The sequence below is a fragment of the Bradyrhizobium sp. CFUWI genome, from assembly GCF_056429085.1.
In genome coordinates this window covers 56,074-112,062 of the sequence record NZ_JBWJZE010000016.1, presented here as the reverse complement: position 1 = coordinate 112,062, position 55,989 = coordinate 56,074, and the positions used below count along the sequence as shown (strand labels likewise).

Annotated in this window: 54 protein-coding genes, 2 tRNA genes and 1 riboswitch (2 of these 57 cut by a window edge); of the genes, 27 read left to right on the top strand and 29 right to left on the bottom strand. The window is 63.4% G+C overall.

Annotation, left to right across the window (positions count from 1 at the left end; translation table 11 throughout):
- Nucleotides 1-60, bottom strand: a tRNA-Thr gene (locus AC066S_RS29050) (it extends 16 nt beyond the left edge of the window).
- Nucleotides 61-438: 378 nt separating this feature from the next.
- On the opposite strand from AC066S_RS29050, the gene AC066S_RS29045 reads away from it, so the two are divergent.
- The 6 genes from AC066S_RS29045 (at nt 439) to AC066S_RS29020 (ending at nt 6,105) form a co-directional block, all read left to right on the top strand.
- Nucleotides 439-948, top strand: a complete 510-nt coding sequence (locus AC066S_RS29045; protein WP_478271240.1) for a Panacea domain-containing protein — start codon at nt 439-441, stop codon at nt 946-948.
- Nucleotides 935-1,696 carry a hypothetical protein gene (locus tag AC066S_RS29040; RefSeq protein ID WP_478271239.1) on the top strand — a complete coding sequence of 254 codons (762 nt, stop codon included), beginning with the start codon at nt 935-937 and terminating at the stop codon, nt 1,694-1,696. The genes AC066S_RS29045 and AC066S_RS29040 overlap by 14 nt, the downstream gene beginning before the upstream one ends.
- Before the next feature lie 109 nt (nt 1,697-1,805).
- Nucleotides 1,806-2,378 (top strand): hypothetical protein, encoded by a 573-nt coding sequence (locus AC066S_RS29035; RefSeq protein ID WP_478271238.1) that lies wholly within the window; start codon nt 1,806-1,808, stop codon nt 2,376-2,378.
- A gap of 1 nt (nt 2,379) precedes the next feature.
- Nucleotides 2,380-3,078 carry a hypothetical protein gene (locus AC066S_RS29030; protein WP_478271237.1) on the top strand — a complete coding sequence of 233 codons (699 nt, stop codon included), beginning with the start codon at nt 2,380-2,382 and terminating at the stop codon, nt 3,076-3,078.
- A gap of 9 nt (nt 3,079-3,087) precedes the next feature.
- A complete protein-coding gene (locus tag AC066S_RS29025) occupies nt 3,088-4,065 on the top strand; it encodes a hypothetical protein (protein ID WP_478271236.1) in 978 nt (325 codons plus the stop codon).
- 63 nt (nt 4,066-4,128) lie between these two features.
- On the top strand, nt 4,129-6,105 hold the full coding sequence (locus AC066S_RS29020; protein ID WP_478271235.1) for a hypothetical protein: 1,977 nt from the start codon (nt 4,129-4,131) through the stop codon (nt 6,103-6,105).
- Nucleotides 6,106-6,720: 615 nt separating this feature from the next.
- On the opposite strand, the gene AC066S_RS29015 is transcribed toward AC066S_RS29020, so the two are convergent.
- From AC066S_RS29015 to AC066S_RS28960, 12 genes are all read right to left on the bottom strand, one after another.
- On the bottom strand, nt 6,721-7,050 hold the full coding sequence (locus tag AC066S_RS29015) for a hypothetical protein (RefSeq protein WP_478271234.1): 330 nt from the start codon (nt 7,048-7,050) through the stop codon (nt 6,721-6,723).
- 121 nt (nt 7,051-7,171) lie between these two features.
- Nucleotides 7,172-9,343 carry an AAA family ATPase gene (locus tag AC066S_RS29010; RefSeq protein ID WP_478271233.1) on the bottom strand — a complete coding sequence of 724 codons (2,172 nt, stop codon included), beginning with the start codon at nt 9,341-9,343 and terminating at the stop codon, nt 7,172-7,174.
- 25 nt (nt 9,344-9,368) lie between these two features.
- Nucleotides 9,369-9,584 (bottom strand): hypothetical protein, encoded by a 216-nt coding sequence (locus AC066S_RS29005; RefSeq protein ID WP_478271232.1) that lies wholly within the window; start codon nt 9,582-9,584, stop codon nt 9,369-9,371.
- Nucleotides 9,581-10,447 (bottom strand): hypothetical protein, encoded by an 867-nt coding sequence (locus AC066S_RS29000; protein ID WP_478271231.1) that lies wholly within the window; start codon nt 10,445-10,447, stop codon nt 9,581-9,583. The genes AC066S_RS29005 and AC066S_RS29000 overlap by 4 nt, the downstream gene beginning before the upstream one ends.
- Before the next feature lie 43 nt (nt 10,448-10,490).
- Nucleotides 10,491-10,838 (bottom strand): hypothetical protein, encoded by a 348-nt coding sequence (locus AC066S_RS28995; RefSeq protein ID WP_478271230.1) that lies wholly within the window; start codon nt 10,836-10,838, stop codon nt 10,491-10,493.
- A gap of 184 nt (nt 10,839-11,022) precedes the next feature.
- On the bottom strand, nt 11,023-11,970 hold the full coding sequence (locus tag AC066S_RS28990; RefSeq protein ID WP_478271229.1) for a hypothetical protein: 948 nt from the start codon (nt 11,968-11,970) through the stop codon (nt 11,023-11,025).
- An 83-nt stretch (nt 11,971-12,053) separates the two neighbouring features.
- The gene (locus tag AC066S_RS28985; protein WP_478271228.1) at nt 12,054-12,455 is read right to left on the bottom strand and encodes a hypothetical protein; all 402 of its coding nucleotides are present in this window, start codon (nt 12,453-12,455) and stop codon (nt 12,054-12,056) included.
- Nucleotides 12,452-12,682 (bottom strand): helix-turn-helix transcriptional regulator, encoded by a 231-nt coding sequence (locus tag AC066S_RS28980; protein ID WP_478271227.1) that lies wholly within the window; start codon nt 12,680-12,682, stop codon nt 12,452-12,454. The genes AC066S_RS28985 and AC066S_RS28980 overlap by 4 nt, the downstream gene beginning before the upstream one ends.
- 192 nt (nt 12,683-12,874) lie before the next feature.
- Nucleotides 12,875-14,098 carry a tyrosine-type recombinase/integrase gene (locus AC066S_RS28975; protein ID WP_478271226.1) on the bottom strand — a complete coding sequence of 408 codons (1,224 nt, stop codon included), beginning with the start codon at nt 14,096-14,098 and terminating at the stop codon, nt 12,875-12,877.
- Between the two features lie 313 nt (nt 14,099-14,411).
- Complete coding sequence (locus AC066S_RS28970; protein WP_478271225.1) at nt 14,412-16,184, bottom strand: heme biosynthesis HemY N-terminal domain-containing protein; 1,773 nt, start codon at nt 16,182-16,184, stop codon at nt 14,412-14,414.
- A gap of 36 nt (nt 16,185-16,220) precedes the next feature.
- Complete coding sequence (locus AC066S_RS28965; protein ID WP_478271224.1) at nt 16,221-17,429, bottom strand: COG4223 family protein; 1,209 nt, start codon at nt 17,427-17,429, stop codon at nt 16,221-16,223.
- 64 nt (nt 17,430-17,493) lie between these two features.
- Complete coding sequence (locus tag AC066S_RS28960) at nt 17,494-18,240, bottom strand: uroporphyrinogen-III synthase (RefSeq protein ID WP_478271223.1); 747 nt, start codon at nt 18,238-18,240, stop codon at nt 17,494-17,496.
- 158 nt (nt 18,241-18,398) lie between these two features.
- Here AC066S_RS28960 and tsaD point away from each other — a divergent pair, with 158 nt between their 5' ends.
- The 3 genes from tsaD to AC066S_RS28945 all read left to right on the top strand — a co-directional run bounded on the left by tsaD (nt 18,399) and on the right by AC066S_RS28945 (nt 21,045).
- A complete protein-coding gene (gene tsaD, locus AC066S_RS28955; protein ID WP_478271269.1) occupies nt 18,399-19,466 on the top strand; it encodes a tRNA (adenosine(37)-N6)-threonylcarbamoyltransferase complex transferase subunit TsaD in 1,068 nt (355 codons plus the stop codon).
- Between the two features lie 182 nt (nt 19,467-19,648).
- Nucleotides 19,649-20,629, top strand: coding sequence for an NAD(P)H-dependent glycerol-3-phosphate dehydrogenase (locus AC066S_RS28950; RefSeq protein WP_478271222.1), 981 nt, complete (start codon nt 19,649-19,651; stop codon nt 20,627-20,629).
- A gap of 2 nt (nt 20,630-20,631) precedes the next feature.
- Complete coding sequence (locus AC066S_RS28945; protein ID WP_478271221.1) at nt 20,632-21,045, top strand: EVE domain-containing protein; 414 nt, start codon at nt 20,632-20,634, stop codon at nt 21,043-21,045.
- Between the two features lie 4 nt (nt 21,046-21,049).
- On the opposite strand, the gene AC066S_RS28940 is transcribed toward AC066S_RS28945, so the two are convergent.
- Nucleotides 21,050-22,129, bottom strand: a complete 1,080-nt coding sequence (locus AC066S_RS28940) for an adenylate/guanylate cyclase domain-containing protein (protein ID WP_478271220.1) — start codon at nt 22,127-22,129, stop codon at nt 21,050-21,052.
- Nucleotides 22,130-22,230: 101 nt separating this feature from the next.
- Between AC066S_RS28940 and AC066S_RS28935 the strand changes: the two genes are divergently transcribed.
- Nucleotides 22,231-22,686 carry an SRPBCC family protein gene (locus AC066S_RS28935; protein ID WP_478271219.1) on the top strand — a complete coding sequence of 152 codons (456 nt, stop codon included), beginning with the start codon at nt 22,231-22,233 and terminating at the stop codon, nt 22,684-22,686.
- A gap of 131 nt (nt 22,687-22,817) precedes the next feature.
- On the opposite strand, the gene AC066S_RS28930 is transcribed toward AC066S_RS28935, so the two are convergent.
- Nucleotides 22,818-23,984 carry a DNA topoisomerase IB gene (locus AC066S_RS28930; RefSeq protein ID WP_478271218.1) on the bottom strand — a complete coding sequence of 389 codons (1,167 nt, stop codon included), beginning with the start codon at nt 23,982-23,984 and terminating at the stop codon, nt 22,818-22,820.
- 403 nt (nt 23,985-24,387) lie between these two features.
- Between AC066S_RS28930 and acs the strand changes: the two genes are divergently transcribed.
- A complete protein-coding gene (acs, locus tag AC066S_RS28925; protein WP_478271217.1) occupies nt 24,388-26,334 on the top strand; it encodes an acetate--CoA ligase in 1,947 nt (648 codons plus the stop codon).
- A gap of 434 nt (nt 26,335-26,768) precedes the next feature.
- Nucleotides 26,769-27,284 (top strand): L,D-transpeptidase, encoded by a 516-nt coding sequence (locus tag AC066S_RS28920; RefSeq protein WP_126256828.1) that lies wholly within the window; start codon nt 26,769-26,771, stop codon nt 27,282-27,284.
- Between the two features lie 51 nt (nt 27,285-27,335).
- Here the strand turns inward: AC066S_RS28920 and AC066S_RS28915 are convergent, their stop codons facing one another.
- Nucleotides 27,336-27,926 (bottom strand): thermonuclease family protein, encoded by a 591-nt coding sequence (locus AC066S_RS28915; protein WP_478271216.1) that lies wholly within the window; start codon nt 27,924-27,926, stop codon nt 27,336-27,338.
- A gap of 68 nt (nt 27,927-27,994) precedes the next feature.
- On the bottom strand, nt 27,995-28,195 hold the full coding sequence (locus tag AC066S_RS28910) for a DUF1674 domain-containing protein (RefSeq protein ID WP_478271215.1): 201 nt from the start codon (nt 28,193-28,195) through the stop codon (nt 27,995-27,997).
- A gap of 188 nt (nt 28,196-28,383) precedes the next feature.
- On the opposite strand from AC066S_RS28910, the gene AC066S_RS28905 reads away from it, so the two are divergent.
- The 3 genes from AC066S_RS28905 (at nt 28,384) to purH (ending at nt 33,362) form a co-directional block, all read left to right on the top strand.
- Nucleotides 28,384-29,730: an RsmB/NOP family class I SAM-dependent RNA methyltransferase gene (locus tag AC066S_RS28905; RefSeq protein WP_478271214.1), complete on the top strand. Its 1,347-nt coding sequence runs from the start codon at nt 28,384-28,386 to the stop codon at nt 29,728-29,730.
- Nucleotides 29,731-29,886: 156 nt separating this feature from the next.
- Complete coding sequence (locus AC066S_RS28900; RefSeq protein ID WP_164718500.1) at nt 29,887-31,605, top strand: heparinase II/III family protein; 1,719 nt, start codon at nt 29,887-29,889, stop codon at nt 31,603-31,605.
- Nucleotides 31,606-31,662: 57 nt separating this feature from the next.
- Nucleotides 31,663-31,744: riboswitch (ZMP/ZTP riboswitch) on the top strand.
- A gap of 25 nt (nt 31,745-31,769) precedes the next feature.
- Nucleotides 31,770-33,362, top strand: coding sequence for a bifunctional phosphoribosylaminoimidazolecarboxamide formyltransferase/IMP cyclohydrolase (gene purH, locus AC066S_RS28895; protein ID WP_478271213.1), 1,593 nt, complete (start codon nt 31,770-31,772; stop codon nt 33,360-33,362).
- 141 nt (nt 33,363-33,503) lie between these two features.
- On the opposite strand, the gene AC066S_RS28890 is transcribed toward purH, so the two are convergent.
- The gene (locus AC066S_RS28890) at nt 33,504-34,889 is read right to left on the bottom strand and encodes an MFS transporter (RefSeq protein ID WP_478271212.1); all 1,386 of its coding nucleotides are present in this window, start codon (nt 34,887-34,889) and stop codon (nt 33,504-33,506) included.
- Nucleotides 34,890-34,992: 103 nt separating this feature from the next.
- Here AC066S_RS28890 and ggt point away from each other — a divergent pair, with 103 nt between their 5' ends.
- On the top strand, nt 34,993-36,741 hold the full coding sequence (gene ggt / locus AC066S_RS28885) for a gamma-glutamyltransferase (protein WP_478271211.1): 1,749 nt from the start codon (nt 34,993-34,995) through the stop codon (nt 36,739-36,741).
- Nucleotides 36,742-36,920: 179 nt separating this feature from the next.
- On the opposite strand, the gene AC066S_RS28880 is transcribed toward ggt, so the two are convergent.
- Nucleotides 36,921-37,586 carry a glutathione S-transferase family protein gene (locus AC066S_RS28880; RefSeq protein WP_126256835.1) on the bottom strand — a complete coding sequence of 222 codons (666 nt, stop codon included), beginning with the start codon at nt 37,584-37,586 and terminating at the stop codon, nt 36,921-36,923.
- Between the two features lie 165 nt (nt 37,587-37,751).
- Between AC066S_RS28880 and AC066S_RS28875 the strand changes: the two genes are divergently transcribed.
- The 4 genes from AC066S_RS28875 to panE all read left to right on the top strand — a co-directional run bounded on the left by AC066S_RS28875 (nt 37,752) and on the right by panE (nt 41,520).
- A complete protein-coding gene (locus AC066S_RS28875; protein ID WP_478271210.1) occupies nt 37,752-38,348 on the top strand; it encodes a DUF2239 family protein in 597 nt (198 codons plus the stop codon).
- Between the two features lie 88 nt (nt 38,349-38,436).
- Nucleotides 38,437-39,786, top strand: coding sequence for an MATE family efflux transporter (locus tag AC066S_RS28870; RefSeq protein ID WP_478271209.1), 1,350 nt, complete (start codon nt 38,437-38,439; stop codon nt 39,784-39,786).
- Between the two features lie 103 nt (nt 39,787-39,889).
- Nucleotides 39,890-40,498 carry a 2-hydroxychromene-2-carboxylate isomerase gene (locus tag AC066S_RS28865; RefSeq protein WP_478271208.1) on the top strand — a complete coding sequence of 203 codons (609 nt, stop codon included), beginning with the start codon at nt 39,890-39,892 and terminating at the stop codon, nt 40,496-40,498.
- 98 nt (nt 40,499-40,596) lie between these two features.
- The gene (gene panE, locus AC066S_RS28860) at nt 40,597-41,520 is read left to right on the top strand and encodes a 2-dehydropantoate 2-reductase (RefSeq protein WP_478271207.1); all 924 of its coding nucleotides are present in this window, start codon (nt 40,597-40,599) and stop codon (nt 41,518-41,520) included.
- A gap of 187 nt (nt 41,521-41,707) precedes the next feature.
- Here the strand turns inward: panE and AC066S_RS28855 are convergent, their stop codons facing one another.
- The 4 genes from AC066S_RS28855 to AC066S_RS28840 all read right to left on the bottom strand — a co-directional run bounded on the left by AC066S_RS28855 (nt 41,708) and on the right by AC066S_RS28840 (nt 45,289).
- Nucleotides 41,708-42,301: a c-type cytochrome gene (locus AC066S_RS28855; protein ID WP_478271206.1), complete on the bottom strand. Its 594-nt coding sequence runs from the start codon at nt 42,299-42,301 to the stop codon at nt 41,708-41,710.
- Nucleotides 42,302-42,490: 189 nt separating this feature from the next.
- The gene (locus AC066S_RS28850; RefSeq protein ID WP_126257269.1) at nt 42,491-43,771 is read right to left on the bottom strand and encodes a PQQ-dependent sugar dehydrogenase; all 1,281 of its coding nucleotides are present in this window, start codon (nt 43,769-43,771) and stop codon (nt 42,491-42,493) included.
- A gap of 380 nt (nt 43,772-44,151) precedes the next feature.
- On the bottom strand, nt 44,152-45,138 hold the full coding sequence (locus AC066S_RS28845) for an NAD-dependent epimerase/dehydratase family protein (RefSeq protein ID WP_478271205.1): 987 nt from the start codon (nt 45,136-45,138) through the stop codon (nt 44,152-44,154).
- Between the two features lie 76 nt (nt 45,139-45,214).
- Nucleotides 45,215-45,289, bottom strand: a tRNA-Gly gene (locus AC066S_RS28840).
- Nucleotides 45,290-45,564: 275 nt separating this feature from the next.
- Here AC066S_RS28840 and trxA point away from each other — a divergent pair.
- Together trxA and AC066S_RS28830 are read left to right on the top strand one after the other, a co-directional pair.
- On the top strand, nt 45,565-46,488 hold the full coding sequence (gene trxA, locus AC066S_RS28835) for a thioredoxin (protein WP_167767596.1): 924 nt from the start codon (nt 45,565-45,567) through the stop codon (nt 46,486-46,488).
- Nucleotides 46,489-46,573: 85 nt separating this feature from the next.
- The gene (locus tag AC066S_RS28830; protein WP_126256843.1) at nt 46,574-47,251 is read left to right on the top strand and encodes an LON peptidase substrate-binding domain-containing protein; all 678 of its coding nucleotides are present in this window, start codon (nt 46,574-46,576) and stop codon (nt 47,249-47,251) included.
- 31 nt (nt 47,252-47,282) lie between these two features.
- On the opposite strand, the gene AC066S_RS28825 is transcribed toward AC066S_RS28830, so the two are convergent.
- Nucleotides 47,283-49,700 carry an EAL domain-containing protein gene (locus AC066S_RS28825; protein ID WP_478271268.1) on the bottom strand — a complete coding sequence of 806 codons (2,418 nt, stop codon included), beginning with the start codon at nt 49,698-49,700 and terminating at the stop codon, nt 47,283-47,285.
- On the opposite strand from AC066S_RS28825, the gene AC066S_RS28820 reads away from it, so the two are divergent.
- Nucleotides 49,590-49,838 (top strand): hypothetical protein, encoded by a 249-nt coding sequence (locus AC066S_RS28820; RefSeq protein WP_478271270.1) that lies wholly within the window; start codon nt 49,590-49,592, stop codon nt 49,836-49,838. The genes AC066S_RS28825 and AC066S_RS28820 overlap by 111 nt on opposite strands.
- A 131-nt stretch (nt 49,839-49,969) precedes the next feature.
- Here AC066S_RS28820 and AC066S_RS28815 read toward each other — a convergent pair whose 3' ends face one another.
- The 3 genes from AC066S_RS28815 to AC066S_RS28805 all read right to left on the bottom strand — a co-directional run bounded on the left by AC066S_RS28815 (nt 49,970) and on the right by AC066S_RS28805 (nt 51,530).
- Nucleotides 49,970-50,563, bottom strand: a complete 594-nt coding sequence (locus AC066S_RS28815) for a cytochrome b/b6 domain-containing protein (RefSeq protein WP_167767595.1) — start codon at nt 50,561-50,563, stop codon at nt 49,970-49,972.
- A gap of 110 nt (nt 50,564-50,673) precedes the next feature.
- Entirely contained in the window at nt 50,674-50,952 is a 279-nt protein-coding gene (locus AC066S_RS28810) for a PepSY domain-containing protein (protein ID WP_164718504.1), read from the bottom strand.
- A 227-nt stretch (nt 50,953-51,179) separates the two neighbouring features.
- Nucleotides 51,180-51,530, bottom strand: coding sequence for a hypothetical protein (locus AC066S_RS28805; protein WP_126256846.1), 351 nt, complete (start codon nt 51,528-51,530; stop codon nt 51,180-51,182).
- Nucleotides 51,531-51,622: 92 nt separating this feature from the next.
- On the opposite strand from AC066S_RS28805, the gene AC066S_RS28800 reads away from it, so the two are divergent.
- Together AC066S_RS28800 and AC066S_RS28795 are read left to right on the top strand one after the other, a co-directional pair.
- Nucleotides 51,623-52,153, top strand: coding sequence for a TetR/AcrR family transcriptional regulator (locus AC066S_RS28800; RefSeq protein ID WP_478271204.1), 531 nt, complete (start codon nt 51,623-51,625; stop codon nt 52,151-52,153).
- Between the two features lie 59 nt (nt 52,154-52,212).
- Entirely contained in the window at nt 52,213-52,410 is a 198-nt protein-coding gene (locus AC066S_RS28795) for a Trm112 family protein (RefSeq protein WP_126256848.1), read from the top strand.
- Between the two features lie 68 nt (nt 52,411-52,478).
- On the opposite strand, the gene AC066S_RS28790 is transcribed toward AC066S_RS28795, so the two are convergent.
- Nucleotides 52,479-53,699 (bottom strand): ubiquinone biosynthesis hydroxylase, encoded by a 1,221-nt coding sequence (locus AC066S_RS28790; RefSeq protein WP_478271203.1) that lies wholly within the window; start codon nt 53,697-53,699, stop codon nt 52,479-52,481.
- Between the two features lie 154 nt (nt 53,700-53,853).
- On the opposite strand from AC066S_RS28790, the gene tesB reads away from it, so the two are divergent.
- The gene (tesB, locus tag AC066S_RS28785; RefSeq protein WP_126256850.1) at nt 53,854-54,717 is read left to right on the top strand and encodes an acyl-CoA thioesterase II; all 864 of its coding nucleotides are present in this window, start codon (nt 53,854-53,856) and stop codon (nt 54,715-54,717) included.
- A gap of 44 nt (nt 54,718-54,761) precedes the next feature.
- Here tesB and AC066S_RS28780 read toward each other — a convergent pair whose 3' ends face one another.
- A complete protein-coding gene (locus AC066S_RS28780) occupies nt 54,762-55,652 on the bottom strand; it encodes a DUF4339 domain-containing protein (protein ID WP_478271202.1) in 891 nt (296 codons plus the stop codon).
- Between the two features lie 236 nt (nt 55,653-55,888).
- Here AC066S_RS28780 and AC066S_RS28775 point away from each other — a divergent pair, with 236 nt between their 5' ends.
- Nucleotides 55,889-55,989, top strand: partial view of a P-II family nitrogen regulator gene (locus tag AC066S_RS28775; RefSeq protein ID WP_027535359.1) — the beginning only. 238 nt of this gene lie beyond the right edge of the window; only the first 101 of its 339 coding nucleotides appear in the window; the start codon lies at nt 55,889-55,891; its stop codon lies beyond the right edge, outside the window.

The window sequence follows — 55,989 nt, the reverse complement described above, 5'->3', positions numbered from 1 at the left end:
ATTCGAACCCCCGACCCCGTCATTACGAATGACGTGCTCTACCGACTGAGCTATTGCGGCAAACCCTTGATACGCCTTATCAATTCGCCGCTTCCTATCTTTCGATTTTCGGCCGGGGTAACATATGGGTAACGGCGGGCCGTGGAAGCGTCGAATTTCGGCCTCGGTATAGCGGCGGGCGTGGCGGAAGTCGATAGGGCCGCCGAGCCATTGTAAGCGTCTCTAGGAGAGTTCACCGCTGGGCCCCTCGCCCACAACAGGCACTCGCCACGCTGAGCTGGAAACAAACTAGACGCTATGTTCCACCGGCGAATCAGATGCGGGGCAAGGATGGGTAAAATCTACGGAACGTCTTGACAAAACACGACTTTAGAGTCCGTGACCAGCGACTCGACTTATGATATATGTCTCTTTCAGTCACGCGTAGCCCCTCAACCGATGCCCAAGCAAAAGCCCACACAAGCACCAGCCAACGTTCAGGACGTTTGCGATTACATCATCGTGAAGTTGAACGAGGCTGACGCGCACCTGAACGTACTGAAGCTTCATAAGCTTTTGTACTACGTGCAGGCGTGGCATCTGGCGTTCGGTCGCGGCCGCTTGTTCAACAATAACTTTCAAGCGTGGGTTCACGGTCCGGTCTGCCGCATAATCTATGACCGCTTCAAAGACTCCAAGTCGATGTATTCAACCGTTCGACTGCGTGACGTTAGGGACTCTTTCGATCCTGACAACATTCCTCGTGCCGCGAAACGACATATCGATTCGATTCTCGAAGCATATGCGGACTTCACCGACGACCAGCTTGAAGAAATGACTCATCGCGAGCGGCCGTGGATCGAAGCGCGTGACGGCATCGACCCGAAGGAACGGGCTGAGACCCCAATCTCTGATGACGTGATGCGCGATTTCTATTCGAGGCGGCTCAAACGCCATGGGGCGAGATAAGAAGAAGTCAGCCTTAAAGCCCCTTGTTGGGCTAGTACCTGCGGCAGGTAAGAAGGTTTCCACTGGTGCGGTCCCGGCGGCTCGAAAATGGACCTTCTCGTTTAAGTTTTTCCGGCAGATCGATCTCTTCGGTACCGGGGCGCAAGATGCCGCTTGGTTCGTTTCCGTCATGGAGAAACTCGCGGACCTGAGTTCCAAGAACGTTTCCGATGTACTTAATTCTCCTGCTGAGAAACTGCGCTGGCGTTTGCACGAGATCAATTGGGAGCAGAAAGGGATTCCCATTCAGCGATCTGACCTCAATTGGCTTGACCGACGATATCTGGACAACGCGGCCGAATACCCCCTTTGGCAGTTTTCAGTGTCTAGGGCTCTCGGACGGATCGTGGGTTTTTGGGATGAGGACGGCATCTTCAATCTGGTACTCTTCGATCCCGCGCATAATCTTCAACCGTCTAAATACTCGGATTACAAAACACGCGAAGCTCCCATCGCACCGGGCGAGTTCGAAATTGCGATAACGCAAATTGAGAGTCGCATTGGCGCGTGTGGCGACGCCTGCCACTGCCGCAATTTGTATGGTGACATACAAAGTTTGCTGACTGGTCGCTTGCAGTTTTCAACGATGCTAGTTTCGATGCCCGACCATTTGTTCGAACAAGTTACTGCGCTTATCCGGTCCGGCTTGGCGAGTTGCGTCAGCGATCTACTCGAATACGCAGCGAAAGAACTGAGCGAACCGCACTAAACCAAACTAAGACTGCGGCTAAAGTCCACCGTCAGCAGCGGATAATTTTCTTTTCATTGCAATCGGCGCCCAATACAGTCTAGGCGGGAAACGGTCAAGGGGCTGTCCGTTGAAAGTTTTGCGAGACGACAAGGCCTTCAGCGATTTTTATGGAAGGCTTGATGACGCTGCGCGCGCGCGCTTACGGTATTGCTTTCAGGTGGGATCAACCTTCATCCACGTTAGCAGGATGGAAGATTCAATCATCGGCGCCATGGCGATGTGCGACCGAATAAAGATTGCGAAGGTACTAGGTCCTGATGCGAAACGTTGGGAAGATTTCATGTCAAAGTGGGCGACCCTGCGTGGCTCAACGCTCGGCAGCTTGATCACGATCCTGTCGCGCCACTCGATCGAGCCCGACGACCTTAGGTATCTCCGCTGGTTGAAAGAGAAGCGCGATTTCTTCATTCATCGGTTCTTCCATCAAGGCGATTGGCCCGGAGAACTTGATCAAGCCGGCTGCGACTTCATGGTGCGACGCTTGCTCTATCTAGAAATCATCTTCAGTCGCGCGACGCGCCGAATCTGGCAAATCCTTGCGCGAGCAGGACTGATGCTGATTGAGGACTTAGGCGCAGATGGATTATTGATGATGAATCCTGACATATTCGAAAACGAAGGCAGTGAGGGGCCGCGATGACATGGGGCGGGCTATTCCACTAAAGAACAACGGGCTGGTGATGCCGGACGACTTTCCGACGTCACTTTACAACCATGTCCACGAGCACACTTTATCAAAGCTAAGCCACGCGCCAGTGGCTAGCGAGCAATTCGCCGGGGCATGGAATGCAGTCGCTTACCGGTATATGGCGATGGCGGATGACGAAGAACTAATTGCCACTCTTATCGCTATGAGAGCTCCACAGGCTACTGCCCGTTACGCGCAGGAGCGCGCCCTTTTCGGTTTCTTCAGCAACGGATTCTCCGTTTTTGAATCATTGTTTTATGCGCTCTTTGCGTTGGGCGCCTGCCTATCGTCGGAACACTTCCCCATCGCAACGGCGAAGGACCAGCAAAAAATCTCCCCGCATGCCACCAATACCGCTCTGGCAAAGGCATTTCCCGATGACCCGCTTAAGGCGGTAGTCTCTAGGTTGTTATCGAACGAACAATTTGTTGACTGGCGCGAGATCCGAAACATTCTCACTCACCGCACGGCCCCCGGGCGAACAGTCTTTCTGAGTTTCAGCGACTCGTCGGACGAACCATTGCCCGATCGTTGGAAGATCAAAGACATCACTCTCGACACCAGGATGGCAGCCGAGCGCCGGACTCAGCTATCTCGACAACTGCATGAATCGATCACGGGCATTTGCGACTTCACCCAGCGGCATTTTTGAAGGGCCTCTATGCCGAAGAATTTTCGTCTCATTCCACCCGAAATTCTAACGAGGCTACGTACGTTCGCCCTCGATGACGTGATTGCTGCCTGTGCGAAGCGAATTCGGCCGGAGGATGTGGAAAAGTACTCACGCCTGGGTCTTCGGATCATTGAAGGCGAACTCGTTGCTCCACCACCCTCGATTCCAAACCCTCAGGCAGGCAAGTACTCCACGTACAATGTCGAAGGCAAAGATGTCGTAAGAAAGGACCTTCCTCAAATCTCGAAGACCTTCTCGTTCTACGCCCCGAATTGGGGCGACAGCTCCAACGGGACTCATTTAGTGAGCCACGTTCGGAAAGTATATCAGCGGGATTTCATCCCTCCGAAGGGGGTTGAGCTGTCAATCACTGTGCTGGAAAAGCAGGGCAGTGCCTGGATCGTTAAATTCGCAGTGGATCAGGTCCTCAATCGCGCCGCCCCCGACTTCGAAAACGAGCTATTATACAACTTAAATATCCTTCAAGAGAACGTAGCCTCTGCTGATGTCTTTGAGAGCGCTGCATCGCTCGCAGACTATGCTGCCACGATCCGGGTCGAATGGGAGTTGCTCCCGGCGGGCCAAATTGGCCCAAGAGAATTAGCGGATCAAATAGTGGCGCGGGCTAGGGCGAGCACTGATCAACAGAAGGCTGCGATCTGTTCCCGACTGCAAATATTCCAGAACATGAAACCGACTCACTTCATTTCAGGAACAAGCGGATTCACCCGATATTTTGGCGCTAAGTATGCCGATGACTTTATCGTCTTCGAAAATCTCCAGTACGGCAATGCCATGTATGTCATGTTTGAAGGATGGCAGACGCTGAGCCAGAAGAGCCGAGTCGATTTGCTCAAAGGAAACAGAGAAGGGTTTGAGCGGATTGAGCATCGCGAAGGTTGGGAGGACAAGCTAAAAGCGATGCTTGAACACTACCGAAAGGAACAGAGGCGCCGACGACGCTAACTCAGTATCCCTGTTCACCGTTCAAGGCACTGGCGCGGGTATAAAACCAACATCGAGAGAAATATGTCGTTTACTGCCAATGTGATCCGCGTGCTAATCGCGTCACCTGCTGATCTCACTGAAGAACGAAAGATCGCAATCAACGCGGTCTACGAATGGAACGCGCAGCACGCTGAAGCAGAATCGGTTGTCTTGCTGCCGGTCGCATGGGAGACGCACGCGACGCCACGAGCGAATGTCAGACCTCAGGAGGCGATCAACGAGCAACTGGTCGACAGCTCAGATGTGCTAGTGGGGATGTTTTGGACGAAGCTTGGTACATCCACCGGCGTCGCAGATTCTGGAACCGTTGAAGAGATCGAAAGATTCCTAGCGGATGATAAACCCGTGATGCTGTATTTCTCGAACCGGCCTATTGATCCTAACGCCATCAATTCGAGACAGCAGCGACGCCTTAAAGCATTTAAAGAATCGACGTATCAGACCGCGTTACACGCCTCATTCGATACACTAGAGTCACTGAGGCAACTCATTTCGAGGCACCTTCTGTCTGAAATTCGGTCCCTAAAACGCAGGGGCACTCGATCGACGGGGGTGTCCGCTGCCGTCGATGTTAGTGCAGTTGTTGAGGAAAAAGAGTCAAGAGACACCAAGGTGCCCGACGAGAGCTGGGACCAAAACAGGTATGATATCGCTGCATGGATCGCAATTCATCAGAAGGATGACGAGCAGTTAAAGATCATCGACGAAGCCTATAAGAAAACAAGCTACTATCGCGACGGCGCCGCATTGTGGGAGGCAAGCCTTGAATGGACCCGCATTATTGCAGGCAAGGGCGGAAAGTTAAAGGCGCTACAAAAGCTTGCCGACGCAAATTCTGGAAATGCGCAGATTCTCTTTTACCTTGGAAGCGCTCACTCTCAGTATGGACAATATCAGCTGGCAGGCGGTGCGTTTATGTCAGCCACTCGCGTGTCTGAAAATGCTCAGAAGCGTGCGCGGAATGCATCCAATGCCGCACACGCATTTCACAAAGCAAAAGACAAGCAAGGATTGTTAGTGGCATTGCGCGAACTGCGGTTGGCAGTTCAGAATGATCCCGCTCTAGAATCGGTCTTAGTCGAGACCGCGCAAAGAATTGCGCAAGACGAAAAGCGGGATGCGTTCAGCATCGCCCTCTCGGAGCGATATATTGAACTCAATCCAGATGATCACTCTGCGCGCTTTGATTTGGCCTACAGGCAGGGCAATGCAGGAAATCCATCCATTGCGCTTCACCACTACTATAAAATTCCCAAGGGCGATCGCCCCTCGACAGCCTGGAACAACATTGGTGTCATCGCGGACCAGCTTGGACTGCCTGCGAAATCAGTGAAAGCCTATCAACGCGCAGCTGAGATGGGCGAGACACTGTCGATGAGCAACCTGGGAAATAAGCTTATGCAGGGGGGCTTTATAGATCTCGCCCGGGAGCAATGCAAAAAGGCTCTCGAAAATTCGAATCCGCACGCCAATGTCGGCCATCTCGTCAGCTCTCTCGCCACAGTTGAAGAGACTGAGCGGACCAAAGAAAATGAGATCCTCGAAGGTATTGAGGAGCGGCTAATCCACTTCCGCGAGCTAGGTAGAGCCGCAAGCTTGGAGACTCCTGCGGAGATCGCGGAAGATTGGCAGGGGGCAGAATGCGTGCTCAAGCTCACCCGACACGAAGACAGAATAGTCCTCAAAGGGGATTACGAAGTTGAGGTTGGCGGCTTGGCTTCTTTGTTCTCCAGCTCACCTGGAGGTCTTGGTGGCGCTGTCCTCGCTCCTAAAAGCAAGCACACGATCACGTATTCCGGGCAGATCAGCGGGCTAGGCGTGATCGGTGAAGTTAAGCGGGAGCGGGAAGGTGCCTCGATCCTGGAATCAGCAAGTGAACAGAAGATCTTTATGATCCTGAGTACAGACGGTAGCGAGATCACCATTTTCGAACGGCCGGAGTCAGCTGCTCCATCGATTCATGTTTTAAAACGCCTCAAATTTCTGCCTGCTCGCTAACGCCGCGACTCTGCCAAGCTTATCTATTTCGCAAGGAATTATTTTTGTCTACGCGCCCGCTGGCTTCTCGCGCTCCGGAACTGCCCCCATACTGAATTCTATGCCGGCGAAGGGAGCCGCGGAAAATCTAAGGTGCGCACGGAAGGATTTCTCTTCTTCATCGCACGAGATGTTCTCATCGATTGATATGCGCACTAGCCCTGCCGCGGCGTTGTTGAGCAATACAGCCCAACGCTCTCAGCGGGCAAGTCGAAGCCGCCGTTTTTTTGTTCATGTGATTGATAGGAGAAACAAAAGACGGAAATGGCCGCGGGCCACCATCGCCATTTCCTATATACACGGTGACGTTTGGTCAGCATGTATCAAGTAGCTGATATTTAACAGTAATAGTGCTGACCATTCTTTGGTCAGCATGGGGAGCTTGGTCAGCATGGGAGATGGTCAGCATGCTACATGCTGACCAAGGCTTGGTCAGCACTTCCACCCCTTGTTTTATAGGGTTTCATCCATGCTGACCAAAACTCCCCGTGTATATAGGTCTGCTAAAGGCGGGAGCGGACGTTCGAAGCCACGCTCGGTTCTTCCGCTAAGGGCCATAACCGGACAGCAAATGCGCTATCCATCTTTGTGTTGATCGTGAACGATCTGCATCAAGCAGACAGTTACGCGGGCACCTTCCGCGTAGCTGATGGTCGGGTCGATTGTTTGGGCGATAAGCCGGACCTCATCGACCATCGCCCGCGCGCGCTCCTCCTCTCCACACCCCATAACTTCCTGAAATCTCTGCATGAGGTGGCGATCCAATGATATTTGACGTGCCACGGGATCAAGTTCCTCCCCCGAGCGCATCGGCACTCGTGTAATCGGCGGGGGCTCACGCGCCGATTTCGGTTCGCCAAGTGAATTGATCTTGAGAACTCCCCTTTGGGGTTTATCATCTGTCATAGCCGCAGGGTCCAAGCCGGATCGAAGGTTTGTGAGACGACCTTAGCACAAGAGTGTTGATGACCGCTTGGGATCAAAAGCCGCCACGCGCCGCGGTGCCGCGAATGTCTGCTCTGAGGGTCTATCCGAAGTCGATATCAGGCCCCGGAAGGGACCATACGTAAGCCGAACCCTTACCGAACCCGCTGCGCTCGCTCCGAATGCCAATGCCTTCGAAGGCGGCGCGGCGGACGGTGCGCCAACTATGGCCGCGTTCCTTCGCCCGGTCCTTCAATCCGTCAGCCGGCTTGGGGCCGCCGGCTAATTCGTCCTCTAGGAACGTGATCGCCGCTTCGAGGGCTGAACCCTTCTCTTGTTCGCCGCCGTTGTCCATCTGCCTGAAGACCTGCCCGGCGGACATCTCCGTTTCGCCGGTCCATTTGATACGCGGCACCTTGAGCACAAGCCCGGCGGCGGTCGCGACGGTCGTCTCTTCAATCTCATAGGTAAGTCCGGGCACCGGGGCACCGATGTTGCTCTTACCCTTGACGAAGAACTTGCGAGCAGTTTCCTTCCTGTCCTGCATTTCCGGCGCGACGAACCATCCGCAGCGAGCAATCGCGGTGAATGCCTGAGAGTCGAGCATGCGTGCGAGCGGGGCGCTGCCGCCGCTATTTTTCGTCAAGTGGGACAAGAACAGCACCGCCACGTCATGGCGTTCGGCGAGGTTGCCGAGCGGACTCAGCACCGAGCGGACTTCGGATGTCTTCCATGTGTCGGTTCCGTTGCGCCCGCCGGCGCCCATGTAACTGTTGATGGGGTCGATCACGATCAATGCCACGTCGTTGCAGGTGCGGATGATCTCGGCGAGTCCTGCCAGATCGTCGGCAATATTGAACATGCGTTCCGGTCGCCCTTTCACGGGTTTGACCATCATCTGCACAATCATGACCTTCGAGACGTCGGCGCCAGCGGCCTTCAGGCGTGGAACGGTCGTGTCCCCCGCGTCGTCCTCCGCGGCTAAAACAATAACGGAGCCCGGAGTCGCCTTTCCACTCCCGTCAGGCCATGCGGCACCTGTTGTAACGCGGGCGATCATATCAATGGTAATCTGCGACTTGCCCTGATCAGGAGGCCCGGCGAGGAAATTCAGCTTTCCGCGCGCGATCCGGTTCGGCCATAGCCAGTTGATGGGCTCTGGTTCGACCTCGCTCGCAAGCTGATACTGGACTCCGCTATCGGTCTGATAGACTCTTGCGTTCTTTGGGCGGACTTCGTTCGATTCAAAATCCCATTTCAGCGCGGGATCATCGTCGAAGTCCTCATCAGGCGTTCCACGACCGAAGATGACCTTGAGGTTCTCGGCACTGATTCCGTTGTCTAATAGTCGCCGCCGCAGCGTGCCGGCGCCACGGCCGCCGCGCTTGTCGGCGGTGAACGAGTCCCATCTGAATTCGTTCGTGTCGCGGTGTTCCTGGTCCGCGTAGTTCGGGTCTTCCTGACACCAATCTAGAAAGAACTCCTTGACGTCGGGGTCATTGTTGCTGAGCGTGTGAAACGCCATCGCGACTTCTTCCCATTCGGCATTGCCGGGGACGACCTGCGCGGGGTCTGCATCCTTGAGCATCAATTCGACGTCATCAAGCCCGATGGTGTCGAATCCTTCGGGTGGCTCATCGCTCGGCGCCGACTCGTTTCGGGGCAGCCGCGGCAATGCCTTGTCAAAGGCGGCAAGCGTATGTGGCGGTTCGAACTGCCGCGACTCGACAATCCGGCTGACAAATGGCTTGCCCTTTTGGTGCTTGAAACCCGGCATACGCAGCACCCGCGGCACATCACAAACGCTCGGGTCTCCGCCGTACGCCTTTGCAAGGCGTTGCGCCATGCGCTTCGTTGCGGTGAAGTCGCCAGTAGGTTCAATAGCGAAAATGCATTGGTGCTTGCCGGGCGAGGTTTCAATGATCACGTGAGGCTCTAGCCCGCCGCGCCACCTTTTGGGCAATGGCGCATTGTCAAGATCGAGCGGCAGTGCCACGACCTTCCTGAAGTTCGCGCGTTTGGTACCTTTGCCATCCGACAGATTTAGCGCGTAATAAATAGCGAAACCCCTATCATTGAGGCGCTTCAGCTTGTCTGACAGGTCCGGCAGCGTGCCGCGGTGACGCAAGCGGATAGGGCTGTTGGCGAGCGTCTTCTTCGCGGCGTCTGTTTCGGGGATCGCTCGGAAGTCCATGATGGCGCCGGCGTCGCCGCGAAGAGTATCGATTAGCTCCAATCCCGCCGTGAGTAATCCGGCCCTGTCACTCTTACGCACAGCTTCACTCCACCCGTTTCGACCGTCAAATCTCGTCGTTCACAAGCGCGCGAACGAACCGCTCAGCCAAGGCTTGTCGCTCATCCTCACGGACCTCAAAGGGCCACGTTGCAGTCTGCTCGATCAGATACGTCGCAGCCAGTTGCGGTGACGCTCGCCACACTTTGTGCTCAGTCTCCGAACCGTCGTCGTAGGCCGCGCTCATGCGGCGAAGCATCGCAGATACGAATACGGGTGTCATGACGTTGCCCTTTGCTCATCCAAGATGTCTTGCAAAATGTCCTGTGCCGCTTCCTCGATCTGGCGCTCGATTCCTTCAATGATCTGTTCGGCCTTTCGCTCCGCTGCATCTTCCGCTTCGCGCTCCATCTGCTCTTCGGCGTCGATGACATAGAGCTCGTATTCGAACCGACAGAGCATTTCCTGTCGCGCGGTCCAGCGGCGCCAATAGCACGCAGCGGCCGCGTGGTTAGACTTCGGGATGTCTGCGGGCCTACCGGTCTTGCTACCGTAGTGCCGGCAGATGTCTTCAAGCGCTTGGTCATACCAGGCTTCCTGATATGCGAATTGCTCAGAGTACCACGGCCGCCAATCATCCGGCACGGTCTCGGCGCGAGAGTCGGGCGACCAGGCACGATAGGCAATGTACTTCAGCCGGCCTTTGGGAATCCGCGCGACCATGCTTGTAACCGGCGACTCAGTCGGTGAGCCTTCGTCGCAGTAGTCATCCATCCAAGTCCAATTGCGGTGTTTTTCATTGTCGTCGCCAAACGGGAGACAAAACTTGTATGCGTTGCCGCTGTGCAAGAGCGCCGGCCGCTTTAGGGCTTCGCGATGCCACGCTTCCAGCTCCGCGACGCTCTGATGCGCCTGTTCCTGAGCCGCCTCGACGTCTGCCCGTGTCGTGCAGAAGCGCAAGGCATCCTGGGTGCAGAGCTTAGAGAACGCCGACTCCAGCTTGATGCGCGCATGATAACGGCGGCGGGCGAAGGGATCCGGGATCGATTCAGGCCGGCCATCATAACTCCCGAATTGCCGGGCCAAATAGGCCTTACGGTGTCTTCCAGGCGCTCGCGCCCAATTGCTTTGCTCTGCGGTCGTCATGACTGCACCTTTTGAAATGAGTGGGGAGCGCTGCGCTTTCCGGTTATTTGGTGCGATCGACGGGCGCCGGATTGTTCCAACGCTCGAAGATTGCGACGGGATCAAGCTCGCGCGCCCGCTTCGGCCGTTCGCCGCGGCCATAGGCGGTACTGGCCATCCGTTGAAGGCGCGACTCAGTCTTGGCCTGCCCGTCGTCGCCCTTGAACTTCAGTTGCTCAAGGTCCGCGATCGCCTTCGCAACGTCGGCCTCTTTCACCTTGCGCCACGCATGAGGGCCGCGGGCACCGTTTGTGTATTTCTGAATTGCTTTGTCGGCCGGTTCGCGGCCGCGTGCGGTAAGCGCCGCAAGATACGCTCGCTTCAGCGGCGCCAGTTCAATGTTGTCGGTCATAGTCTCCGTTCCTTTCACCAGTTGAGTCATTATTTGGAAGCATCGAGTCCGCCGCCGCTGCATTCACACCGATCTTTGACGACCGGCGGACTCTCAGCCGTTCGCTGCGGGACAAGGACCGCAGCCACCCCAACACTCCGCGCCGCAACAAAAGGATTTCAACCACAGCACGGAGCGTCAGGAATCACGCCAACTCGATATCCAAGATTGCGAGTGGACTCGCCGCCAAGCGCGGGCCGGTGTTGATGCCGCGAGCCCGGCCGGTTCGATAGATGAACTCTGCCTTCCGCTCGATTTCCAAAATCTCAGCTTCGATCTTCTTCAGCATGGCGGGCCGATCGGCGATGGGGATGGCGTTTTCAGCGTCGTGGCCGGCAAGAGCCATCGCCTTCAGCCGCTCGCGAATCTCAGTGCCGAAGACCGCAAAGAGCAATGCAGCGGTGTCGTTCAGGCGAGAGAGACTGCCAGCGCCGTTCGGAATCGTCAGCATCGGCAATTCGAGTGACGGCGCGGAGAAGCGGCCTGAAGAAATTTGGTTGGGAGTCCGAAGCCTGCGCAGGGCGTGCTGGACGCTATTCGATGCTTCCGAATAGGTACGATCGATTGCGGACTCGATGACGGCGGCGGGTACGTGTGCACGTTTGACGGCTTCCGCTTCTTCGCGCTTGCCGGCGAGAGCGGCCCGACAGGACTCGTGCTCTGCGAACAGATCGTCGCCAAGCTCGCATTTGAAGTTGTACGACTTCAGCGGCCTAAGGGCATTTGCATTCGCGAACTCTTGCACCACTTGCCAAAATCCGCCGGGCAGAAGTTGCTTTTCGTCGTCATAGAGTTTATCGAGCGCAGCAAGCTCGGCTTCTCCCTCAGCGATACGCCGATCGCAATCCTTGGCAACCTCTTCCGAAGGCGTCTGCTCCCGCTCGTTCTGAAGAGCCTCCAACCGGGCGTCGGCGATGCCGCGGCGAATCTCCGCCGCCCGATTCTGCTTCGCTTCGTATCGAGCGTACGCCTGTTCGCTAAGAGCTTCCTCGTGTTTGTAGAGTTTTCGCGCAAGAATAGGCAAGTTCTCATACGGCGTTCGCGGCCTTGCGCCGGGTGTGCTTGGGAAGTGAGTGACCGTTTCGGTAGGCATCGAACTGACTCCAATTTATGAATTCCGTGTGAGCCAAGACCTACACGCCCGATTACCGCGTTGTCTGGTCCGACTTCTCGGACTCAAGGTTCGACTTTTCGGACTAGAAACGGTTCGATAGCGGCCTGAAGTTCTTGTAAGTGAGCGACGTGTTCAGTTGGCCGTTGTCGTATCCAGTTTTGAATGCGCGCCGACTCGGCACTTGACGCGGCAGACATGCCCGAACTCTTCGCGGCTTTTTGTGCAGCGCTGAACTTGACGTCATATCGGCCGAAATGAAGCTCGGTGACGCAGAACAGAATTGCGTCTTCATCGGTGACTCCGAGATCATCGCGCAGGAAGCGTGCCGTTGCATTACCTTGGCCTATTCTGCGATCGCGCGATTGCTCTGGCCGCAACATGTCGGGTGGCAGGCCGTGCTCAGCAGCCCACTCGTCGGCATCGCCAAAAGCGATCAGTCTTCGGATTACAGAATTGTGGGTCATGGCCGCAGCCCCTTTCGCGGCGCGGCCTGCGCAATCTGTTGCGCATCCCATGCATCTAATTCGGCTTCAAGCCAGAAGCGGTCGCGACCGCCGAACGTCACCGGCTGCGGGAACGCGCGGTCGCGCATCGCGCGACGAATCCATTCGTCGGAACAGTCATAACGTTCGCGCAAGCGCGCGATGCGGAGATATTTTTTGGGATTAGTAGTGGAAAGCGAGCCGGACACGGGAAGACTCCGACGCGGACTTGCCGCGTTTGGAATCTAGCCCCGCTCGCTAGTCTCGGCGTGTCCCCACGAGCAAAACGCTCGTGACATTCTAGAGAGGCCGTTTGCGGTTAACGGCGGTCTCGGACACGCTATGGCACAAACGCCATTGCACTCACATACGCCCATGTTAGGGGGCGTTCAAGCGCTGTCCTACACTTCGGTTAACTTTGCGGCTTCTTCGTTCGTTAGCGACGGGGCCGCGACGAACGGAACCGCAACGATGCGCGCGACTTCGGCCGCAAGCGCCTCGAATGCTTCTCCGCGTTCCTTGAAATAAGCATAGCGTTGATATCGTTTCTTCAACCCCTGCGGCAGGTGGTTTTGGCACGCGTCGATAACTTCGGACGGGACCTTTAGTCGCTGCATCATCGTTGAACCTGTGCGGCGAAGGTCGTGCAGGGTCCACGGCTTCACGCTGTTGCCTAGGACGGTATCCAGCTTCGACTTTAAATCGGAGAAGCCCGCAATCGGCTTGCCATAGTGGCGACCTTCGAAGACGAATTTCGAGTCGCTGCGCTCCAGTAGGGGATTCAGAACCTCGTCTAGTTGCGCGGTGCGCTGAATGTCAAAAACCCGCTTATTCTTCGTGCGGCTTCCGTCGATGGTCCAAAGCTTGTCCGACAGTTCGTCACGCGGCATCTGCGCAACTTCGTTCCGGCGAGCCATCGTCAGAATCAAAGCGCGCACCATCGAGCCGAACGTGCCAACTTGATCGCAGGCAAGCCACACAGCGCGCAGTTCGTCGTCAGTCAACGCGCGCTCGCGCTCTACGGCTTTGTGCCCGGTCTTGATTCCAGCCACCGGAGAAGCGCCGATGTGTTCGCATTCGACAAGCCATCCGAAAAAGTGATGCAATCGGGACTTCGCCTTTATCGCTTTGGCCGGTTCCCGGCTCATACCGTTCAGCAGCGCCTTCACGTCGCCGCGGCGAATAGTCCCGGCCTCGCGCTTGCCCCACACGGGCAGCACGTCGTTTTTGAACAGATATTGGGCGGCCTCGGCGGTCGAATCGCGGACTGTCGTTAGGTGCGTGTCGCGGTACTCTTCCCACCGGACTTCAATCGTGTTCGCCGCCGCCTTGTCCCGCTTGGCGATCTTGTCAGCCGCCGGGTCGCCGCCCTCGCTGGCGACCCGCAGGGCGGCTTGCGCAAGCTTGCGGGCTTGCGGCAGGCCAATGGCCGGGAATGCGCCCAAGGTCAGCTTACGAGGCTTGCCGTCGTGCAGATGCCGGTAGCGAACCGCCCAACTCTTAGCGGTTGATGGGCGCGGTTGTAGGATCAGATACAACCCCGGCTGACCCGCGTCCGGGACTTCCCGGCGGCTTTTGCCATGTGACAATTTTTCGATGCGCTTGTCAGTCAGGACTTGGGCCACCAACGCCTCCGGGTAACAACACGGGTAACAACGGCGGAAAATTCGACGTGTGTCCGTACGTTTGGCACGGACGGCCGCAAACGCGCAAAATCCCATTGTTTTCAGGGTTAAAGCGCGATTTCAGGCGTGGTCAAATGTGGTGGTTTGTTGGGGTCTGTTACCCCGCCCGTCGGACTTACGAATGACGTGCTCTACCGACTGAGCTATTGCGGCGAACCCTGCCGGGGCCTGGGCGATGCCGGCCCCGATACGCGCGCTCCTGATATCGGGCATGGCCCGAATTGGCAAGGACAAGCCGGCTCCGAATTGCCGCTCACGCGCCCCAGCGCGACCAGAACCCGCGCCAGCCCCCTGCCTGGGCCTTGGGTGTGCCGATTTGTTCCGTGAATTCATCGCTCGGACCCTCGTCGTCGATCCCGGGGTCGTCGGGGGCCCGGACGAGGGGGATGACCGCCGGAATCGGCGCTGGAGCGGGTTTGCCGAGGTCGGCGCGGGTCCGGAACACCGGTGTGGCCGCCGGCGGCGATGATTCGGCGGGCTCGGGAGCCGCCTGGACCGGTTCGGCGGGCGTGACCGCCGGCTCGTCCCTCATCGTTTCCTTGACGGTTTCTTTGGCGGTTTCCTTGGTCTCGGGCGGTGAATTGTCCTGCGCGGCCAGCGCTGGAGCGGGGGCCGTCACCAGCGGTTCCGCCGGGGCTTCGCTGACCGCCGCCGTCACGCGCTTCGGTGGCGGCGCCGCCAGCATGGCTTCCTCGAAGGCCGAAGATTCGATCGTGGTGCCCCTGTCCGAGGGCAGGCTCGCGACCGGCGTCTGCCACTGGAACGCATCGAGGCGGCCGGTGACCGGGGAGACCGGGCGCCAACTATCGCTGACGTAACCGTCCGCGGTCCAGGCCGGATCGTGACGGGCGCGCACCGCGCGCAAGGTCCAGGCGCGGGCGCGGCCGCTATCGCCATGCTCGGCGCGCTCGATCTCGGCCATCAGCAGCGCGACGCGCTGGGTCGGATCTTTGAGATAAGGCGCGAGCACCTCGCGCGCGCGGGCAAACTCCGAAGCATCTATCGCAGCGCGGGCGATCGCGAGCTGCCCTTCGAAATGAGCGGGCTTGTCGGCCGGCGTCTTCGCGGCGAGGGTCTCGACCCGCTGCAAGCGGTGCCATGCTGTATCCCCGAGCTTCACATGCGCATAGGCGTCCGCGAGATCGGGATGCGGATTGGCGAGCCAGGCGGCTTCCACCAGCTTCATGGCGCGGCGCACCTGATGCGCCTCGCTCTCGAATTTCGCCGCGAGCACCGCCGCCGGCACCAGGGTCGGTGCGAGCTTGACCGCCTCCATTGCGCTCTCGCGCGCGACGTCGCGGTCCATCGTTTGCAATTCCAGCGCACGCGCGGTGAGCAGGACGCCGCGCTGCCGGCGATAGGTCTGCTTATCGATCTGCCCCGCGCGCAGATTCGAGTCGAGGATCGCGAGTGCCCCACTCCAGTCGCCGCGCGCGCAACGGAAGCCGAGCACCGCATGCGATGCCCAGGTCGAGGACGGCGACAGCTTGATCGCTTCCTCCGCGATCATCACCGCGCCGACCGCATCGTCGGCGCGCTGCGCCTCGATGAACAGGCCGCGCAGGCCGAGCAGCCGCGTGTCCTCACGCTCGGCCATGACGCGAAAGACGCGCTGCGCCTCGTCGCGATTGCCATCGAGCTGGGCCGACTGCGCATGCAGCAGCAGCGCGAGCGGGTCGTTCGGTGCATGCCGCCGCGCCGCGTCGGCGTGACGGCGGGCGAGCGCGGAATCGCCATGACCGATCGCGAGCAGGCCGTGGGTGATGGCGTGGCGGCCGCGGGCCTGGCGCTTGTCGTGGCGGCGGCGCCGCAGGCGCTTCGGCGTGCGCCAGACCATCGTCAAAATGCTCCAGACCAGCACGACAGCCGCGGCAAAGAGGCCGAGCAGGAACACGAATCTGGGAAGCGTCGTCGAGATCCGGAAACTACCTGCGGTCAGGACGAGATCGCCCGGCTGGTCGGCAACCCAGGCCGCGCCGGCCGCCGCCAGCGCGATCAGGACGAGAAAGAGGACGATGCGAAGCATGACGATCCCTATTACGCGCCGATTGTTGCGCGAACGTTATTGAGCAGGCTTGACCGGATCAGATTTGGCGAGATCCGCCATCGCATCGTCGGCAAATTTGCGTGACGCCGCGAGCGCGGCGTCGCGTGCATCGGCCTTGTCGAGCCAGGCCTGTGCCGCGGTGCGATCGGCCTCCGGCAGCGTCTTGAGCTCGCGCCGCGCTTCTACGAAATCGTTGCGCAGCGCCGCGGCCGTCACCCGCGCGACGATCGCGCCGCGGTCGTTGCCGACGCCGTCGGTGCGCTCGATACGGACGAGTTTCGACGCGCCGGCCTGAAGACGCTCGACGATGCCGGCACTCGCGGCCGGCGCTTCCGCCGGCGGCGACAATTTCGGCACGATGGTGAGCAGCTCGCGGCTCAACGCGACCGGCGTCGGGATGCCCGACGATGCAAACGTGTCGAGCGGCTTCAGCGTGTCGGGCCTGGCTGCCAGCGACCGCGCCGCGGCCAATTGCTGTTGATAGGGATCGCCATGGCGAACAGCGACGTCGAGCAAAGCCGCCGCCACCACGTTGCGCAGGGGCTTGTCGTCCTTCGCCGTTGCATCGGCGATCTTCTCGCCCTGTTGGGCGAGCTCGGCCCGTTCGGCCCTGCTGGCGCGTTCGAGCTGCGCGATGCGGTCGCTGAGCGCGGAAAGATCGGGCGCGGCAGCACCTGGCGCGGATTTCACGTCGTTCAGTGCAGCCGCTGCCTTGTCGGACTGCGTGCGCAGATTGGCGATGTCGCCGCGCAGGCTGCCGATCGATTTCTCGATCGCGTCGATTCGCGCCGCCATCGCCGGATCGGCGACGGGCTTGCCGGCCTTGGCCTCGACCGCGCTGACGCGTCCGCTCAGCGCATCGACCATCGCGCTCGTGACTTGCGGTGCGGCAGGCGGCGCCTGCACCGCAGGCCAGCCCAGCATCCAGCCGACCGCGATCACGATTGCAGCTGCGACAGCGCCGGAGAACGGCGCAATGGCCCAGGGCGAAATCGACGACGCCGGAGCCTGCGCTTCGATACGCTCCGGCTCTGCGTCGACCTTGCCGGATTCTGCCTGTTCAGGCGCGGCGTGCTCCGGCTCCGGCGGGGCCTCGGGCTCGACCGCCGTCTCCTGCGGCTGGGTCGCGACTTCGGTGGCTTCAAGATCAATAGTGGGCGGAGTGCGCTTGGCACGTCCGCTGTCGGGCGCCAATCCTGCGTCTTCAGGCTTGTCGTCGGCCATCGTGACGGTTCCTCACACTTCCATATCAAGGTGAACTAGATTGCGTCGGATTCGGCCCGACCTCTTACGCCAAACGGGTCCGCAAAGCACGCTCCAAGGTGGCAAATAAGGCACTTTCGTCCGGGGTCGCGGCAACCAGAACCTGCGACGCGCCGGCCTCGCGCAGCGCGCCCGCGACCGCCTCGGACAGACAGCATTGTGGGATCGCCAGCGCCGAGATTTCGACGCCTTCGTCCCGCGCCGCATCCAGGAACGCCCGGGCGCTGCGCCGGGAGTAGTGCAGCACCGCCTCGACGCCGTGGGCGGCAAAGCCCTCGCAGACCTCGCGCGGCAGATGCTTGACCGGCGTCATGCGATAAGTCGTCTGGGTGACCACGGAGAACCCCCCCGCATCAAGCTCAGCGCCGAGGTCACGCGATAGATCCGCGCCCGCCAGATACAGCAGCGTGCTCTTTTTCTTCAGCACCTTGTCGCGCGCGCCCTGCATCACCTTGTCGCGCAGGGACGCGGCATCGCCACCGGCGACGATCACCCGGCTAAAGCCGGCGTCGCGCGCCGCGGCGGCGGTATGCTCGCCGACCGCAAACAACGGCAGCTCCAGAAGACCAAGGTCGCGCAATTGCGGCGCGACGGCACGGATCGCATTGGCCGACGTGACGAGGACGGCACCGTAGCGAGCTTCACCTTTGTCATGGAAGGCGACCGGCTCGAACTTGAGTGCCGGCGCAAGCAGCACCGCATGCCCCCGCGCGCGCAGACTTGCCGCCGTCGCTTCATTGTCGGGATGCGGCCGTGTGACAAGAATGGACATCGCTAGTGTTCCCGAACCACGTGGCGGTGACGCACGACCCGGACGGCTTGCTTCGTGACGATTGCGCAATCTGGCCCCGGAATGCTACCGGACGTACCAGAACTCTGCTTTACGAATGAGCGCAAGGGCGCAAATTGGATAACAATTCGCCAATGCTGGTGCTGGGCATCGAAACCACCTGCGACGAGACCGCCGCGGCGGTGGTCGAGCGCGCGTCTGACGGCAGCGGCAAGATCCTGTCCAACATCGTGCGGTCGCAGATCGAGGAGCACGCCCGCTTCGGCGGCGTGGTGCCGGAGATCGCCGCCCGCGCCCATGTCGACCTGCTCGACGGCATCGTCGATCGCGCCATGCGCGAGGCCGGCATCGGCTTCGGCCAGCTCGGCGGCGTCGCGGCCGCCGCGGGACCGGGCCTGATCGGCGGCGTCATCGTCGGGCTCACTACCGCCAAGGCGATCGCGATGGTGCACGACACGCCGCTGATCGCAGTGAACCATCTGGAGGCGCATGCGCTGACGCCGCGCCTCACCGATGGCATCGCGTTTCCCTATTGCCTGTTTCTCGCCTCCGGCGGCCACACCCAGATCGTCGCGGTCACCGGCGTCGGCCAATATGTGCGGCTCGGCACCACCGTCGACGATGCGATCGGCGAGGCCTTCGACAAGGTTGCGAAGATGCTGGGCCTGCCCTATCCCGGCGGCCCGCAGGTCGAGCGCGCGGCGGCGAGCGGCGACGCCACGCGCTTTGCGTTCCCGCGGCCGATGCAGGGCAGACCCGATGCCAATTTCTCGCTGTCGGGATTGAAGACGGCGGTGCGCACCGAGGCGAGCCGGCTCGCCGAGATCACGCCGCAGGACATCAGCGATCTCTGCGCGAGCTTTCAGGCGGCGGTGCTCGAATCGACGGCCGACCGGTTGAGCGTCGGCCTCAGGCTGTTCCGCGAAAAGTTCGGCGCGCCGCGCGCGCTGGTCGCGGCCGGCGGCGTCGCCGCCAATCAGGCGATCCGCGGCGCCCTCGATGACGTCGCGCAGCAGGCCGGGACACAATTGATCATGCCGCCGCCCGCGCTCTGCACCGACAACGGCGCGATGATCGCCTGGGCCGGTGCCGAGCGCCTCGCACTCGGCATGACCGACACGATGGACGCGCAGCCGCGGGCACGCTGGCTGCTCGACGCCAACGCGACGGCGCCCGCAGGCTACGGCAAGACCCGGGCGGGATATTGAATGCCGTGGTGCCGCCACAAGCCCCGCTTCACCTCGCCCCGCTTGCGGGGAGAGGTCGACGCGCGCAGCGCGGCGGGTGAGGGGGACTCTCCGCGAGTCTCGCTGGCACCGTCCCAGCGGAGAGCCCCCCTCACCCCGACCCTCTCCCCGCAAGCGGGGCGAGGGAGTAGAGGGATCGCGCCATGACCACGTTCCAATCCGTCGCGGTGATCGGGGCGGGCGCCTGGGGCACGGCGCTGGCGACCGTGGCGGCGCGGGCGGGACGGAGCGTCACGCTCTGGGCACGCAATGCCGAGCACGCCGCGCGGATCGCCTCGACACGCGATAATCCACGGCTGCCCGGGGTGCGGATCGCCCCTGACATCGTCGTAACGAGCGATCTGGCACTCGCTGCGCGCGCCGACATGCTGCTGATTGCAACACCGGCGCAACACTTGCGCGGCGCGGTCAACATGCTGGCCTCGCATCTGGCAGGACCGGTACCGATCATCGCCTCCGCCAAAGGCATCGAGCACGGCACCCACAAATTCATGACCGACGTGATCGCGGAGGCCGCGCCGCACGCGCAGCCGGCGATCCTGTCGGGCCCGAGCTTTGCCGACGACGTCGCGCGCGGCCTGCCGACGGCAGTGACGCTGGCGGCAAGGGACGAGGCGCTGGCGAGCGGCCTGGTGCAGGCGCTGGGCTCGCCGACATTCCGCCCCTATCACTCCACCGACATCCGCGGCGTCGAGATCGGCGGCGCCGCCAAGAACGTGCTGGCGATCGCGGTCGGCATCGCGGTCGGACGCAAGCTCGGGGCCTCCGCCCAGGCCGCGCTGACGACCCGCGGCTTTGCCGAGCTGACCCGCCTCGGCCGCGCATTGGGCGCACGCAGCGAGACACTCGCGGGCCTGTCCGGTCTCGGCGACCTCATCCTGACCTGCGCGAGCCCGCAATCGCGCAATTTCGCGCTCGGGCTCGCGCTCGGCCGCGGCGAGCAGCCGCCCGCCGGCAAGCTCGCCGAGGGTGAGTTCACCGCGCCGGTGCTGATCGAGCTCGCAGCTTCGCGAAACATCGAGATGCCGGTATCAGAAGCGGTCGCGTCGATCCTGAGCGGCCGGAGCACGATCGACGCGGCGATTTCGGGGCTGCTGACGCGCCCCTTCAAGTCTGAGGAATGAACATGGCGTACTGGCTGGTGAAATCCGAACCGTCGGTGTGGTCCTGGGATCAGCAGGTGGCGAAGGGCGCCAAGGGCGAGGCCTGGACCGGGGTGCGCAACTACACCGCGCGCCAGAACCTCGTCGCCATGAAGAAAGGCGACAAGGCGTTCTATTATCATTCCAACGAGGGCAAGGAGATCGTCGGCATCGCGGAGGTCATCAAGGAAGCCTATCCCGATCCGACCGACAAGACCGGCAAATTCGTCTGCGTCGACATCAGGGCCGACAAGCCCTTGAAGAATCCGGTGACGATGGCTGCGATCAAGGCCGAAAAGAAGCTGGCCGACATGGCGCTGGTGAAATATTCGCGGCTCTCGGTGCAGCCGGTGACGGCGGAGGAGTGGAAGCTCGTCTGCAAGATGGGCGGGATGTAATTCCTCACGTCTTTGGCAAGGTGAACACCTGGCACGGCGCTGCAATGCCGCGCAGCGAATGCGACCCCAGCGCGACCAGCTTCATGTCCGTCTCGGCGGCGAGCGCGCCCGACACCAGCACGGTCCGCCCCAGCGGCTTGCACAATCCTTCGAGGCGGCTGGCGAGATTGACGGCGGGACCGATCGCGGTGAAATCGAGCCGGTTCGCGGCGCCGATATTGCCCCAGAGCATCTCGCCGAGATGGAGCGCAGCACCGAACGCCAGCGGCGGCAGGTCCTTGGCGCCGCGCTCCGCGTTGAGATAGGCCATCCCGGCCTCGGCTGCGCCGGCAGCACGCAGAGCGGCCTCGCAGGCAGGGCGCGGCGATGCCCCGACCACCGGAAAGATCGCGAGCACGCCGTCGCCGATGAATTTCAGCACCTCGCCGCCGAAGGCGTGAACAGCGCCGGCGATGCGATCGAACCAGGCGTCGAGCGCGGCGATGACCTCGCCAGGTGGTGAGGTTTCCGACAGGGTCGTGAAATTGCGCAAATCTGCATAGAGCAGCGCGGCCTGAATGGTCTCGCCGAGATCGCGCCGCAAGGGTGCCGCCAGCACCCGCTCGGCGCTGCGCCTGCCGAGATAGGCATCCAGCGTTGCCCGCAACGTGGCGCGCGCGGCGAGCACGGCAAGGGGCGTTGCGGCGAAACGCGCGGCCTGGCGCAGTTGCCCGATTTCATCCGCGGTGAACGGCCGCGGCCCGATCCAGCCGAGCAGCGGCCCATCTTGCCGTCCGACGATGTCTTCGTGCAGCTCGCCGCGCGCGATGTCGCGCAGCCAGCGGCGACCGGCATCGTTCGGCGGATCCGGAGCCAGCCCGCCAGGCGCGAAGCCGAGCGCTTCGATCACCTGGCCGCTGTCGACCCGCCATAGCCATGTCCGCTTCGCGATCAGCGGATGCGGCACCTCCAGCGTCAGGGCGCCCGCCGCAAGCGGCACACCGTCGGCCACGAGATGAGCGCCGAGTTCCGCGAGCAGGCGGTCGGCCCCGGCACTATCCGAGGCGACATCGACAAGCCAGGCGAGCGTCGGGGAGAGCTGCATGGCCCGATCATGGCGAAGGCGGGCCGGGTTTGTCACGGCCTATCCTTGACGGGCCGCCCGCGCGCCGCCATGTCCCAGTGTTGGGGAAGGAATGGCCGCCCATGACCGAACCCTTCATCGTGCGACGCGAGACCCAGATCGCGGCTCCACGCGCTACCGTTTTCGCTTACCTGACCGACCCCGAGAAGATCTTGAGCTGGATGGGTTCCGACGCGACCACGGAGCCGCATCCCGGCGGGCTCTATCTGCTCAAGGGCGTCGGTCCGCGCGGCGGCGTCGCCCGGGGCGCCTTCCGCGAGGTCGTGCCGGTGCATCGTCTGGCCTACACGTTCGGCTGGGAGGGCGGCCAGGAAGTGCCGCCAGGCTCGAGCCTGATCGAGATCGACCTGATCGAGCGCGATGGCGGCACGCTGCTGCGCATGACCCATAGCGGCCTGCCGAGCGAAGCGCAGGCGGCTTCGCATGCGACGGGGTGGGCGCATTATCTGGAACGGCTGACGATCGTGGCCGCAGGCGGCGATCCCGGTCCCGATAACGGTGTCACGACCAGGTCGTAGCTCTGTCGGGTGGGCAAAGCGAAGCGTGCACATGTCTTACGTAATCACTGAGAGGTGGTGGGCACGCTACGCTTTGCCCACCCTACAGCACTACGGCACCCGCGCCTATTTCACCACCTACGGCAGTGTCGTTACACCGCCGCCGTCGCGACCACCTGCTGCAGGAGCTGCTCGCGCCGCGCCTGCGAGCGCTGGCCCTTCATGGTCGCGGCAAAGCGCTCGAGGATGCCTTCCTCGAAAGCGGTGACGATGGTGTCGTGGACATAGCTCTTGCGGCAGATCGCCGGCGTGTTGGAGAGCTTGTCGGCGGCGGCGCGGATCGCGTCCAGCACCTGCTTCTTGCGGCCGCGCTGGCTGGTCGCCGGCGTGATCCGCGACAGGGATTCCACGACCACGGCGGAGGCCATTAGCGTGCGAAAATCCTTCAGCGAGATCTTGATGCCGGCGATCTCGCGCAGGAACGCATTCACCTGCGTGGTGCTGACCGCGCGCACGATGCCGTTGGCGTCCCGATACTGGAACATCCGCTTGCCGGGGACGCCCTGCAAAATACCGATGGCGCGCACCAGCTTGGCCGCGTCGCATTCCTTGCGCACTGCCTTGCCGCCCTTCGCCTTGAAGGTCAGCACGAAGCAATCGTCTTCCAGCGTGACGTTGGACTTGAGCAGCGTGGTCGCGCCGCGGGTGCCGTTGAGGCGGGCGTAGGATTCGTTGCCCGGGCGGATCGCGGTGCGCGCGATCAGCTCGATCACGGCCGAGAGCGCGAATTCACGCGTCGGCTCGTCGCCCGACAGGAACGCCGAGACCTTGCGCCGGATCTTGGGCAGGGCGCCGACGAGCTTCTCCAGGCGATGCGCCTTGCGATGCTCGCGGACCTTCTCCCAATCGGCGTGATAGCGATATTGCAGCCGGCCCGCGGCATCGCGGCCCACGGCCTGAAGATGCGAGCTCGGATCGGACGAGTAGCGCACCTCGCGATAGGCTGGCGGCACCGCCATCGCGTGCAGCCGGCGGATGATGCGTGCGTCGCGGATATGCGCGCCGTTAGGACGGACGAAGGAGTAGCCCTTGCCGCGCTTGATGCGCCGGATAGTGAGCTCGTTCTGGTCGCCGAGCCGCAAGCCGTGCTCCCTGGCGAGCGCCTCGACCGTCGCCGGCGCCGTGTCAAAGGTCTTTTTGGGGCTGGGACGCCTGAAAGGGGCCGATTTGGGCCATTGTCCGAGGGCTTTGGCCAGCGCAATGGCCGCAGGATCGGCTGAAGCGGGCCGTATCGTCCCGAAATTCTGCTGATCCATCATAGTCTTATGCCTTAGCCCTGTCTGTTATCGGTCAATGCCGCAATTCTGATTTTTGTTCCGAAGGGCCTCTTTGGGACCCGGGTTGGCCATTTAGGGTGTTCCGAACCGCATTGCGAGTCCCGAATCAGTGACGAGAGGTTGCCAAATACCGCCCCGGTCGCATGGGCGCTCTGCACCGGCCGATTCCTGAGGGTTGGGTAAAGGCCTCAACGCCGCCGGTGGGGCCTGTTTCAGATCTGCGACAGTCACCGCAGGCGGGCTTGATCCTTCGCATGGCGGGCGGCCCGCCGAAGGTCCAGCTTGTGCTCCTTGTCGGGTCCGGTTAGCCCGACGCATAATCAGTCAATGATCAAGTCGGCTCGCCGGTCGCTAGCGTTCGGCCTGCCGTATGTGGAGGGAAAGCATGTCCGAGAAGATCTACGACGTCCCTGCGGAGTGGGCGAAGCGCGCCTGGATCGACCAGGCCAAGTACAAGGAGATGTACGCTCGCTCGATCTCGGACCCGAACGGTTTCTGGGCGGAGCAGGCCAAGCGCATCGACTGGATGCACGCGCCGACGAAGATCGAGAACGTCTCGTTCGCGCCCGGCAACATCTCGATCAAATGGTTCGAGGACGGCATCCTCAACGTCGCCTACAATTGCATCGACCGGCATCTCGCCAAGCGCGGCAACCAGACCGCGATCATCTGGGAAGGCGACGATCCCTCGCAGTCCAGGCACATCACCTATCGGGAGCTGCACGACGAGGTGTGCCGGATGGCCAACATCCTGCGCACCCGCAATGTCGAGAAAGGCGACCGCGTCACCATCTACCTGCCGATGATTCCGGAAGCGGCCTATGCGATGCTCGCCTGCGCGCGCATCGGCGCGATCCACTCCGTGGTGTTCGCAGGCTTCTCCCCGGACAGCCTCGCCCAGCGCATCAACGACTGCAAATCCAAGGTCATCATCACCGCGGACGAGGGCCTGCGCGGCGGCAAGAAGGTGCCGCTGAAAGCCAATGTCGACGCGGCGCTCGCCAAGGCCGACGGCGTCGACTGGGTCGTCGTGGTCAAGCGCACCGGCGGCAAGGTCGACATGAACCCGTCGCGCGACCTCTGGTATCACGAGGCGGCGGCAATGGTGACGACGGAATGCCCGGTCGAGCACATGCACGCCGAGGACCCGCTGTTCATCCTCTACACCTCGGGCTCGACCGGCCAGCCCAAGGGCGTGCTGCACACCACGGGTGGCTATCTCGTGTTCGCCTCGATGACGCATCAATACGTCTTCGATTATCACGACGGCGACATCTACTGGTGCACCGCCGACGTCGGCTGGGTCACCGGCCACAGCTACATCCTCTACGGTCCGCTGGCGAACGGCGCGACCACGCTGATGTTCGAAGGCGTGCCGAACTACCCGGATAATTCCAGGTTCTGGAACGTCATCGACAAGCACAAGGTCAACATCTTCTACACCGCGCCGACCGCGATCCGCGCGCTGATGCAGTCGGGCGACGAGCCGGTGAAGAAGACCTCGCGCGCGAGCTTGCGTCTGCTCGGCTCGGTCGGCGAGCCGATCAACCCGGAAGCCTGGGAGTGGTATCACCGCGTCGTCGGCGACGACCGCTGCCCGATCGTCGACACCTGGTGGCAGACCGAGACCGGCGGCATCCTGATCACGCCGCTGCCGGGTGCGACCAAGCTCAAGCCCGGCTCGGCAACCCAGCCGTTCTTCGGCGTGGTGCCCGAGATCGTCGATGCCGACGGCAAGGTGCTGGAGGGCGAAACCTCAGGCAATCTCTGCCTCACCCGCTCATGGCCGGGCCAGATGCGCACCGTCTATGGCGACCATGCCCGCTTCGAGCAGACCTATTTCTCGACTTACAAGGGCAAGTACTTCACCGGCGACGGCTGCCGCCGTGATGCCGACGGCTATTACTGGATCACCGGTCGCGTCGACGACGTCATCAACGTCTCCGGGCATCGCATGGGAACCGCGGAAGTCGAGAGCGCGCTGGTGGCGCATGAGAAGGTCTCGGAGGCCGCGGTGGTCGGCTTCCCGCACGATATCAAGGGCCAGGGCATCTATGCCTATGTCACCCTGATGGCCGGCGTGCAGCCGACCGAGGATCTGCGCAAGGAGCTCGTCACCTGGGTGCGCAAGGAGATCGGCCCGATCGCCTCGCCCGACCAGATCCAATTCGCGCCGGGCCTGCCCAAGACCCGTTCCGGCAAGATCATGCGCCGCATCCTGCGCAAGATCGCCGAGGACGAGCCGGGCAGCCTGGGCGACACCTCGACCCTGGCCGATCCCGCCGTGGTCGATGACCTCGTCAAGAACCGGCAGAACCGGAAGCCGGCGTAAGGCTCCGATCCCGAGTCCCGGACGCAGCGCAGCACCTAAGTGGTGCGCTGCTGAGCCGGGGCCCATCCTTCCGTGGAAAGAAAGAACTGGGTCCCGGCTCTGCGCAGCAGCGTTGCACGCTGCAGCGCATCCGGGACACGATACTGCCCCTCCGCGCTACGCCCCCCAGAACAACAGCCGTTCACAGCCTCACGCGCTTGTCAGCGCGCGCGGCGGCGCGCCCGTCCATTTCCCGCCCAGTGTTGTTTTCAGGTCATTTACTTTATTTCGAACATTTCCTTTGTTTCCCCCGCTGGCCGGCCTTCGGTGACCGCGCGTGGAAACCATCCGGTTAACGGGCACGGTTAAGATGTCCCCTCACGAGGACTTGGCGCGGCGGCGATTGCGGGTTCTGCGTCATTTTGGACGATCCGATTGGGGTAAGGGGGAGATCGATGTCGATGAGGATTGCGGTGGCGATGGCCGCCACCATCGGAGCTGGGGTCTTGATGTCGACGGCGGCAGAAGCGCGGCCGGAAATGGTGGGCACGCACCTCGCGGACTATTCGCCGGGCACGATCGTGGTCAAAACCAGCGAGCGCAAACTCTATCTCATTCTCGATAACGGCCATGCCGTGCGTTATCCGGTCGGCGTCGGCAAGGCCGGCAAGCAATGGGCCGGCACCACGAAGATCGACGGCAAGTATCTCAACCCGGCCTGGGCGCCGCCCGCCGAGGTGAAGCGTGACAAGCCCAACATTCCCGACGTGATTCCGGGCGGCTCGCCGCGCAACCCGATGGGTGTCGCGGCGATGACGCTGGCCGGCGGCGAATACGCCATCCACGGCACCAATGTGCCGGGTTCGATCGGCGGCTTCGTCTCCTATGGCTGCATCCGCATGCTCAACGACGACATCACCGATCTCTATGGCCGCGTCTCCGTCGGCACGACGGTGGTCGTGACGCGCTGATCGCCTGAATCAGTCGAGACAGGAGCCGCAGTTGCGACTCCGGCTTCTTCGTTACCAGAATCGCCAGCCCCGCGCGCACCAGCCGTCGCGATGGCCGCCATTGTAGCTGCGCACATGACCGCTCGCGAGCAGCGTAGCCGCGACGTTGGCGGTGCGCTTGGTGGCAACATCGGCGAGAACGCGGCCGTATTTGTCCTGACCGAGATTGTAGACCATCACGCCGCCTTGGCCGAGCAGATTGCGTAGCGCATCGCTGGCGGCCTCCGCCTTGTCCAGCTCGTCCCGGCAGGATGCTTTCATCTCGGGCGCATCGATGCCGCGCAGACGGACGCTTGCGACGAGATTGCGGCCGTCGCGCAGATGCACGCGCGCGAGGAAAGTATCACCGTCGATGGTGCGGACGACCTCGACCGGCTGCCTCACATCGGAATTGCCGGACTGCTTCAGGATGATTTCGGCATCGCGCGACTGTTCGTCATCCACATGCGGAATGGGCCAGATCGTTCCCTGGCGGAAGCCGAGCACGACGGCCGTCACAACGCCGACCACGAACATCCACGGCAACAGTCCGGAGAAGCGACGGCCGAACGGCGAGCCACTGTATGAAGTCCGGTAGGGACGGCTGGGATCGAAGCGCGACATCCGCGCACGCTAGGGCTGAGTCGGCTGAACCGGCAAGATGGCTTGTGAGGAGCGCGTAACGTGCCACTTCAAAAGTCGGAGGCGATGCCCTTGCGCTCCCAGTCGCCGTAGCGGGTCGGCTCCGGACCCTTTGGCCCCTGCACCTCCTTCGGCGCAGCTTCATCACGCGTGGCCGCCGCAGCCTGCCGGCGCGCCTCGGCTTCGGCCAACGCCCGCTGGGCGGCCGGCGACGGCGGCTTGCGATCGGGAAGGGAAGGCTGGTCACTCATCTCGGCAGGTTCCTAGCGCAGGATCACGGGAAGTGCGAGGTCCAATAGCGCATTGCTGAAATGGTCATTGCGGGCTGCAATCGCGAGGCGCCATTCTTACATTTGGCATATTCGCGTGCCAGAGATCAGTCTCTCGAGGCATGCGCCATTGCGGCGGAACTGCCGCTCGCTCAGAACCTTGCTTCCGCATGCCCTCTCAACGTTTTGCTCCTCCGCCCGAAGTGCCAGGCCTTGCGGCACGACGGATTGCCGCCGACATCGTCGACGGCGTGCTGCACAAGCACCGCACACTTGACGATCAGCTCGACGGCAGCGGGGCCCATCCCGGACTGAAGACGCTGGCCGACCGCGACCGGGCGTTGATGCGGCGCCTGGTCGCCACCGTGCTGCGCCGGCTCGGCACGCTCGGCCACGTGCTGTCGCGCCTGCTCGACAAGGGCATTCCCTCCGACGCGCCGCGCGCGCAGAGCGCGCTGCTGATCGGCGCGGCGCAGATCCTCTGGATGGACGTGCCGGATCACGCCGCCGTCGACCTCTCCGTTCGCCTGGTACAGTCCGACCGGCGCGCCGCGCGCTATGCCGGTCTCGTCAATGCCGTGCTGCGCCGCTGCGCGCGCGAGGGCAAGGCGCTGGTCGAGGAAGTCGCCACGCAATCGCTGGACCTTCCGCCATGGCTGCTCGCGCGCTGGAGCGCGCAGTATGGCGAAGCCACCGCACGAGAAATGGCGCTGGCGCTCGGCCACGAGCCCTCGCTCGATCTCACCGTGAAGTCGGATCCCGCGCAATGGGCGAGCCGCCTGCACGGCGAGACGCTGCCGACCGGGACGGTGCGCATGCTGCTGCACGGCTCGGTGACCATGCTGCCCGGCTTCACCGAGGGACAATGGTGGGTGCAGGACGCCGCCGCCGCGCTGCCGGCCCGGCTGTTCGGCGACATCAGGGGCAAGTCCATTGCAGATCTCTGCGCCGCCCCTGGCGGCAAGACCGCGCAACTGGCGCTGGCAGGCGCGCAGGTCACGGCGATCGACCGCTCGCCCGCCCGAGTGGCACGACTGCGCGAGAACCTGGCGCGGCTGTCGCTGCAGGCCGAGACCGTCGTCGCTGACGCCGTGGAATGGGCCGGCCCCGTCGAGAGCTTCGACGGTGTCTTGATCGATGCGCCCTGCACCTCGACCGGCACGATCCGCCGCCATCCCGATGTGGCCTGGCTGCGGCAGGAATCCGACATCGCCCCCCTGGCCGCACTCCAGCAACGGCTGCTGCGAAAATCGGTGTCGCTGCTCAAGCCGGGCGGTACGCTGATCTACTGCACTTGCTCGCTGGAACCCGAAGAGGGCGAGCAGGCCGTGGCGACGCTGCTGGCGGCCGAGCCTGCGCTTCGCCGCGTCCCGATCGAGGCGTCGGAAGTCGCGGGCCTGGACGAAATCCTCACGCCGGAGGGCGATCTGCGCACCCTGCCCTGCCATTTGCCGAACGCCGATCCCAAGCTCGGCGGACTCGACGGATTTTTCGCGGCCCGGCTCGTTAAATCCTGATTTTGCACTGGATTTTGCGACGTAGCGCTGATTCGCGCCGTTCAAGGTGGTGTCAGACGACCGATTTTGGGATTAATAGGGATTCGTCGCTAATCCTCTCCCCCTTCAAGGCAAGGCGTGTCGGTCGCTCAACGCAGACGTATCTCGACGCTGGTCATGAACCGCTTCGCGCGGAACATGCTCGCGCGCGCGAGCGGCGGTTCGGTTGCGCTGTCGCGAGTCTGGCCCAGCCGCACCGACCGGCTGATCATCGCGCCGCACGATCTGCGCACCGCGGATGCGACCCGCGCCGCCGAAATCTATGCCGGTCGCTTCGTCTTCGCCGGCAAGATCGTCAATTGCCACGGCCGCTCGATCTTCGATCTCGAGCCGCCGTCGGAGGATTGGGAGGTTGCGCTGCTCGGCTTCGGCTGGCTGCGCCATCTGCGCGCCGCCGACACCGCGCTGACACGGGCGAATGCGCGCGCTCTGATCGAGGACTGGATCGCCAACCCCGCCAACAAGCGTCGCCCGGTCGCGCGCCGCGCCGACGTGCTGGCGAGGCGCGTGATCTCGCTGCTGTCGCAGGCGCCGCTGGTGCTGAGCGAGACCGACAACAAATTCTACCGCCGTTACTTGCGCGCCCTCGCACGCGAGATCCGCTTCCTGCGCTACACCATGGTCGACATTCCGGACGGAGTGCCGAAGCTGCAGGTGCTGATCGCGCTGTGTTATGCGGCGCTGTGTCTTGCCAACCAGACGCGTCACATCCGCAGCGCATCGAAGAAGCTGTCGGACGAATTGCAGCGGCAGATCCTGCCCGATGGCGGACACATCTCCCGCAACCCGGGCGCGCTGATCGAACTCCTGATCGACCTCTTGCCGCTGCGGCAGACTTTTGCCGCACGCAACATCGCGCCGCCGCCGGCGCTTCTCAACGCAATCGACCGCATGATGCCGATGCTGCGCTTCTTCCGGCACGGCGACGGCAATTTCGCGCTGTTCAACGGCATGAGCGCGACATCTTCGGATCTGCTCGCCACGCTGCTCGCCTATGACGACACCCACGGCGCGCCGATGGCCAACATGCCGCATACCGGCTTTCAGCGCCTCGATGCCGGCCAGACCACTGTGATCATCGACACCGGCCCGCCGCCGCCGGCCGGCGTCAGTCACGACGCCCATGCCGGCTGCCTGTCGTTCGAGTTGTCCTCCGGCATCAGCCGGATCGTCACCAATTGCGGCATGCCGACCACCGGCCGCGACAATTGGCGGCCGTTCGCACGCGGCACCGCGGCGCATTCCACGCTGACCTATCACGACACCTCGTCCTGCCAGTTCATCGAGATGTCGGCGATGAAGCGCCTGTTGCACGGCTCGCCCGTCACCAGCGGACCCGTCGAGGTCGAGAGCTATCGCGAGATCGTGCAGAACGGCACGCTGCTCACGACCTCGCATGACGGTTACCTCTCGAAATTCGGCGCGATCCACCGCCGCGTGCTGATGATCGCCAATGACGGCGCGCGCATCGACGGCGAGGACACGCTGTCGCCGCCGCAAGGAGGGCGCTTCAAGGGCGCGAATGCCGATTTCGCGCTGCGCTTCCATCTGCATCCCGCCGTGAAGGCCAGCCGGCTCTCGGACGCCCGCGGCGTGATGCTGGTGCTGCCGAACCGCGACGTCTGGACCTTTGAAGCATTGGACGACAAGGTCGACCTCGAGGACAGCGTATTCCTGGCCGGCAATGACGGCCCGCGCCGCACCGCGCAGATCGTGATCCGGCAGGATGCGCGGCAGGCGCCCTCGATCCGCTGGAGTTTTGTGCGTTCGACCGCCTCGCCGGCGGTGACCAATGCCCGCCGGAATGCGCGCCGCGAGCCGGAACTCCCGCTGTAGACGTGCGATTCAGTCCGATCCGGCCGTTGTGAAAACGGCCGAAAGCTGCTATCGAGCCGTCGCTCGCGCGACTGGCGACCTTGGATGGAGCACCATCGGGAAGCGCGGGCCACATCCGCCGCGCGCCTGGGCATAGACACTCCTTAAGACAGAGGATCTTGCTCATGACTGACCATCCCCGCCGCGTCACCCGCGCTCTTCTCTCCGTCTCCGACAAGACCGGCCTGATCGAGTTCGCCAAGGCGCTGGCCGCGCATGGTGTCGAGCTGGTCTCGACCGGCGGCACCGCGAAAGCGATCGCCGCCGCCGGTCTCAAGGTGAAGGACGTCTCCGACCTCACCGGCTTCCCCGAGATGATGGACGGCCGCGTCAAGACGCTGCATCCGAAGGTGCATGGCGGCCTGCTCGCGATCCGCGACAACAAGGAGCATGCGGAGGCGATGAAGGCGCACGGCATCGCGCCGATCGACCTGCTCGTCGTCAACCTCTATCCGTTCGAAGCCACCGTCGACAAAGGTGCCGGCTTCGAAGACTGCATCGAGAACATCGACATCGGCGGCCCCGCGATGATCCGGGCCGCCGCCAAGAACCATGACGACGTCGCCGTCGTGGTCGAGGCGCAGGACTATCAGGCCGTGCTCGACGAGCTCGCCGCCAACAAGGGCGCGACCACGCTGAAGCTGCGCCGGCGGCTTGCGGCAAAGGCCTATGCACGCACCGCGGCCTATGACGCCGCGATCTCGAACTGGTTCAACCGGCAGCTCGAGATCGACGCGCCCGACTTCCGCGCCTTCGGCGGCAGGTTGATCCAGTCGCTGCGCTACGGCGAGAACCCGCACCAGACCGCGGCGTTCTATGCGACGCCCGACAAGCGCCCGGGCGTCTCGACCGCGCGGCAGCTTCAGGGCAAGGAGCTCTCCTACAACAACATCAACGACACCGATGCGGCCTATGAATGCATCGGCGAGTTCGACACCAGGCGCACCGCGGCCTGCGTCATCGTCAAGCACGCCAATCCCTGCGGCGTTGCCGAAGGCGCGAACCTGGTCGAGGCCTATCGCAAGGCGCTGGCCTGCGATTCCACCTCGGCCTTCGGCGGCATCATTGCGATGAACCGCGCGCTCGACGCCGACACCGCGCGGGAGATCACCAAGATCTTCACCGAGGTGATCATTGCGCCCGACGCCACCGAGGAAGCGATCGCCATCATCGGCGGCAAGAAGAATTTGCGCCTCTTGCTCGCCGGCAGCCTGCCCGACCCGCGCGCGCCGGGCCTGACCGCCAAGACGGTGGCCGGCGGCCTGCTGGTGCAGAGCCGCGACAACGCCGTGGTCGACGACATGACCTTCAAGGTCGTGACCAAGCGGGCGCCGACCGAGGCCGAGATGCGCGACCTCAAATTCGCGTTCCGCGTCGCCAAGCACGTCAAGTCCAACACCATCATCTACGCCAAGGATCTCGCCACCGTCGGCATCGGCGCGGGCCAGATGAGCCGGGTGGACTCCGCCCGGATCGCGGCGCGCAAGGCGCAGGACGCGGCGAACGAGCTGAAGCTCGCCGAGCCGCTCACCAAGGGTTCGGTGGTGGCCTCGGATGCCTTCTTCCCGTTCGCCGACGGCATGCTCGCCTGCATCGAGGCCGGCGCCACCGCCGTGGTGCAGCCCGGCGGCTCCATGCGCGACGACGAAGTGATCAAGGCCGCCGACGAGCACGGCATCGCCATGGTGTTCACGGGCACGCGGCACTTCAGGCATTGAGCCGCTAGCAAGAACGTCGACGATCCCGTCAAGGCCGTCATTGCGAGCGTAGCGAAGCAATCCAGATCTTTCCGCAGAGGCAGTCTGGATTGCTTCGTCGCTTCGCTCCTCGCAATGATGAAAGTAAATCGCGTCGTGCGACTACTCCCGCACCCGCATCAACAATCCCAGCCCCGCGACGAAGAACACCACCAGCACGGCCATGCCGGCTTTCTGGCTAGCGGTCGCAGCCGTAATCATGCCGATCAGCAGTGGCCCGGTGAAGGACGTCACCTTCCCGGTCAGCGCGAACAGGCCAAAATACTGCGCGATACGGTCTTTCGGTGCGAGGCGGATCAAGAGCGTGCGTGAGGCGGCCTGCAGTGGACCGCCGGCCGCGCCGATGAGGCAGCCCAACACCAGATAGGCGCGCTCGGCCGCGCTCGAGAACAAGGGCGCGCCGGCTTGCGGCGGCGTCACCTTGACGAACAACACGCTATCCTTGTCGACAAGGAGGATCGCCGCCACCGACAGCAGCAGCAGCAGCAGGCTGCCGGCGATGACGCGCTGCGGCCCGAGACGATCATCCAACTTGCCGCCGAACCATGCGCCGAACGCGCCGGTGATCGCGAGCATGATGCCGAAGGTGCCGATCTGGATGGTGTGCCAGCCGAACGTGCCCGCGGCATAAATGCCGCCGAAGGCGAACAGCGACACCAGGCCGTCGGTGTAGATCATGTTGGCGAGCAGGAACGCCGCGAGCGACTTCTGCTTCGGCAGGCCTTTGATCGATCGCTTCAGCTCCGACAATCCTTCGTGCAGGGCGTCGCGCAGCGGGCGTTTCGCCGGGTAATCCGGCGTGAACAGGAACAGCGGCGTCACGAAGATCACGAACCATATTCCGGTCAGCGGTCCGACGATGCGATCGCCCTGATGGCTGACCGGATCGAGCCCGAACAACGGCGTCAGGCCCAGCAATGTGCGGCCGGTCTCGGGATTGGCGGCGAGGAGGCCGAGCACGATGATCAGGCTGACGATGCCGCCGACATAGCCGGTCGCCCAGCCGGTGCCGGAGAGCCGGCCGATTCGCTCCGGCGGCACCAGGGTCGGCATCATCGCGTTGTTGAAGACGGTGGCGAATTCCGCACCGACGCTGGCGAGCGCGACCGCAGTGAGCAGCAGAGGAATGATGGCGTGATCGCCGGGCCTGCCGATCCATAGCGTGCACGATGCCAGCACCAGCACCACGCCGAATCCCGCGATCCACGGCTTCCTTCGGCCAGAGGCATCCGCGATGGCCCCCAGCACCGGCGACAACAGCGCGATCGCAAGTCCCGCAGCCGCCATCGCAAATGCCCACAGCGATTGGCCGGCGGCGGGATTCGGTGCAATGCTGGTGGCGAAATAGGGCGCGAACACGAAGGTCGTGATCAACGTGAAATAGGGCTGCGCGGCCCAATCGAAGAAGAGCCAGCTGACGACGGCAGCGTGCGGCGGATAGGTCCGCTGCGCATCGACCATGCGCGCATCCGGGGCGATCGTCGTCATCACGCAGGCCTCATCACGAACAGTTTTGCCTCTGTTGAGCCAAACCGTATAGCATTGCAGCGAGGCGTGTGAACCGGTTCGAAGCCCCAGCGGAAATTTGATCATGTCGTCATATTCGACTCGGCGGACATTTTTCGCTTTCGTGGCCGCTCTGGCGTTCGGTCTCGCACCCGCGACGGCCCAGGATGCGCGACAGGCCTATGTTCCAGCCGCGCCCGACACGGTCCGCGCCATTGCCGCCGAGCACGGCATGGTGGTCGCGCAGGAGAAGCTATCCGCGCAAGTCGGTGCCGAGATCCTGCGGCGCGGCGGCAATGCGGTCGATGCTGCAGTCGCGACCGGCTTTGCGATGGCCGTGACCTATCCACGCGCCGGCAATATCGGCGGCGGCGGCTTCATGGTGATCCATTCCGCCGACCGCAACGAAGACATCACGATCGATTACCGCGAGACGGCGCCGGCGGCGACCACGCCGCAGATCTTCCTCGGCGCCGACGGCAAGCCAGATCCGGCGAAGTCACGGGATTCCGCGCTCGGCGTCGGCGTGCCCGGCACGGTCGCGGGACTCAGTCTGGCACTGGAGAAATACGGTTCGGGCCAGTTTACGCTGGCGCAATTGCTCGAGCCTGCGATTGCGCTCGCCCGCGATGGCTTCGTCGTCAGTGACGACATCGCCGATACGCTGCCCGGTTGGCACCGACGGCTGGCACGCTGGCCTTCCGCCGCCAAAATCTTTTCGCGGCCCGATGGCACGCCGCTTCGTGAGGGCGACAGGCTGGTCCAGGGCGAGCTCGCCGAAACGCTGTCGGCCGTCGCTGCACAGGGCCCGCGCGGTTTCTATGAGGGACCGGTCGCGGAGAAGCTCGCCAAAGCCGTGGCTGATGCCGGCGGCATCATGACGCCCGGCGATTTGAAGGCGTACCAGGCCGTGATCCGGGCGCCGGTGCGGGGCACCTATCGCGGCTACGACATCGTGTCGATGCCGCTGCCTTCGTCCGGTGGCACCGTCTTGGTGGAAACGCTCAACATCCTCGAGGGCTTTCAGCTTGCCGATTTGAAGCAGGGATCGCCGGCATCGCTGCATCTCCTGATCGAGGCGATGAAGCGGGCCTATGCGGACCGCGCGCGCTATCTCGGCGATCCCGCCTTCGTCAACGCGCCGATCGAGACGCTCACCGCGAAGGACTACGCCGCCAAGCTGCGCTCCGGCATCCCGGCCGATCGCGCCACGCCGTCGAAAGAACTCGCTGCCGCGGCCCCCTCGCCGCGCGAGGGCAGCAACACCACGCATTTCTCCGTGGTGGATTCCCGCGGCAACGCCGTCAGCAACACTTACACGCTGAACTTCAGCTACGGCGTCGGCCTCGTTGCCGACGGCACCGGCGTGCTGCTCAACAACGAGCTCGACGATTTCACCGCCGCGGTCGGCGCCTCCAATGCCTATGGCCTCGTCGGCTTCGAGGCCAATCTGCCCGGACCCGGCAAACGTCCGCTGTCGTCAATGTCGCCGACCATCGTGCTCAGGGACGGCAAGCCGGTGCTGGTGACGGGCTCGCCCGGCGGCAGCCGCATCATTTCCGGCGTGCTGCAGGTGATCGTGAACGTCCTGGACTACAAGATGGATGTTGCCGCCGCCGTCGCAGCGCCACGGCTGCATCACCAATGGTTGCCTGACGAAGTGCGCGTCGAGCGCGGCTTTCCCAACGACGTGCTGCTCGAGCTGAAAGCTATGGGTCATGCGATCGTCGAGCCGATGGGGCAGACATCGGCCAATTCGATTCTCGTGACGCCGAACGGGCCGCTCGGCGCGCCCGACCCCCGCACGCGGGGCGCAGAAGCGGCCGGCCATTGACCACGTCCGTTGCATGGCACGAGCGCAGGATGCGGCTAAGCAGCATTGGTGCTCGTTGATACCAGGGCCGCGCACCCGGTCCTCATCCTGAGGGCCCGCCAACGGCGGGCGTCTCGAAGGATGGCCACAGGCGAGATCGCTCCCATATGCGATTGCCTGCGGAATGACGGGAGAGAGATTTACCGCCCCACCTCGTACGGCCCACCCTTTTCCAGCGCACGCGCATAGGCCGGGCGGGCGTGGATGCGCTCGAGGAATGCCATCGCCTTGGGATGGCCCTGCTCGAGCCCGCCGCGCGCTTGCGCCGCTTCGAGCGGGAAGCTCATCTGGATGTCGGCTGCGGTGAATTCGTTGCCGGCGAACCACTCGCTCTTCGCAAGCTCGCCTTCCCAGTAGTCCATGTGCTGCTTGAGCTGCGGATTGACCAGCGTGGTCAGCGCCTGGTTCGAGACCTTGCGCACCAGCGGACGAAGCAGCGCCGGCGCGCGCTTCGGCATCAGCGTGAACAGCAGCTTCAGCAGCAGCGGCTGCATCGCCGACCCCTCGGCATAGTGCAGCCAATAGGTGAAGCGCAGCCGCTCCGGCGTGTTCGGCGGCGGAATCAGCCGGCCATTGCCGTAAGTCCCGATGAGATATTCGATGATCGCACCCGACTCGGCGATAATGTTGCCGTTGTCGGTGATGACGGGCGACTTGCCGAGCGGGTGGATGGCGCGCAGCTCCTTCGGCGCGCGCATGTCCGGCTGGCGCTGGTAGCGCACGATCTCATAGGGCACGCCCAGCTCCTCGAGCAGCCACAGCACGCGCTGCGAGCGGGAATTGTTGAGGTGGTGAACGGTCAGCATCGGTGTGGTCCCCAAGGTAGCCGCGGTGGTCAAGCGTGGTCGGTCGGCGGCGCCGTTCGTGCCAGCCCGGGGGCACAATGTCGAGCCGTGGCTGCGGATATTTTCACCCGGGTATATTGACCTTGATAATTTACCCGGGTATAAAATGGCCCCGACGTCATCAATATGGCAATGATTTCAATGCAAAGGACTTTCACCGCCTTCCAGGGACCGCGTCGCTTGGTGTCCGGACCCGCAGGCGAAGTCGCGCTGGTGGTCAAGCGGGTGGCGCCACGGCCGGACGAGGCCATCGTCATCTTCGAGGACGCCACGGGCCGATCGATCGACTTCGATCTGCGCGGCGGGGATCGCGAGGTGCTGGCGCGGCTGGCCAAGCTTGTCCCGCCGCCGGTTGAGGAGAGCACACCGCCGAGCGAGCCGCGCGGCCGCGGCCGACCCAAGCTCGGCGTGGTTGCGCGCGAGGTGACGCTGTTGCCGCGGCACTGGGAGTGGCTCGGCGCGCAGCCGGGCGGCGCCTCGGTCGCGCTGCGCAAGCTCGTCGACGAGGCGAGGCGCGCGAGCGGCGACAAGGACCGCGAGCGGCAGGCGCGCGATGCTGCCTATCACTTCATGTCGACCATGGCCGGCAATCTGCCGCGGTTCGAGGAAGCTTCGCGGGCGCTGTTCGCAGATGACCGGCGGCGCTTCACCGCACTGATCGCCGACTGGCCGGCCGACATCCGCGACCACATCGTCAAGCTCGCCTACAGCGACCGCGCGTAGATCGCGCGGCGCTCTTCACAAACCCATCGATGGCCGAGCCGCGCATTGCGCGGCAACGGCTCCGCACGCCCTGACGAAAGACACATTCATGTCCACCACCAAACCGCTTTGGACAACATTCCTCCGCTTCCTCGCGCCCTTGATGCTGAGCAACGCGCTGCAATCGCTGTTCGGCACCGTCAGCAACGTCTATCTCGGCCAGATGATCGGCGTCGACGCGCTGGCAGCGGTCTCGGTGTTCTTCCCCGTGATGTTCTTCCTGTTCGCCTTCGTCATGGGCCTCAGCACCGGCGCGACCGTCCTGATCGGCCAGGCCTTCGGCGCGCGCGAGCACGACAAGATCAGCAGCATCGCGGGCACGACGCTTGCGATCGGCCTTCTGCTCTCCACTTCGGTTGCGCTGATCGGCGGGCTCTTCAGCCGTCCGCTGATGATGGCGCTCGCCACGCCCGCGGACATTCTCGATCAGGCCAGCGCATATGCGCGGATCATGCTGCTCACCATGCCGCTGGGCATCGTCTTCCTGCTGATGACGGCGATGATCCGCGGCATCGGCGACGCGCTGACGCCGCTGCTGGCGCTGGCGCTGTCGACCGCGATCGGCCTGATCCTGACGCCGATGCTGATCCATGGGTCGTTCGGATTGCCCGCGGCTGGCATCGCCAGCCCGGCATGGGCGGCCGCGATCGCGAACGCGCTCACGTTGATCGCGCTCGCCGTCTATCTGCGGCGGAAGAAGCACGCGCTCGCGCCGGACGCGGCTCTGCTGCGTCAGTTGCGGCTCGATGGCGCCATGCTCGGCAAGATTCTCGGCATCGGATTGCCGAGCGCCATCGGCATGGTGGTGATGGCGATCGCGGAGCTGGTCCTGCTCGGCCTCGTCAACGGCTTCGGGTCGGACGCGACGGCGGCCTACGGCGCCGTCAACCAGGTGATGGGCTACACGCAGTTCACGGCGATGTCGATTTCGATCGCGGTCTCGATCCTCGGCGCGCAGGCGGTCGGCGGCGGCGACAGAACCCGGCTCGACGGCATCGTGCGGACCGGGCTCGCTTTCAACTTCGTCCTGACCGGCGGGCTCGTGGCGCTGATCTATCTGGCGCCGCGCGCTATCCTCGGCATCTTCATCACCGACGCCGCCGTGCTCGATCTGGCGAAAGGCCTGCTCGACATCGCCCTGTGGAGCTCGGTGCCGTTCGGCCTGGCCACGGTGTTCTCCGGGGCCATGCGCGCGGCGGGCGTCGCGCTGACGCCGATGCTGCTCTCGATCTTCGCCATTGTCGCGATCGAGCTGCCGGCCGCGGTGATCCTGAGCCGCACGATCGGCCTTGAGGGCGTATGGGCCGCCTATCCCATCGTGTTCTGCGCTATGTTCGTTTTGCAGATGGGCTATTACCTCGCGGTCTGGCGCAAGCGCGCGATCCAGCGTCTGATCTAACGCTCAAAGTATTACGACCATCATTAAACGGTGGACCTGTGGCGCGCCCTGCGCCACAATAGAGGAAAAGCCAGACCAGAAAGTCAGGTCAGGGAGAACGAGTTTGACCCGCATTGCCCCGCAGTTGCTGTTCGATTTCGGCAGCCCGAACGCCTATCTCAGCCATCTCGCGATCCCCGCGATCGAGCAGCGCATCGGCGTCAAGTTCGAATACGTTCCGATCCTGCTCGGCGGCATCTTCAAGTCGACCAACAACAGGTCGCCGGCCGAGACGCTCGCCGGGATCAAGAACAAGCGTGAATTCCAGCAGGTCGAGACCGAACGCTTCATCAAGCGCTTCAAAGTCCAGCCCTATGTCTGGAATCCCCATTTCCCCGTCAACACGCTGAACCTGATGCGCATGGCGATCGCGGCGCAAGCGGAAGGCGTGTTCGAGGCCTATGTCGAGGCCGCCTTCCACCACATGTGGCGCGAACCGAAGAAGATGGACGATCCTGAAGTCGTGGCGAAGGCGCTGGCGTCCTCCGGCCTCGATGCCCAGAAGCTGTTCGCCCGCGCGCAGAAGCCCGAGGTGAAGGGCAAGCTGATCAGGAACACCGAGGAGGCCGTCGCCCGCGGCGCGTTCGGCTCGCCGACCTTCTTCGTCGGCAACGAGATGTTCTTTGGCAAGGAACAGCTCCGCGAAGTCGAGGAGATGGTGTCGGGGAAGTGAAGCGCGCGAATGGCGAGTAGCGAATAGCGAGTGGAAATCGCGCTCACTATTCGCTACTCCCTATTCGCCATTCGCCAATAATCGAACGGAGTTGTCTCATGCGTATCCTCGTGGTTGGCGCCGGCGCCATCGGCGGCTATTTTGGTGGCAGGCTGTTGCAGGCCGGCCGCGACGTCACCTTCCTGGTCCGTCCGCGCCGGGCCGGCGAGCTCGCCAGTGCCGGGCTCGTCATCAAGAGCCCGAATGGCGATGTGACCTTGAAGAATCCGCCGACCGTGCAGGCCGACGCGCTCAAGGACAAGTTCGACGTCGTGCTGCTCAGCTGCAAGGCGTTCGATCTCGACGACGCCATCAAGTCGTTCGCGGCCGCCGTCGGGCCGAACACCGCGATCATCCCCATGCTGAACGGCATGAAGCATCTCGACATTCTCGACCAGACCTTCGGCGCCGAGCGTGTGCTCGGCGGCCTCTGCGCCATCGCCGCGACCTTGAACGAGCAGCGTGAGGTGGTGCAGCTTCAGCCTATGCAGGCGATCAGCTACGGCGAGCGCGACGGCAAGCTGTCCGATCGCGTCAAGGCGATCGACGAAGCCTTCAGGAGCGGCATCACCGGCGCCGCCGCCAGCCAGAACATCATGCAGGACATGTGGGAGAAGTGGGTGTTCCTCTCCTCGCTCGCAGCATCCACCAGCCTGATGCGGACCTCTGTCGGCAACATTCTAGCAGCGCCCGGCGGCCGGGATTTCCTGCTCGGCATGCTGGATGAGACCAGCGCGATCGCTAGCGCGTCGGGCTACCCGCCGGGCGGGCCGTTCTTCGAGCGGGTGAAGGGCAACCTCACCACCGAAGGATCGCCGATGACGGCGTCGATGTTCCGCGACATCAAGGCCGGCCTGCCGGTCGAGGCCGATCACGTCATCGGCGACCTCATCGCGCGCGCCGACGCCGCCAAGGTGCCGGTGCCGAAGTTGCGGATCGCCTACACGCATTTGAAGGCGTATGAGAAGCAGCGGCTGGGGTAGCTGCGGACCACACACTCGGTGTCGTCCCGGGGCGCGCGGAGCGCGAACCCGGGACCCATAACCACAGAGAGTAGTTATGGAGCGAAGTGGTGACTCCGAGTCTTCGCAAAAACGCCATCCTGTGGCTATGGATCCCGGGTTCGCGCTTTGCGCGCCCCGGGATGACGAGCCGTGTTTGCATCCTGCGCTACTTCAAATGCGCGAGATAGTGCGAGACGGCGGTGATTTCTTCGTCGCTCATGCGATAGGCGACATCGACCATCGCGGCGACGCCGTTGCCGATGCGCTGGCCGGCCTTGTAGTCGTGCAGCGCCTTGACGAGATATTCCTCGCGCTGGCCCGCGAGCCGCGCCACCGCCTTGGTGCCGGCGTAGCTGTCCGTATGGCACGAAGCACAGCGGCGACCGGCGGCCACCTGCGCGCCCTTTTTCGACAGGTCCGGATCTTTGTCCTCCACCCCTTTCGGCGGCGCAAGCTGCGAGAAGTAAGCCCCGAAGTTGCGGATGTCCTCGTTGGTAATCTCCTCGGCGATCGGCTTCATTTGCTCGTTCTTGCGCGCGCCGGCGCGGAAGAACACCAGCTGCCACTGGATGAATTGATCGGGCTGCCCGGCGAGCGAGGGGACGTTCTCGGTTTGCGAAATGCCGTTCTCGCCGTGACAGCCGGAGCAGGCGGCGGCCTTGTCCTTGATCGCGGAACTATCGGCAGCACCCGCCGGAACGGCTCCGAGCGCCAGGAGCGCAAGCGCGCTGATTGCGTGCGAGATGAACTGCCGGCGCATGATGGAATTCCGATCTGATCAACTGCGTCGCTTCCGGGGCATGCGGAGCACATGCCCTGGATCCATAACCACGGCTTGGGGTTATGGGTTCCGGACTTGCGCTGGCGCGCAATCCGGAACGACGGCATCTGCTTTGAAATGAAGGAGGCTGCGACGGTCGCCCGCTCGCAGCCTCTCCGTGACGTCGCGTTACTTCTTGCTGTAGCTGATGCGATAGATCGCGCCGGCCCAGTCGTCGGCAACCAGGATCGATCCGTCCTTGGCAAGAAGAATGTCGTTGGGACGGCCGAGATAGCCCTGGTCGCCCTCGAGCCAGCCGGAGGCGAAGATCTCCCGCTTGGGATTCTTGCCGTCCGGCCCGACGATCACACGCACGATGCGTGCGCCCTGGTACTTGTGGCGATTCCAGGAGCCATGCTCGGCGATCAGGATGTTGTTCTTGTACTCGGGCGGAAACTGGTCGCCGGTATAGAACTTCATGCCGAGCGGAGCGACATGGGCGCCGAGATTCAGCACCGGTGGCGTGAACTCGGAGCACTTGTGGCCCATCGCGAACTTGTCATCAGGCAGATTGCCCTGGTGGCAATAGGGATAGCCGAAATGCTCGCCGATCCGGTTGATCATGTTCAGCTTGTCCGAGGGCAGATCATCGCTGATCCAGTCGCGGGCATTCTCGGTGAACCAGAGCTTGCCGGTACGCGGATCGACGTCGCCGCCGACCGAGTTGCGCACGCCGAGCGCCCAGATCTCCGCGTTGCCGGTCTTGGGATCGACGCGCCGGATCTGCGAGACGCTGGTCGGCGGGATGCCGATATTGAAGGGCGGCCCGAACGGCAGGAAGAACCAGCCTTCCTTGTCGACCGCGATGTACTTCCAGCCATGCGCGGCATAGGACGGCATGTCGTCATAGACGACCTTGCCGTCGCCGGGATTGTCGAGCTTGTTTTCGATGTCGTCGTAGCGGATCAACTTGTCGACCGCGATGACGTACAGCGCGCCGTCCTTGACGGCGAGCCCCGTGGGCATGTTCAGCCCCTTGAGGATGGTCTTGACCTCTTTCTTCCCGCCACTGTCCTTGATGGCATAGACGTTGCCGAGGCCGAACGAACCGACGAACAGGGTGCCCTTGTCGCCCCAGGCCATCTGACGCGCCGCCAGCACGCCCGAGGCGTAGACCTCGATCTTGAAACCCGCCGGCAGCTTGATCTTCTTGATGATGTTGGCGAGCTCGGCGTCGGAGGCGCCGGTCGGCGGACCCGAGGGCGGCGCGAGACCCTTCTGCGCCTCGGTCTCGTCGCCCAGGAACCAGTCATCCGGCGGATGGGTCCAGAACTCCTTGGTGCCGGATTCGTATTTCTTCAGCGCCCGGTTCTTGTCCTGCTGCTGCGCATTGCCGGCGCTGGTCCCCGCGAGAAGAGCAGCCGCTGCAAGCGCCAGAACGGATTGAAAGACGGATCTATGGAATGTCATCGCGTCACTCCCCTGAGGCAGCCGTAAGGGCTGCGCATTATTTTCTTTTGCTAGTCGAGAGGCGAAGTTTTGGTCCGTCGTAACGACAGACGCAAAAAAAGGTTAGCACATCTGCAAGCGCTGAGAAGCGCGGCACATGCACCGCGGTTGCGCGGCATAAAAATTGAGACGGAATGTCAACGAGGCCAAACGCGCGGCGAGGGCGGTCTCGCTGCAACGCGGAATCAAGACGGCGCACGCCTCATGTGCGGGCAGGGAGGAGGCCGGACTACACAAAACGCGAAAACAACCCCATGCACAGTAGAACGGCGCAAGCCGCGCTGCTCGGGGTGAGACCCGGCAGGCATTTGACCTGTCGACCAAAATATCAATCGCGGCGCTCAACCGGCGACCGGGTAGGGTCCATCGTCGAACACCGTGTCATGATAGCCTTTCGAGCCGATCTCGCGCGCCAGCGCACTGCGAAAATCGCGACCCTCGCGCAGGCTGCGTAGCACATGCGCGAAGTCGAATTCGGGCCGCCAGCCCAGCTCGCGCCGCGCGCGTTCGTTGACATTGACGCGGTCGATCTCGGGAAACAGGTTCCAGCCGCGCGCCGCATAGAGCTGGGCGCAATCCGGATAGAGTTCGCGCACGACGCTGGCGGCATCGCGTGCAAGCGCGGCGAGATGGCGCGGCTCGAACGGGCTGGTCGCCGAAATGATGTAACGGGCGAAACCGATCTTTGGCGCGCGCTCGACGGCGAGCAGGTGGGCGCTCACCGCGTCCGCGATATCCAGCCGGCGATAGAGCAGCTCGTTGGCCTGCGCGTTGTCCAGAGTGTAAGCCGACCGCATCGCGGGATCGTCGTCGTCCTCCGGAAAGAAACGCGAGGTCCGCAACACCGCGACCGGCAGTCCGCGCTCGCGGAAGAACAGCTCGCACAGCGTCTCCGCCATCAGCTTGGTGGTGCCGTAGATATTTTTCGGAACGGGCGGCAGGTCCTCGGTGACCCAGACCGCCGCCTGTCCCGCCTCGGGCCGAAGCTGCGATCCGAACGCGCTGGTGGTGCTGGTGAAGACGAAGCTCTTCACACCGGCCGCCGCGGCCGCCTCGAGCAGATTGAGCGTGCCTGATACGTTGGTGTCGACGAAATCCTGCTTGCCGTGGGTCGCGACATGCGGCTTGTGCAGCGTCGCGGTGTGGATCACCGCCGTGACGCCGTCCATCTGGCGCCGCACGAAACCAGGATCGACGATCGAGCCGACCGCGTCGGTGAAGGGCGATGGCTTCAGATCGAGCCCGCGCGCGGGCGCCCCGCGACGCTGGAGCGTCCGCAAGACGGCCTCCCCGAGGTGACCCGCGCTGCCCGTAACCAGGATTGTCATTGCATCCCCAAGACAACCGCCGGCGGCGTGGAGAACCACGTTTCCGACCGGATCAGCTGGATGCTCTGGGAAAAATTGGAGCGGGCGAAGGGGCTCGAACCCTCGACCCCGACCTTGGCAAGGTCGTGCTCTACCACTGAGCTACACCCGCATCCTGTGTCGGTCGCGTGACGCGCCGGCAACGGCTGTCGTATGCCAAAAGCGGGAGGGGAATGCAACAGCTACCGGCGGCATAGATGCGCAATCCGGGGCCCAATATCGACCCCTGATGCGGCCAAACAGCCCGAAAACGCCCCGGAACCGGCGAATCGGCGGCGGCGGATTGAAATTCGGCCCATTCGGCCCAATCTAGGAGCCGACAGCGCAGCATAGGAAGCGGCGGCATGCTAAAGAGCCGCCATTCCGGACATCAGACGAGGGGATCCCGTGACGATCATCGACCAGGGTAACGGAGCCGCAAACCCGGCCGCCGCAGATCTGATCAAGGACACCACCACCCAGACCTTCGTGAAGGACGTCATCGAGGAATCGAAGCGCCAGCCGGTGCTGATCGATTTCTGGGCGGAGTGGTGCGGCCCCTGCAAGCAGCTCACGCCCGTGCTGGAAAAGGCGGTCAGGGCGGCCAAGGGCAAGGTCAAGCTGGTCAAGATGAACATCGACCAGCACCCGGCGATCCCCGGCCAGATGGGCATCCAGTCGATCCCGGCCGTGATCGCCTTCGTCAACGGCCAGCCGGCCGACGGCTTCATGGGCGCGGTGCCCGAGAGCCAGCTCAATGCCTTCATCGAAAAGCTGACCAAGGGCGTCGTCGCGCCGGGCGAGGTCAACGTCGCCGAGATCGTGCAGGAGGCCGAGGCGGTGCTCGCCGAGGGCGACGCGGCTGCGGCAGCGCAGATCTATGCCGAAGCGCTCCAGCATGATTCGACCAATATCGCGGCCCTGGCCGGCCTTGCGAAGTGCTACGCCGTCGCCGGTGCGATGGAGCAGGCCAAGCAGACGCTGGCCATGGTGCCGGAATCCAAGCGCAACGACCCCGCGGTGAAGGCCGTGCAGACCACGATCGATCTCGCCGAGCAGGCCCAGTCGCTCGGACCGGTAGCGGAGCTGGAACAGAAAGTCGCCGCAAACCCGCTCGATCATCAGGCCCGATTCGACCTGGCGACCGCGCTCAACGCGCAAGGCGACCGCACTGCTGCCACCGCGCAGCTGCTCGAGATCGTCAAGCGCGACCGCAAGTGGAACGATGACGGTGCCCGCAAGCAGCTGGTGCAGTTCTTCGAGGCCTGGGGCGGCACGGATGATGCAACCGTCGAGGGACGCAAGCGCTTGTCGACGATCCTGTTTTCGTAAGGCCCTCATTTGAGCATGATCTGCTCGGAAAACCGCTGCACGCTTTTCCGGATCATGCGCTAGCAAGGCCAGGGGGACCGGGCAGATGCCGATCAATATCGAATATCGCGGCCCCGCCGACCTCCCGGAGATCATTCCGGTGTTTCCGCTGCCGGGCGCGCTGCTGCTGCCGCGCGGCCAGATGCCGCTCAACATCTTCGAGCCGCGCTACCTTGCGATGGTCGACGATTCCTTCCGCGACGGCCATCGCCTGATCGGCATGATCCAGCCCGACGTTGCGCACTCGCCGAAGGATTCCGACAAGTCGACGCTGTTCCGGGTCGGCTGTGTCGGCCGCATCACCCAGCTCGCCGAATCCGGCGACGGCCGCTATATCCTCGAGCTCACCGGCGTCTCGCGCTTCAAGGTGGTCGAGGAGCTCGACGTGCTCACCGCCTACCGGCAGTGCAGGGTGGATTTCTTCGCCTACGCCAATGACTTCACCGCGCGCATGGGCGAGGAGGAGGTCGACCGCGAGGCGCTGCTGGCAGTGCTGGCGGACTTCCTGAAAGCCAACAATCTCAAGGTCGACTGGGAGGGCGTCGAAAGCGCGCCCAACGAAGCGCTCGTCAACGCGCTGGCGATGATGTCGCCCTATGGCCCCGCCGAGAAGCAGGCCATGCTGGAGGCGCCCGACCTGAAGACCCGCGCCGAGATCCTGATCGCCGTCACCGAGATGGATCTCGCCAAGAAGCGCACCAGCGGCGATCCGCCGCTGCAGTGAGGACGGCGTTCAGCCCTAACCCCATAGCGCTTCAGGCTGCGTAGATTGCCGCTTCGGCCTTGCGCTGCGCCAGTGGCGCGATCCTGGAGGCCTGCAGGGGCCGGCTGAAATAATAGCCCTGCGCCTCGACACAGCCCTCCTCGCGCAGGATGGCCAGCTGCTCCGCGGTTTCGACGCCTTCGGCCGTGGATGTCTTGCCGAGGCTCGTGGCGAATCGCACCACTGCGCGAGCGATCCGACGAGACTCTTCCGTCGCACTGGCCAGCTCGCTGACGAAGCTGCGGTCGATCTTCACCTTGTCGAACGGAAACTTCTGCAGGAAGCTCAGCGACGAATAGCCCGTGCCGAAATCGTCGAGGGCAATGCGCACGCCGAGCTCGCGCAATTGGCCGAGCGCGGCGAAGACAGCCCCGCTGTCGTGCATGATGACGGTTTCGGTGACCTCGAGCTCAAGCCTGTGTGAGGCAATTCCCGAATTTGCCAATGCGCCGACGATCGAGGAGACGAGCTCCTTGCCTCTGAATTGCGCGGGCGACAGGTTAATCGCGATCTTCAGATCGGAAGGCCACTTGGCTGCTTCGGCGCAGGCGGTCCTCAAGACCCATTCGCCCATGGGCAGGATCAGGCCGGTTTCCTCCGCGAGCGGAATGAACTCGCCCGGCAAGACCAGACCACGCTCGGGGTGATGCCACCGCAACAACGCCTCATAGCCGCAGACTCGTCCGCTCTCCACACTCACGAACGGCTGGTAATGGAGCTCGAATTCGCCCCGCGCCAGCGCCTTCCGCAGATCCTTTTCCAGGTTGCGCCGGACGTGCATGAGCTGATCGAGCTCGGGCTCGAAGAAACGGAATGCGCCGCGTCCGCCGCCCTTCGCCGCGTAGAGGGCAAGATCTGCGCTCTTGAGGATCGTGTCTGAATCGGCCCCGTCCCGGGGTGCAATGGCAATCCCGATGCTGGTGCCCACGATGACCTGGTGATCGCCGAGATCAAACGGCTCGCAGAGCGCAGCCTTGATCGTCTCGGCCAAAGCCACCGCGTCCATCGCCGGGCTTGTCACGTAGTCGACGACGGCGAATTCGTCGCCGCCCAGTCGAGCAATGAACGTCGTCTCCCTGCCACAATCCTGCAAGCGGGCCGCGACTGAACGTAGCAGCGAGTCGCCTGTTGGGTGTCCGAGCGTGTCGTTGATCTCCTTGAATCGATCGAGGTCAAGCATCAGAACCGCCAAATGGAGATTCCCGTCACGGGTGTCGGCCAGAGCATGCTCCAAACGCGCTCTGAGCAGGACGCGGTTCGGCAGCTCAGTCAGGGCGTCGTGTTGCGCCATGTAGGTGATCTTCGCTTCGGACCGACGCTGCTCCGTGACGTCGAGGTGCGTGGCCACCCAGCCGCCGCCGGCCATCGGCTGTCGCGTCACACAGATCAGCCGGCCGTCGGCGAACGCATCGATCCGGCTCGAAACCGCATGGACCGGCAATGCATCGAGTTTGGCGATCTGGCGTTCGGCGGCAGAATCGCTGGCGTCGCCTTCGAGTATGCCGTTCATGATGCGATGTCGGATGATGTCGCGGTGCGCAGTTCCGGCGCGCAACAATTCCGGCGGCAGCCGGTATAATCTGGCGTAGCGCTCGTTGCATATGACGAGGCGCTTCTCGGCATCGAACATGCAAAGGCCCTCGACCATGTGGTTGATGGCCGTGTCCAGCCTCAGCTTCTGCTGGCTTAGATCGTTCTGCGAGCCTTCGAGCTGCTGACGGGCGACCGAAAGCTGGCTGATGATCTCCTCGAACCTGGCGGTTCTGCTTGCCAGGCGACGATCGGCCAGCACGCCGATCAGGCTCATCCCCAGCACGGACAGCGCGACACCGGCGATCGCAAGCGCGAGAACGGCCGGAGACAGCGACAGGGCGCTCGTCGCGCGCGTTGGATCCGGCGTGATATGCACCGCACCCATCGCCGTGAAGTGATGCGATATGATGGCAAGCGTCAGCAGGACTGCCGCCGCGAGCGTTCCCTGGTAGTTCCGATATTTGATCGCGACAGCCAAAGCGGCATAGCCGAAGCACATGCCGAGAACGATCGAGACGAGCACGAGATCGAGCGACCACGCGACGCGGCCCGGGACTTCAAGCGCCCACATTCCGAGATAGTGCATGCTGGCAATGCCGCCGCCGATGATGATGCCGCCTGTCCCCGGGCGCCACCGGCTGGAATCGCCGGCCGCAATGCCGAAGCCCATTGACGTCAGAAACATCGCGGTGGCCAGCGAAAGCGACGTCAGCACGATGCCGTAGCCGGTCGCAACGCCCGGTTCGTAGGCGAGCATGGCGACGAAATGCGTTGCCCAGATGCCGTAGCCGATGGCGGCTCCGGCAATCGCGATCCAGATCATGCGCGTTCTTGCGCGCGCCGCGATCGCACGACGGAAAATACTGACCGCGACGATGCTGGCGACGAAGCAGACCAGGCCGGCGAGCACGACGAGCCGAAGATCATGCTCGACGGTAAGGCAAGACAAGACGCGAAACATCCGGGCCGCTCCATCGGCAACATTGTCGATTTAGAAACGGGCCAATCGCGTTAATTTTGTGCCGTGACTGATTGGATGCTTATCGACGCATTAAGTTCATCCGCGCAATTTGAACTTTTTGCCGACCGTTGGTCGCGCGACGACTCCGCGCCGGAAGCGCCACAGGCGCGACCGGCAGCGAATGTCTAAGGGCGATTGCGAATGTGCTTGCGGCCGGTGAGCATTGCGCGGGTCAGATTCTCGCGCTGGAGAATCCCCATCAGCAGCACGCCGACCACATGCAGCACGACCAGGACGATGACCGCGTCCGACGAATAATGGTGGGTGTCCTCGACCCACCACACGCCGAAGAACGTGACGGTGACCGACATCGCGCCCGTGATCGCCGAGACCGCGAGCGAGACCAGCAGCGCCACCAGCATCACCGTGCCGGCGGGATTGAGTCCGATATAGCGGCCGGTGATGCCGCGGCGCAGATTCCAGAGATAGCTTGGCGCGGCCCGGAGCCTGGCCCTGATCATGCGGAAGCGCGAATAGCGGCTTCCCCAAAAGCCCCAGACGAGCCGGAAGGCGAGGAGACCGAGCACCGCATAGCCGACGATGCGGTGAGTTCGGTCATAGATGGTGGGCGTGAACCACGCGGCCAGAACGCAGGCCGCGAGGCTCCAGTGCCAGAGGCGCAGCGGGAGGTCCCAGACTGCGACCGTCCGCGAGGCGGTTCGATCTGCGGGGGTCCTGTCGGACGCCCCGCGCGCTTCTGGGATCGCTTCTTCAATCAAGCGAAGACCATCCTCGAGCCCTGCCTTGCGCAGATCAATCCGCGCAGCCTCCTTCACGGCCTGCTTGTCGATTGAGTCGGCAGTTTACCTCGCAATTTACTTGGCGCAATTTACTTGGCGATCGTGTGCTTCAGGCTGAGGTCTTCGGGGCTGTAGAACAGCTCGTAAAGCTTGCCTTCCTTGACGCCGTAGACCTCGTAGCACGAGCCTTCGATCTTCGAGCGCCGCACCTCGTAACCCAGGGCCTTGGCCTTGGCTTCGGCTTCGCTGGCCGGCTTCCACGACGCCTTGTCGAGCTTGGTGCAGTCCTTGAAACCGTCGGCCATGGCGGCCGACCCCATGCCCATCCCGATCGTCAGTGCAATGGCAGCAACACGAATGACCTTCACGAACATCTCCTCTTCTGTCGTGCGCGCTACGCGAGCCGCGAAGCGGTTCCGAAGGAAGCAAAGGGGGAGGTGAAGTCAATCCGGTATGGGCCTCGATCACGTTAGATAAGTTCTAATGATTCGTGTTAGACGAGTTCTAGCGTGCGTGACAACGCGAATGCTGTCGGGGCGCAGCGCGGATTCGAGCCGCCGCTGCGGCCCTACGCCTCACGGCCCGAGTGCGGCCGCTAATAGCCGGCCACGGCGAGCGCGACGACGGCGCCCATGCCGACCCAGCCGTAGTGCCGACCGCGCGTCGCGAAGGCGTTGGCCAAGGCCGCAAAGCCGAACACGACCGCGAAGGTGGCGACGATCCAGTGCCGGGCGGGGTTCGAGTCCATCCAGGGCGCGGCGAGCAGCAGCACGCCGCCGCCGATCCATGCCACCGTGCTGGTCTGCCACACCAGCCGGATCAGCGTGCGCAATCGCGCCGGCTCGATGCTGGCGCGCGCGAACACCTTGGTCTCGCCGAGCATGCCGTGGATCAGCGCGATCGCGATCGCCGCGAGGCCGGAACATTGCAGCAGCAGGTCGCGCATGGGAATATCTCCATACAGTGATGTATGGTTATGCACCCGCTTGCGTCAAGCTGTCAATACACTAGTGTATGGCCGAGGCTTGGAAACCCGACATGACCGAACAGCTCTCCGCCGACGACTGGATCAAGCAGGGCCTCAAGGCGCTCGCCAGGAGCGGCTTCACCGCGCTCAAGGCCGACCCGCTGGCCAAGGCCATGGGGGTGTCGCGCGGCAGCTTCTATTGGCATTTCGCCGATCTCGGCGCGTTCCAGGCCGCCGTTTTGAAGCGCTGGCGCGAGATCGCGGCCGAGCAGATCATCGCCGACGTCGAGGCCGGCGGCGACGAGCCGCTGAGGGCGCTGCTGCGCAGGTCGTTCGGCGCGCGGCTCGATCTCGAACGCGCGGTGCGCAACTGGGCGGCCTTCGACGCGGCGGCGCAAGCAGCCGTGCGCGCAATCGACCGCCGCAGGCTGGATTATATCGAGCAGCTGCTGGCCAGGCGCGGGCTCGAGGCGGCGACGGCGCAGGCCCGCGCACAGATCCTCTACTGGACGTTTCTCGGCTTTGCCCTGTCGGGCGCGCCGGTGCCGGCGGCACGGCTCCAGGCCCTGCTCGACGAGGTCTTCACGATGGTCTCGGCTTGAGCCCGCGATGGGCGGGCGCGAATTTCTGTGCTAGAGGCAGCCGATCGCCGGAGACCCCCATGAACGCGTCCACCGAACGTGCCGAAGCCAGCGTCGATCCCAAATTGCTGGAGATTCTCGTCTGCCCGCTGACCAAGGGCCCGCTGGAATTCGATGCTGCAAAGCAGGAGCTGATCTCGCGCAGCGCCAAGCTCGCCTATCCGATCCGCGACGGCATCCCGATCATGCTGCCGGAAGAGGCGCGGAAGATCGATTGAGAGAGGGCGAGTGGGGAATGGCGAATAGCGAATGGACCACTCGCTACTCGCTACTCCCTATTCACCCCTTACAACGCCTCGCCCTTCAGCAATCTTGGCACCTCGCCGGTCAGCCCGGCGGCCTGACGGATGAACAGGTTCTTCAGCGGCGGGGCGCGGTCGACCAGGCCGAGGCCGATGTCGCGGACGGTGCGCAGCAGCGTCGACTGGTTCGAGAACAGGAAGTTGAGCGAGTTGGTGGCAACGCCCATCGCCATGGTGTCGAAGCGGCGCCAACGCTGGTAGCGCTCGAGCACGTCGGCCCCGCCGATATCCATGCCGAGCCGCGCGGCATCGACGACGACCTCGGCCAGCGCCGCGACATCCTTCAGCCCCATGTTGAGGCCCTGGCCCGCGATGGGATGGATGACATGGGCGGCGTCGCCGACCAGCGCGAGGCGGGTGGCGATGAAGGAGCGCGCGACGAAATAGGACAGTGGGAACGCGCGCGGCTTGTCGAGCGCCTTCACCTCGCCGAGATGCAGGCCGAACCGCTGTTCGAGCTCGGCGTGAAATTCCTCGTCGCTGAGCGCAACGATGCGCCCGGCCTCGGCCCGGCGCTCGGTCCACACCAGCGAGGAGCGCTTGCCCGAAAGCGGCAGGATCGCGAACGGACCTGCCGGCAGGAAGTGCTCCTCGGCGCGGCCCTCGTGATCGCGCTCGTGGCCGACGGTGACGACGATGCCGGCCTGGTCATACTCCCAGCCATGGGTCGGAATGCCGGCGCGCTCGCGCAGTTTTGACCGCGCGCCGTCGGCGGCGACCAGCAGGCTGGCGGCGATCACACTGCCGTCGCCCAGCGTCACGTCGATACCCTCGTCACGCGCCTCATAGGACGCCACAATGGTGGCACGCAGGTCGATGCCCTCGGCCGCCGCACGCGCCGTCAGCGCATCGATCAGGCGGCGGTTCTCGACCATATGCGCGAACGGCTCGCCCGGCGCGACGTCGCCAGCGAAGTTGAGGAACACCGGACGGGTGGCGTCCTCCAGCTTGGAATCGGTGACGACCATGTCGAGGATCGGCTGCGCCTCGCTCCTGACGTCGTCCCAAGCGCCGATCGCCTCGAACAGGCGGCGGCAGGCGGCCACGATCGCGGTGGCGCGGGGGTCGCGGCTCGGCCGCGTGCCGAGCGCGGGATCGGCGACGATGACGGGAATCTCGGGCCCGAGCCCCTGGCGCAGCGCCAGGGCCAGGGCCAGCCCCGCAAACGCGCCGCCACCAATGACAATGCTACCCTGTACCGACATACCCAAATTCCTGGTCAATTCTCGGTCTTGCTAGCAGACTTGAGCTGGGCGAAACAGTGCGGTGAAACGAGGGCGGCGAGCCCTTCGTTCCGTCATTCCGGGTTCTTCGCTGTCGCGATGCCCGGAAATGACGAGACATTTGAGAGTTCATTCCATGTCCAAAAGCCTGATCGACCTCATTTCGATCCTCGACCTCGAACAGCTCGAGGTGAACCTGTTCCGCGGCAACAGCCCGAAGACGAGCTGGCAGCGCGTGTTCGGCGGTCAGGTGATCGGGCAGGCGATGGTGGCGGCCTGCCGCACCGTCGAGGGACGCCTGCCGCATTCGCTGCATTGCTATTTCATCCTACCGGGCGACCCGCAGATTCCGATCATCTACCAGGTCGAGCGCCTGCGCGACGGCAAGAGCTATTCGACCCGCCGCGTCACCGCGATCCAGCACGGCAATGCGATCTTCTCGATCATGGTCTCGTTCCATGCCGAGGAGGAAAGCGCCTTCGATCACCAGGACAAGATGCCCGACGTGCCGCCGCCGGAGAAGCTCACGGCGGAGGAGGTGGCGAAGCAGCCGATGTTCAAGGAGATGCCGGAGTTCATCCGCCGCTACTATGAATCGGATCGGCCGATCGAGCTGCGTCCGGTCGAGCTTGGCCGTTATTTCGGCCAGAAGATCGACGACGGCCGCATCCATGTCTGGATCAAGACCGCGGCGAAGCTGCCTGACGATCCGGCGCTGCACATGTGCGCGCTCGCTTACGCCTCGGACTTCTCGCTGCTGGACGCAATCATGGCGCGCTATGGCCGCACGCTGTTCGACAAGCGCATGATGCCGGCGAGCCTCGACCACGCGATGTGGTTTCACCGCCCGTTCCGTGCCGACGAATGGCTGCTCTACGCCCAGGATTCGCCGAGCGCGCGCGGCGGCCGCGGCCTGACCCGCGGCTCCATCTTCAAGCCCGACGGCACATTGGTCGCCTCCGTCGCGCAGGAAGGCTCCGTGCGCGAGCGCAAGGGATGATCAGCTCGAACGCGAGATCTCTCTCGCGTTCGAGGCATTCCGGATCATGCACCAAGAGAGCCGCGCGGCGCGAGCACGGTCTGCGACGCAAACCAGTTCATGATCCAGCGATACACCCACGGGATCGGGATGATCAGGCTGCACAGGATCGCAGCGACGATCCCGCGCCAGAGGATGTCGAGACCGCTGCCCTTGAACACGATCTCGCGCCGCGTGCCTTCGATGCTGCGGCAGAACCAGCGCATCTGCGCTGCAGCGACCCAGGCCCAGCCGATGATGGTGATGATGGAAATCGCGAACAGCAGATTCCAGCCGATATAGGCCCAGACCGAGCCGGTGAAGCTCAAGCCCAGCGGCTGCCCGTTGGAGGCGAGGTTCGCGACCATCCATTTGATCAGCAGCCAGTAGAGCACGATCTGCGCGACGAACAGCAGGTTGCTCAAGATCTCGCTGCCGATGAAGCCGAGGGCGATCGCCAGAGCGATGAAGCCGAAGAACCAGGGCACCAGCGTCATCGCGTTGCCGGTGAAGCTGAGATTGGGTCGTCCCGGGACTTTGAAGCAGGGCACGATCCAGTTCGTGTACCAGACGAACAGCCACGGCACCGGGATGATGAAGCACGAGCCGATCACCAGCACGAGCGTGCGCCAGGTGAACTCGAGGATACCGAAATCGACGGCCAGCGAGCCTCCGCCTCCGCCACCGGCATAGCCACCGGAGCCCGTCATCGGCGGGCCGCCCGCCGGCATCATCGGCGGCGCGCCGCCGCCCCCGACCAGGCCGGGAATTTCAGCGGCCTTCTGCCAGCCGGCCATGCCCTCGGTCCACACCAGCGTGTCCGGGCGCACGACCCCCTGGGCGACCAGATCGCGGAATTGCCCTTCCGGAAAGGGCCCCTGCTGCTTGCCCTCGGATGCGTAGAACCAACTCGCCATGAAGCGTCCCCTCAAAATACTTATGTCCCGCCTGGCCGGCCCGGGTTCACCGCATCCATGCCAAAAATGCATTGTGAAGGATGAACGGTTGCCCTGTACAGAGGCGGCCGTTCACATGGCCAAACGTTTTTCCGCTTCAGTCTGCAAGTTTTTTGTGCCATTTGCCCGGAAAGATGCCAGATTGACGCAGCGCCCGGCACATGCGGCGCAGCGCATCCCGGGGAATAGGCCTGACCATGAAACTCGTCGTCGCGATCATCAAACCCTTCAAGCTCGATGAGGTCCGCCAGGCCCTGACGGCGATCGGCGTCCACGGCATGACGGTGACCGAGGTCAA

Excerpts from the sequence above, each read along its gene's own strand:
- AC066S_RS28950 (WP_478271222.1), top strand. The coding sequence starts at position 19,649 with ATGACCACGTTCCAATCCGTCGCGGTGATCGGGGCGGGCGCCTGGGGC.
- AC066S_RS29005 (WP_478271232.1), bottom strand. The coding sequence starts at position 9,584 with ATGACACCCGTATTCGTATCTGCGATGCTTCGCCGCATGAGCGCGGCC.
- AC066S_RS28850 (WP_126257269.1), bottom strand. The coding sequence starts at position 43,771 with ATGACATTCCATAGATCCGTCTTTCAATCCGTTCTGGCGCTTGCAGCG.
- purH (WP_478271213.1), top strand. The coding sequence starts at position 31,770 with ATGACTGACCATCCCCGCCGCGTCACCCGCGCTCTTCTCTCCGTCTCC.
- AC066S_RS29025 (WP_478271236.1), top strand. The coding sequence starts at position 3,088 with ATGCCGAAGAATTTTCGTCTCATTCCACCCGAAATTCTAACGAGGCTA.
- AC066S_RS28935 (WP_478271219.1), top strand. The coding sequence starts at position 22,231 with ATGACCGAACCCTTCATCGTGCGACGCGAGACCCAGATCGCGGCTCCA.
- AC066S_RS28805 (WP_126256846.1), bottom strand. The coding sequence starts at position 51,530 with ATGCGCGACCTGCTGCTGCAATGTTCCGGCCTCGCGGCGATCGCGATC.
- AC066S_RS28880 (WP_126256835.1), bottom strand. The coding sequence starts at position 37,586 with ATGCTGACCGTTCACCACCTCAACAATTCCCGCTCGCAGCGCGTGCTG.
- AC066S_RS28900 (WP_164718500.1), top strand. The coding sequence starts at position 29,887 with ATGAACCGCTTCGCGCGGAACATGCTCGCGCGCGCGAGCGGCGGTTCG.
- AC066S_RS28970 (WP_478271225.1), bottom strand. The coding sequence starts at position 16,184 with ATGCTTCGCATCGTCCTCTTTCTCGTCCTGATCGCGCTGGCGGCGGCC.
- AC066S_RS28930 (WP_478271218.1), bottom strand. The coding sequence starts at position 23,984 with ATGATGGATCAGCAGAATTTCGGGACGATACGGCCCGCTTCAGCCGAT.
- AC066S_RS28990 (WP_478271229.1), bottom strand. The coding sequence starts at position 11,970 with ATGCCTACCGAAACGGTCACTCACTTCCCAAGCACACCCGGCGCAAGG.
- panE (WP_478271207.1), top strand. The coding sequence starts at position 40,597 with ATGCGTATCCTCGTGGTTGGCGCCGGCGCCATCGGCGGCTATTTTGGT.
- acs (WP_478271217.1), top strand. The coding sequence starts at position 24,388 with ATGTCCGAGAAGATCTACGACGTCCCTGCGGAGTGGGCGAAGCGCGCC.
- AC066S_RS28830 (WP_126256843.1), top strand. The coding sequence starts at position 46,574 with ATGCCGATCAATATCGAATATCGCGGCCCCGCCGACCTCCCGGAGATC.
- AC066S_RS29040 (WP_478271239.1), top strand. The coding sequence starts at position 935 with ATGGGGCGAGATAAGAAGAAGTCAGCCTTAAAGCCCCTTGTTGGGCTA.
- AC066S_RS28790 (WP_478271203.1), bottom strand. The coding sequence starts at position 53,699 with ATGTCGGTACAGGGTAGCATTGTCATTGGTGGCGGCGCGTTTGCGGGG.
- AC066S_RS28965 (WP_478271224.1), bottom strand. The coding sequence starts at position 17,429 with ATGGCCGACGACAAGCCTGAAGACGCAGGATTGGCGCCCGACAGCGGA.
- AC066S_RS29020 (WP_478271235.1), top strand. The coding sequence starts at position 4,129 with ATGTCGTTTACTGCCAATGTGATCCGCGTGCTAATCGCGTCACCTGCT.
- AC066S_RS28780 (WP_478271202.1), bottom strand. The coding sequence starts at position 55,652 with ATGGCGAGTTGGTTCTACGCATCCGAGGGCAAGCAGCAGGGGCCCTTT.
- AC066S_RS29030 (WP_478271237.1), top strand. The coding sequence starts at position 2,380 with ATGGGGCGGGCTATTCCACTAAAGAACAACGGGCTGGTGATGCCGGAC.
- AC066S_RS28870 (WP_478271209.1), top strand. The coding sequence starts at position 38,437 with ATGTCCACCACCAAACCGCTTTGGACAACATTCCTCCGCTTCCTCGCG.
- AC066S_RS28855 (WP_478271206.1), bottom strand. The coding sequence starts at position 42,301 with ATGCGCCGGCAGTTCATCTCGCACGCAATCAGCGCGCTTGCGCTCCTG.
- AC066S_RS28920 (WP_126256828.1), top strand. The coding sequence starts at position 26,769 with ATGTCGATGAGGATTGCGGTGGCGATGGCCGCCACCATCGGAGCTGGG.
- tesB (WP_126256850.1), top strand. The coding sequence starts at position 53,854 with ATGTCCAAAAGCCTGATCGACCTCATTTCGATCCTCGACCTCGAACAG.
- AC066S_RS29000 (WP_478271231.1), bottom strand. The coding sequence starts at position 10,447 with ATGACGACCGCAGAGCAAAGCAATTGGGCGCGAGCGCCTGGAAGACAC.
- AC066S_RS28800 (WP_478271204.1), top strand. The coding sequence starts at position 51,623 with ATGACCGAACAGCTCTCCGCCGACGACTGGATCAAGCAGGGCCTCAAG.
- AC066S_RS28945 (WP_478271221.1), top strand. The coding sequence starts at position 20,632 with ATGGCGTACTGGCTGGTGAAATCCGAACCGTCGGTGTGGTCCTGGGAT.
- AC066S_RS28905 (WP_478271214.1), top strand. The coding sequence starts at position 28,384 with ATGCCCTCTCAACGTTTTGCTCCTCCGCCCGAAGTGCCAGGCCTTGCG.
- AC066S_RS28995 (WP_478271230.1), bottom strand. The coding sequence starts at position 10,838 with ATGACCGACAACATTGAACTGGCGCCGCTGAAGCGAGCGTATCTTGCG.
- AC066S_RS28915 (WP_478271216.1), bottom strand. The coding sequence starts at position 27,926 with ATGTCGCGCTTCGATCCCAGCCGTCCCTACCGGACTTCATACAGTGGC.
- AC066S_RS28845 (WP_478271205.1), bottom strand. The coding sequence starts at position 45,138 with ATGACAATCCTGGTTACGGGCAGCGCGGGTCACCTCGGGGAGGCCGTC.
- AC066S_RS28875 (WP_478271210.1), top strand. The coding sequence starts at position 37,752 with ATGGCAATGATTTCAATGCAAAGGACTTTCACCGCCTTCCAGGGACCG.
- AC066S_RS29045 (WP_478271240.1), top strand. The coding sequence starts at position 439 with ATGCCCAAGCAAAAGCCCACACAAGCACCAGCCAACGTTCAGGACGTT.
- AC066S_RS28820 (WP_478271270.1), top strand. The coding sequence starts at position 49,590 with ATGCGTTGCCCAGATGCCGTAGCCGATGGCGGCTCCGGCAATCGCGAT.
- AC066S_RS28960 (WP_478271223.1), bottom strand. The coding sequence starts at position 18,240 with ATGTCCATTCTTGTCACACGGCCGCATCCCGACAATGAAGCGACGGCG.
- AC066S_RS28910 (WP_478271215.1), bottom strand. The coding sequence starts at position 28,195 with ATGAGTGACCAGCCTTCCCTTCCCGATCGCAAGCCGCCGTCGCCGGCC.
- AC066S_RS28940 (WP_478271220.1), bottom strand. The coding sequence starts at position 22,129 with ATGCAGCTCTCCCCGACGCTCGCCTGGCTTGTCGATGTCGCCTCGGAT.
- ggt (WP_478271211.1), top strand. The coding sequence starts at position 34,993 with ATGTCGTCATATTCGACTCGGCGGACATTTTTCGCTTTCGTGGCCGCT.
- AC066S_RS28985 (WP_478271228.1), bottom strand. The coding sequence starts at position 12,455 with ATGACCCACAATTCTGTAATCCGAAGACTGATCGCTTTTGGCGATGCC.
- AC066S_RS28890 (WP_478271212.1), bottom strand. The coding sequence starts at position 34,889 with ATGACGACGATCGCCCCGGATGCGCGCATGGTCGATGCGCAGCGGACC.
- AC066S_RS29015 (WP_478271234.1), bottom strand. The coding sequence starts at position 7,050 with ATGACAGATGATAAACCCCAAAGGGGAGTTCTCAAGATCAATTCACTT.
- AC066S_RS28795 (WP_126256848.1), top strand. The coding sequence starts at position 52,213 with ATGAACGCGTCCACCGAACGTGCCGAAGCCAGCGTCGATCCCAAATTG.